Origin of the sequence: Aeromicrobium sp. (assembly GCF_023146395.1) — a bacterium.
Taxonomy (GTDB): domain Bacteria; phylum Actinomycetota; class Actinomycetes; order Propionibacteriales; family Nocardioidaceae; genus Aeromicrobium.
Map to the genome: position 1 here is coordinate 1 of NZ_JAGLCD010000015.1, position 51,593 is coordinate 51,593.

General features: G+C 71.2%; 48 protein-coding genes. 31 read left to right on the forward strand and 17 right to left on the reverse strand.

The genetic code is table 11. The features are described 5' to 3' along the window. Window positions 1–302: 302 nt before the first annotated feature. Window positions 303–1,088 carry a M23 family metallopeptidase gene (locus KAG51_RS11345; protein WP_290583719.1) on the reverse strand — a complete coding sequence of 262 codons (786 nt, stop codon included), beginning with the start codon at window positions 1,086–1,088 and terminating at the stop codon, window positions 303–305. Window positions 1,089–1,249: 161 nt separating this feature from the next. Between KAG51_RS11345 and KAG51_RS11350 the strand changes: the two genes are divergently transcribed. The 3 genes from KAG51_RS11350 to sucD all read left to right on the forward strand — a co-directional run bounded on the left by KAG51_RS11350 (window position 1,250) and on the right by sucD (window position 3,782). Continuing rightward, window positions 1,250–1,579 (forward strand): hypothetical protein, encoded by a 330-nt coding sequence (locus tag KAG51_RS11350; RefSeq protein WP_290583721.1) that lies wholly within the window; start codon window positions 1,250–1,252, stop codon window positions 1,577–1,579. A gap of 125 nt (window positions 1,580–1,704) precedes the next feature. Next, window positions 1,705–2,871, forward strand: coding sequence for an ADP-forming succinate--CoA ligase subunit beta (gene sucC, locus KAG51_RS11355; protein WP_290583723.1), 1,167 nt, complete (start codon window positions 1,705–1,707; stop codon window positions 2,869–2,871). Window positions 2,872–2,885: 14 nt separating this feature from the next. Then, window positions 2,886–3,782, forward strand: coding sequence for a succinate--CoA ligase subunit alpha (sucD, locus tag KAG51_RS11360; protein ID WP_290583725.1), 897 nt, complete (start codon window positions 2,886–2,888; stop codon window positions 3,780–3,782). A 105-nt stretch (window positions 3,783–3,887) separates the two neighbouring features. Here the strand turns inward: sucD and KAG51_RS11365 are convergent, their stop codons facing one another. Next, window positions 3,888–5,765 carry a hypothetical protein gene (locus tag KAG51_RS11365; protein ID WP_290583727.1) on the reverse strand — a complete coding sequence of 626 codons (1,878 nt, stop codon included), beginning with the start codon at window positions 5,763–5,765 and terminating at the stop codon, window positions 3,888–3,890. Window positions 5,766–5,832: 67 nt separating this feature from the next. Here KAG51_RS11365 and KAG51_RS11370 point away from each other — a divergent pair, with 67 nt between their 5' ends. The 3 genes from KAG51_RS11370 to purH are packed head-to-tail and all read left to right on the forward strand — an operon-like array spanning window position 5,833 to window position 9,198. Beyond that, window positions 5,833–6,996 (forward strand): DUF6350 family protein, encoded by a 1,164-nt coding sequence (locus KAG51_RS11370; RefSeq protein ID WP_290583729.1) that lies wholly within the window; start codon window positions 5,833–5,835, stop codon window positions 6,994–6,996. Beyond that, entirely contained in the window at window positions 6,971–7,618 is a 648-nt protein-coding gene (gene purN / locus KAG51_RS11375) for a phosphoribosylglycinamide formyltransferase (protein ID WP_290583731.1), read from the forward strand. Before KAG51_RS11370 ends, purN begins: the two co-directional genes overlap by 26 nt. Further along, window positions 7,618–9,198, forward strand: a complete 1,581-nt coding sequence (purH, locus tag KAG51_RS11380) for a bifunctional phosphoribosylaminoimidazolecarboxamide formyltransferase/IMP cyclohydrolase (protein WP_290583733.1) — start codon at window positions 7,618–7,620, stop codon at window positions 9,196–9,198. The genes purN and purH overlap by 1 nt, the downstream gene beginning before the upstream one ends. Window positions 9,199–9,325: 127 nt before the next feature. Here purH and KAG51_RS11385 read toward each other — a convergent pair whose 3' ends face one another. Both KAG51_RS11385 and KAG51_RS11390 read right to left on the reverse strand, forming a co-directional pair. Then, window positions 9,326–10,336 (reverse strand): DNA topoisomerase IB, encoded by a 1,011-nt coding sequence (locus KAG51_RS11385; protein ID WP_290583735.1) that lies wholly within the window; start codon window positions 10,334–10,336, stop codon window positions 9,326–9,328. A 49-nt stretch (window positions 10,337–10,385) separates the two neighbouring features. Next, entirely contained in the window at window positions 10,386–11,003 is a 618-nt protein-coding gene (locus tag KAG51_RS11390; protein WP_290583737.1) for a TetR family transcriptional regulator, read from the reverse strand. Between the two features lie 136 nt (window positions 11,004–11,139). Between KAG51_RS11390 and KAG51_RS11395 the strand changes: the two genes are divergently transcribed. Then, a complete protein-coding gene (locus tag KAG51_RS11395; protein ID WP_290583739.1) occupies window positions 11,140–12,006 on the forward strand; it encodes a bifunctional methylenetetrahydrofolate dehydrogenase/methenyltetrahydrofolate cyclohydrolase in 867 nt (288 codons plus the stop codon). After that, entirely contained in the window at window positions 12,003–12,287 is a 285-nt protein-coding gene (locus KAG51_RS11400; protein ID WP_290583741.1) for a DUF3017 domain-containing protein, read from the forward strand. The genes KAG51_RS11395 and KAG51_RS11400 overlap by 4 nt, the downstream gene beginning before the upstream one ends. An 18-nt stretch (window positions 12,288–12,305) precedes the next feature. Here KAG51_RS11400 and KAG51_RS11405 read toward each other — a convergent pair whose 3' ends face one another. Continuing rightward, the gene (locus KAG51_RS11405) at window positions 12,306–13,295 is read right to left on the reverse strand and encodes a malate dehydrogenase (protein WP_290583743.1); all 990 of its coding nucleotides are present in this window, start codon (window positions 13,293–13,295) and stop codon (window positions 12,306–12,308) included. Between the two features lie 155 nt (window positions 13,296–13,450). Between KAG51_RS11405 and KAG51_RS11410 the strand changes: the two genes are divergently transcribed. Then, window positions 13,451–14,695 carry an MFS transporter gene (locus KAG51_RS11410; RefSeq protein ID WP_290583745.1) on the forward strand — a complete coding sequence of 415 codons (1,245 nt, stop codon included), beginning with the start codon at window positions 13,451–13,453 and terminating at the stop codon, window positions 14,693–14,695. Between the two features lie 31 nt (window positions 14,696–14,726). Here KAG51_RS11410 and KAG51_RS11415 read toward each other — a convergent pair whose 3' ends face one another. From KAG51_RS11415 to KAG51_RS11435, 5 genes are all read right to left on the reverse strand, one after another. Then, window positions 14,727–15,695, reverse strand: a complete 969-nt coding sequence (locus KAG51_RS11415; RefSeq protein ID WP_290583747.1) for a TOBE-like domain-containing protein — start codon at window positions 15,693–15,695, stop codon at window positions 14,727–14,729. Between the two features lie 28 nt (window positions 15,696–15,723). After that, on the reverse strand, window positions 15,724–16,617 hold the full coding sequence (locus KAG51_RS11420; protein WP_290583749.1) for a sulfate ABC transporter permease subunit: 894 nt from the start codon (window positions 16,615–16,617) through the stop codon (window positions 15,724–15,726). Beyond that, window positions 16,610–17,470 carry a sulfate ABC transporter permease subunit CysT gene (gene cysT / locus KAG51_RS11425; RefSeq protein ID WP_290583751.1) on the reverse strand — a complete coding sequence of 287 codons (861 nt, stop codon included), beginning with the start codon at window positions 17,468–17,470 and terminating at the stop codon, window positions 16,610–16,612. The genes KAG51_RS11420 and cysT overlap by 8 nt, the downstream gene beginning before the upstream one ends. Then, the gene (locus tag KAG51_RS11430) at window positions 17,467–18,498 is read right to left on the reverse strand and encodes an extracellular solute-binding protein (RefSeq protein WP_290583753.1); all 1,032 of its coding nucleotides are present in this window, start codon (window positions 18,496–18,498) and stop codon (window positions 17,467–17,469) included. Before KAG51_RS11430 ends, cysT begins: the two co-directional genes overlap by 4 nt. Window positions 18,499–18,640: 142 nt before the next feature. Beyond that, a complete protein-coding gene (locus KAG51_RS11435; protein WP_290583755.1) occupies window positions 18,641–19,078 on the reverse strand; it encodes a hypothetical protein in 438 nt (145 codons plus the stop codon). Between the two features lie 197 nt (window positions 19,079–19,275). On the opposite strand from KAG51_RS11435, the gene KAG51_RS11440 reads away from it, so the two are divergent. Continuing rightward, the gene (locus tag KAG51_RS11440) at window positions 19,276–20,124 is read left to right on the forward strand and encodes a TIR domain-containing protein (protein ID WP_290583757.1); all 849 of its coding nucleotides are present in this window, start codon (window positions 19,276–19,278) and stop codon (window positions 20,122–20,124) included. 74 nt (window positions 20,125–20,198) lie between these two features. Here the strand turns inward: KAG51_RS11440 and KAG51_RS11445 are convergent, their stop codons facing one another. The 5 genes from KAG51_RS11445 to galK form a co-directional block, all read right to left on the reverse strand. Further along, window positions 20,199–20,849: a DedA family protein gene (locus KAG51_RS11445; RefSeq protein WP_290583759.1), complete on the reverse strand. Its 651-nt coding sequence runs from the start codon at window positions 20,847–20,849 to the stop codon at window positions 20,199–20,201. Between the two features lie 40 nt (window positions 20,850–20,889). Beyond that, entirely contained in the window at window positions 20,890–22,416 is a 1,527-nt protein-coding gene (locus tag KAG51_RS11450) for a DHA2 family efflux MFS transporter permease subunit (protein WP_290583761.1), read from the reverse strand. Between the two features lie 108 nt (window positions 22,417–22,524). After that, window positions 22,525–23,652: a GNAT family N-acetyltransferase gene (locus KAG51_RS11455; protein ID WP_290583764.1), complete on the reverse strand. Its 1,128-nt coding sequence runs from the start codon at window positions 23,650–23,652 to the stop codon at window positions 22,525–22,527. Window positions 23,653–23,668: 16 nt separating this feature from the next. Further along, window positions 23,669–24,526: a prephenate dehydratase gene (locus KAG51_RS11460; protein ID WP_290583766.1), complete on the reverse strand. Its 858-nt coding sequence runs from the start codon at window positions 24,524–24,526 to the stop codon at window positions 23,669–23,671. Beyond that, window positions 24,523–25,611, reverse strand: a complete 1,089-nt coding sequence (galK, locus tag KAG51_RS11465; RefSeq protein WP_290583768.1) for a galactokinase — start codon at window positions 25,609–25,611, stop codon at window positions 24,523–24,525. The genes KAG51_RS11460 and galK overlap by 4 nt, the downstream gene beginning before the upstream one ends. 73 nt (window positions 25,612–25,684) lie before the next feature. On the opposite strand from galK, the gene trpS reads away from it, so the two are divergent. Further along, window positions 25,685–26,737 (forward strand): tryptophan--tRNA ligase, encoded by a 1,053-nt coding sequence (gene trpS / locus KAG51_RS11470; RefSeq protein WP_290583770.1) that lies wholly within the window; start codon window positions 25,685–25,687, stop codon window positions 26,735–26,737. A 7-nt stretch (window positions 26,738–26,744) separates the two neighbouring features. Further along, window positions 26,745–27,275 (forward strand): 2'-5' RNA ligase family protein, encoded by a 531-nt coding sequence (locus KAG51_RS11475; protein WP_290583772.1) that lies wholly within the window; start codon window positions 26,745–26,747, stop codon window positions 27,273–27,275. A gap of 436 nt (window positions 27,276–27,711) precedes the next feature. Here the strand turns inward: KAG51_RS11475 and KAG51_RS11480 are convergent, their stop codons facing one another. Next, a complete protein-coding gene (locus KAG51_RS11480; protein ID WP_290583774.1) occupies window positions 27,712–28,587 on the reverse strand; it encodes a LysR family transcriptional regulator in 876 nt (291 codons plus the stop codon). A gap of 87 nt (window positions 28,588–28,674) precedes the next feature. On the opposite strand from KAG51_RS11480, the gene KAG51_RS11485 reads away from it, so the two are divergent. From KAG51_RS11485 to KAG51_RS11565, 17 genes are all read left to right on the forward strand, one after another. Continuing rightward, the gene (locus KAG51_RS11485; protein ID WP_290583776.1) at window positions 28,675–29,394 is read left to right on the forward strand and encodes a succinate dehydrogenase cytochrome b subunit; all 720 of its coding nucleotides are present in this window, start codon (window positions 28,675–28,677) and stop codon (window positions 29,392–29,394) included. A 5-nt stretch (window positions 29,395–29,399) separates the two neighbouring features. After that, a complete protein-coding gene (locus KAG51_RS11490) occupies window positions 29,400–31,382 on the forward strand; it encodes a fumarate reductase/succinate dehydrogenase flavoprotein subunit (protein WP_290583778.1) in 1,983 nt (660 codons plus the stop codon). Window positions 31,383–31,395: 13 nt separating this feature from the next. Continuing rightward, window positions 31,396–32,148: a succinate dehydrogenase/fumarate reductase iron-sulfur subunit gene (locus KAG51_RS11495; protein WP_290583780.1), complete on the forward strand. Its 753-nt coding sequence runs from the start codon at window positions 31,396–31,398 to the stop codon at window positions 32,146–32,148. 152 nt (window positions 32,149–32,300) lie between these two features. Next, window positions 32,301–32,726, forward strand: coding sequence for an SRPBCC family protein (locus KAG51_RS11500; protein ID WP_290583782.1), 426 nt, complete (start codon window positions 32,301–32,303; stop codon window positions 32,724–32,726). Between the two features lie 68 nt (window positions 32,727–32,794). Further along, window positions 32,795–33,205: a MarR family transcriptional regulator gene (locus tag KAG51_RS11505; protein WP_290583784.1), complete on the forward strand. Its 411-nt coding sequence runs from the start codon at window positions 32,795–32,797 to the stop codon at window positions 33,203–33,205. Further along, window positions 33,202–34,533: an MFS transporter gene (locus tag KAG51_RS11510; RefSeq protein ID WP_290583786.1), complete on the forward strand. Its 1,332-nt coding sequence runs from the start codon at window positions 33,202–33,204 to the stop codon at window positions 34,531–34,533. The genes KAG51_RS11505 and KAG51_RS11510 overlap by 4 nt, the downstream gene beginning before the upstream one ends. Before the next feature lie 62 nt (window positions 34,534–34,595). Continuing rightward, window positions 34,596–35,762 (forward strand): amidohydrolase, encoded by a 1,167-nt coding sequence (locus KAG51_RS11515; protein ID WP_290583788.1) that lies wholly within the window; start codon window positions 34,596–34,598, stop codon window positions 35,760–35,762. A 392-nt stretch (window positions 35,763–36,154) separates the two neighbouring features. After that, window positions 36,155–37,234: a BMP family ABC transporter substrate-binding protein gene (locus tag KAG51_RS11520; RefSeq protein WP_290583790.1), complete on the forward strand. Its 1,080-nt coding sequence runs from the start codon at window positions 36,155–36,157 to the stop codon at window positions 37,232–37,234. Between the two features lie 197 nt (window positions 37,235–37,431). Then, window positions 37,432–38,943 carry an ABC transporter ATP-binding protein gene (locus KAG51_RS11525; RefSeq protein ID WP_290583792.1) on the forward strand — a complete coding sequence of 504 codons (1,512 nt, stop codon included), beginning with the start codon at window positions 37,432–37,434 and terminating at the stop codon, window positions 38,941–38,943. An 82-nt stretch (window positions 38,944–39,025) separates the two neighbouring features. Beyond that, entirely contained in the window at window positions 39,026–40,171 is a 1,146-nt protein-coding gene (locus KAG51_RS11530; RefSeq protein ID WP_290583794.1) for an ABC transporter permease, read from the forward strand. Next, window positions 40,168–41,421, forward strand: coding sequence for an ABC transporter permease (locus KAG51_RS11535; protein ID WP_290583796.1), 1,254 nt, complete (start codon window positions 40,168–40,170; stop codon window positions 41,419–41,421). Before KAG51_RS11530 ends, KAG51_RS11535 begins: the two co-directional genes overlap by 4 nt. A gap of 29 nt (window positions 41,422–41,450) precedes the next feature. Next, a complete protein-coding gene (locus KAG51_RS11540; RefSeq protein ID WP_290583812.1) occupies window positions 41,451–41,903 on the forward strand; it encodes a cytidine deaminase in 453 nt (150 codons plus the stop codon). Then, complete coding sequence (locus KAG51_RS11545; RefSeq protein ID WP_290583798.1) at window positions 41,900–43,099, forward strand: cytochrome P450; 1,200 nt, start codon at window positions 41,900–41,902, stop codon at window positions 43,097–43,099. Before KAG51_RS11540 ends, KAG51_RS11545 begins: the two co-directional genes overlap by 4 nt. 2 nt (window positions 43,100–43,101) lie before the next feature. Beyond that, window positions 43,102–44,163 (forward strand): type II CAAX endopeptidase family protein, encoded by a 1,062-nt coding sequence (locus KAG51_RS11550; protein ID WP_290583800.1) that lies wholly within the window; start codon window positions 43,102–43,104, stop codon window positions 44,161–44,163. Next, window positions 44,156–45,442, forward strand: coding sequence for a thymidine phosphorylase (locus KAG51_RS11555; RefSeq protein WP_290583802.1), 1,287 nt, complete (start codon window positions 44,156–44,158; stop codon window positions 45,440–45,442). The genes KAG51_RS11550 and KAG51_RS11555 overlap by 8 nt, the downstream gene beginning before the upstream one ends. A gap of 94 nt (window positions 45,443–45,536) precedes the next feature. Beyond that, window positions 45,537–46,001 carry a MaoC family dehydratase gene (locus KAG51_RS11560; protein ID WP_290583804.1) on the forward strand — a complete coding sequence of 155 codons (465 nt, stop codon included), beginning with the start codon at window positions 45,537–45,539 and terminating at the stop codon, window positions 45,999–46,001. A 38-nt stretch (window positions 46,002–46,039) separates the two neighbouring features. Next, the gene (locus tag KAG51_RS11565) at window positions 46,040–47,143 is read left to right on the forward strand and encodes an adenosine deaminase (protein WP_290583814.1); all 1,104 of its coding nucleotides are present in this window, start codon (window positions 46,040–46,042) and stop codon (window positions 47,141–47,143) included. A gap of 197 nt (window positions 47,144–47,340) precedes the next feature. On the opposite strand, the gene KAG51_RS11570 is transcribed toward KAG51_RS11565, so the two are convergent. Next, complete coding sequence (locus KAG51_RS11570) at window positions 47,341–47,904, reverse strand: ATP-binding protein (protein WP_290583806.1); 564 nt, start codon at window positions 47,902–47,904, stop codon at window positions 47,341–47,343. A gap of 62 nt (window positions 47,905–47,966) precedes the next feature. Here KAG51_RS11570 and deoC point away from each other — a divergent pair, with 62 nt between their 5' ends. Both deoC and KAG51_RS11580 read left to right on the forward strand, forming a co-directional pair. Further along, window positions 47,967–48,698: a deoxyribose-phosphate aldolase gene (gene deoC / locus KAG51_RS11575; RefSeq protein WP_290583808.1), complete on the forward strand. Its 732-nt coding sequence runs from the start codon at window positions 47,967–47,969 to the stop codon at window positions 48,696–48,698. Between the two features lie 210 nt (window positions 48,699–48,908). Beyond that, on the forward strand, window positions 48,909–51,593 hold a 2,685-nt coding region (locus KAG51_RS11580), incomplete at its 3' end, for an ExeM/NucH family extracellular endonuclease (RefSeq protein WP_290583810.1).

Consider the following 51,593-nt stretch of genomic DNA (forward strand, 5'->3'; position numbering starts at 1 on the left):
ATCGAGACCCGGTGTTCTCGCGAGCCTGCCGTAGCGACCGACATGCCTCATTGCTGGACTCTGACGACAAGACCTGAGGGGTTGAGGGTGTCGGGACACCCTCAACCCCTCAGGTCTGGTCACGGCACAGCCACGAACCCTCAGTCTCGGTCCCGGATCGTGGGGTGAGGTCCCGGCGGATCCAACGGCTCATGGTCGAGGCCGCTTGTCCGTGCCCACTGGTGCCGTCCGGTGCAGGCACTCGACCAGCGCGAAGGCGCAGGCTCCTCGCCCTCAGGGGAGCGGAGTGGGTGTCGGCCGCTTTACGGGTAGACGTTGTGCTCGCGGAAGTACGGCTCCGGGTCGACGGACTTGCCGCCCCCGGGCTTGACCTCGACGTGCAGGTGGGGTCCGGTCGAACGGCCGGTGGAGCCGGTGTAGCCCACGGTCTCGCCCGCGGTGACCCGCTGACCGACCTGGACCGTCTGGCGACTCTGGTGGCAGTACATGATGACGAGGTCGTCCTCGTCGAGCTGGATCTGCGTCATGTTGCCGCAGTTGCCGGAGTACTTGACCGCGATGACCGTGCCGGACGCGATCGCGCTGATCGTCGAGCCGCTCGGGCCGGCGAAGTCGAGGCCGCTGTGGCCCCGGCCCCACAAGGTGTTGGTGACGCCGAAGCGGCCCGTGATGCGGTAGCCGGTGACGGGCAGGACCCACTGGTTGGACTTGAGCTCCTCGGCCTTGGCCTGCGTGGCGGCCGTGAGGTCCTGCTGCGCCTGGAGGAGCTGATCGGCCTGGGCCTGGGTCTGCTCCTCGAGCAGCTCACGATCGAAGTCGCGGCTGACGTCGAAGCCGCCGGCCGAGGTGTCGGCCGAGAGTGCCTGGTAGTCGCCGCCGAGCGAGCCGGAGTCGGCGCGACTGCTGACGACTGCCGAGCCGAGCCCGGCGAGGACCAGCGCCACCGCGCCCACCATGGCCATCGAGGGGCGGAACGAGCGGCGGGCGCGGCGTGGGGCGGCGCGGCGACTGCTCGGGCGAGTCTCCGAGGCACGGACGCTGGACTGATGACGGACGTCGAGCCGGCGCTTGGGCGCGGGAGTACTCACGCACAACCTCCGACCGATGGACGACACAGACCTCGACGACAATAGCCGACAGGATGAGATCGTCACAGCCGATCGGATGATGCCGATCGGTGAACGCCGGGATACAGGCGTGAAAACTGTGGGTCGATGTGCGAGGTCTCACATCGTGGGACCATGGTCGGGTGCCGACCGACCCCGCGCCCACACCGGCCGCCTCGGAGCGACCCCGTCGCGTCGCGGTCGCCGGCGTCGTCCCGCAGGAGGCGGCCGGGCCCGGCGCCGAGGCCGAGGACCTGCTCGTCCGGCGCGCCCGGGTGCTCCGCGACGCGGGCGTGGAGGTCGTGTGGGCCGGATCCGGTCTGCGCGCCGAGCAGGTCGCCGCGATCGCGGTGGCCGAGGACGTCGCGGGAGTGGAGGTCGCGCCGCCGGAGATGACGGGGGACGTCGCCGCTGCCCTGGCCGCCGTGGAGGCCCGTGACATCGAGGTCGTCGCCGTCGATCGGCGCGGGTGACCTGACTCCTGGGTAACCGACCCGGGTTCGCTCTGGAATCCCGGCGCGGTTAGAGTCGCCTCGGCCTTCGGCGGACCTGCCGTCGCGCCCAATTCACTCGTCAACACCACAGGACGGTCATCACCGTGGATCTGATGGAATACCAGGCGAAGGAACTCTTCGCCAAGCATGGCGTCGCCACGACGCTCGGCATCGTCGCCCAGACGGCCGACGAGGCCAAGGCCGCCGCCGAGCAGCTCGGCGGCGTCACGGTCATCAAGGCGCAGGTCAAGGCCGGCGGTCGCGGCAAGGCCGGTGGCGTGAAGATCGCCAAGACCGCCGACGAGGCCTACGAGCACGCGTCGAACATCCTGGGCATGGAGATCAAGGGCCTCACGGTGGGCCGTGTGCTCGTGACCCCGGCGACCCCGCCGGTCGAGGAGTACTACTTCTCCTTCCTGCTGGACCGCTCGAACCGCAGCTACCTGTGCATCGCGAGCGTCGAGGGCGGCGTGGAGATCGAGGAGGTCGCCAAGACCAACCCCGAGGCCGTCCGGCAGATCCCGATCGACGCCGGCACGGGTGTCGACGAGGCCAAGGCCCGCGCGATCGTCGAGGAGGCCAAGTTCCCGGCCGAGCTCACCGAGCAGGCCGTGGCGATGGTCCAGGCGCTGTGGACGACCTTCGTCGAGGAGGACGCCACGCTGGTCGAGGTCAACCCCCTGGCGCGTCTCGAGGGCGACAAGCTCGACGCGATGGACGGCAAGATGTCGCTCGACGACAACGCCTCCGAGGTGCGTCACCCGCACCACGAGGACTTCGTGATCCACGAGGAGGCCGACCCGCTCGAGGCCAAGGCCAAGGCCAAGGGCCTCAACTACGTCAAGCTCGACGGTGAGGTCGGCATCATCGGCAACGGCGCGGGGCTCGTCATGAGCACCCTCGACGTCGTCGCGTACGCCGGCGAGAAGCACGGCAACGTCAAGCCGGCCAACTTCCTCGACATCGGCGGCGGCGCCTCGGCGGAGGTCATGGCCAACGGCCTCGACGTCATCCTGGGCGATCCGCAGGTCAAGAGCGTGTTCGTCAACGTCTTCGGCGGCATCACGTCGTGCGACGCGGTCGCGAACGGCATCAAGGGCGCCCTCGAGCTGCTCGGTGACGACGCCACCAAGCCGCTCGTCGTGCGCCTCGACGGCAACAACGTCGACGAGGGCCGCGCGATCCTGGACGAGCTGAACCACCCGCTCGTGACCCAGGTGGACACGATGGACGGAGCGGCCGACAAGGCCGCCGAGCTGGCGAACGGCTGAAGGGGCCTCTGAACATGTCGATCTTCCTGACCAAGGACTCCAAGGTCATCGTCCAGGGCATCACCGGCGGTGAGGGCTCCAAGCACACGGCCCGCATGCTGGCTGCCGGAACCCAGGTCGTGGGCGGTGTCAACGCGCGCAAGGCGGGCACGACCGTCTCCCACACCGACGCGGGCGGCAACGCCGTCGAGCTGCCGGTCTTCGGCTCGGTCGCCGAGGCCATCGAGAAGACGGGCGCCGACGTCTCGGTCGCCTTCGTCCCGCCGGCGTTCACCAAGGACGCCGTGATCGAGGCCATCGACGCCGAGATCGGTCTGCTCGTCATCATCACCGAGGGCGTGCCGGTGCAGGACTCCGCCGAGTTCTGGGCCTACGCCCAGGGCAAGAAGACCCGCATCATCGGGCCGAACTGCCCCGGCATCATCACCCCGGGCGAGGCGCTCGCGGGCATCACGCCGGCCAACATCGCCGGCAAGGGCCCGATCGGTCTGGTGTCCAAGTCGGGCACCCTGACCTACCAGATGATGTTCGAGCTGCGTGACTTCGGCTTCTCGACGGCCATCGGGATCGGCGGTGACCCGATCATCGGCACGACCCACATCGACGCCCTCGAGGCGTTCGAGGCCGATCCCGAGACGAAGGCCATCGTCATGATCGGCGAGATCGGTGGCGACGCCGAGGAGAAGGCCGCGGCCTACATCCAGGCGAACGTCTCCAAGCCGGTCGTCGGCTACGTGGCCGGGTTCACCGCGCCCGAGGGCAAGACGATGGGCCACGCCGGCGCCATCGTGTCCGACGGTGCCGGTACCGCGCAGGGCAAGAAGGAGGCCCTCGAGGCCGCCGGTGTCAAGGTCGGCAAGACGCCGTCCGAGACCGCCGAGCTCATGCGCGAGATCCTGAAGAGCCTCTGACCCCAGACGCCTCGAACGGGCGGTGACCGGCCTCGGCCGGTCACCGCCCGTTCGGCGTTGCGGGTGGGAGCGTGCGGGGCCGAGGCCCGGTGTCCGCCCGGATCCTCAGCCGGCCGGGACGGCGTACGCGAGGCGCTCGGTGGCGCGCTGGGCGACCGCGGCGAACGTCTCGGCCGGCATGTCGGTGGCGCCGCTGGGGGTGAACAGCACCTGCGCGACGCTGGCGCCGCGCTGCACGATCGCGGAGCGGACCGTGACGGGATCGCCGGACTCGACCTGCAGGGTCAGGGTCCAGGTGGCGCCCCGGAAGTCGCTGACCTCGCCGAACGTCGAGGCCTCCACGACGGAGGCAGCCAGGTTGTTCTGGGGGCAGCTGTTGACCGAGGCCTGCACCTGGTCGACGAACGACGTGGCGGCCTCGGCGGTCTCGAACGTCCCGACGGTCTCGACCAGACCGAACGTCTTGGCCAGGCCCTGGGCCTCCGGCAGCAGGAAGATCCGGGTCGAGGCCGTGCCGCCCGCCGCGCCGAAGTCGGCGAGGTCGCAGGCCGTGGCTGCCGGGTTGGTGGCGGTGTCCTCGGCCTCGGCCCGGCCCCAGACCGAGCTGATGCCGGTGATGGCGGGCAGGTCGATGACGCCCAGGAAGCCGGGGTCCTCTGCGAGGGGAGGGGGATCGGCCGGGGTGACCGTGAGGTCGTCGTCGCACTCCCCGCCGCTGTCGCTGCAGATCTGCTGGAAGGACGCGCTGACCATGGCGGCGAAGTCGTCGATCGTCGGCGGCTCGGCGGCATCGGTCTCGTGGACCACGGTCGACGTGACGGTGCCCGAGGACCCGAGGCCGACCGTCAGCGTGCGGTCGGTCTGCCCGTGCTCGACCAGACGCATCAGCAGCACGTCGCCGAGGGAGCCGGTGGCGCGGTAGGTGCCGGTGAGCTGCAGGCGGGGCACCTCGCACTGCGCGAACCACGCCGTGGCCCGCTGGTAGGCCGCCGCGGCCGCCGCGGGATCACGGGCCACCTCGATCGACTGCGCGACCCGCTCGGTCGTCGCCGGCGCGGCGGGCTGGTCGGCCGGCTGGTCGGTGGGGGTCGCCGACGGCGCGGGCGCGGCGTCGAAGGTGCGGACGAACACCTTGAGCGGGTCCTGCGTCGCGAAGCGTTCCTCGGCGCAGATCGTGAGGGGCTCCGCGGCATCGGCATCCTGGTCGGTCTCGTCGATCGTCCAGGTGGAGGCGTCGCCGGTCAGGTCGGAGACCTGGGCGGTCGTCAGCAGGTTGTCGGTCGACAGGCGCTGGGCATCGAGCACGAGGTCGGGCCGCTCGGCGCCGAGCTGCTGGCGGTACGACTGCGCGGGCAGCGGGGAGAGGGCGTCGCCCTCGGTCAGCACGGCGCCGCCCAGGACGATCGCGAGGATCGAGGCCGCCACGACCGCGATGGTGTTGAACCGGTGCCCCCGGGTCGCACGGTCGCGCAGCTCGGCGGCCTCCGGCATCGGGAGCTGGCTCGTGATCTCGCCAAGGCCTGTCAGGCGTCGCTCGAGCTGGTCGATCGACTGGCCGGTGCTCTGCTCGAGCGCCGTGATGGCGGTCGTGACGAGCTCGATGGCCTCCTCGTCGCCGACGCCGATCTCGCGGGCCGCGGCCTCGAGGTCGGTCGCGCCGATCGTCAGGAGGACCAGCAGGCGGCGGTCGTCCGGCGACAGCTCGGCGAGCGCGTCGAGCAGCTCTGTGTCGGAGTCCTCCTCGTGGCGTCGCCGCAAGGGGTGCGTGCCGCGCGTGACCGCCTGGGCCTTCCAGGCCTCGACCCGGACGTAGCGGTGCGGTTCCTGGTCCCGGATCTTGTCCCAGTCGCGCCAGGCGTGACGGTAGGCGTCGATCGTGGCGTCCCGGGCCACCGCGCGATCGCCCGTGACGGCGTACACGACGCGCAGGACGTTCTCGGACGTGGACGCGTAGAACGCGTCGAACTCCTCGACCCGCGGCATCGAACCCCTCCTCGCGAGTCGGCGTGGCTCCGGAAGACGCCGCAACACTACAGGGGAGGATGGTGCCGTGCCTTCCCCTGCTCGCCTCAGCTCACCCGACGACGTGCGCTCGGCCGTCTGGCCGGGCGCCATGACCGCGGTGTGGACCGCCGTGGCCGGCTGGCTCGTCACGGGGGTCGTCGTCGTGCTCGGTGGGAGCGGGGGCGATCTCGGCCTCGGGACCCTGCGTGGCGCGGCCCGCGTGTGGCTCGTCGCGCAGGGCAGCGGGATCACGGCCGAGGGCATCGACGTCACGCTCGTGCCGTGGGGCGGGGTGCTGCTCGGGGTCGCGCTCGTCGTGCTCGTGGGCCGCCGTCAGGTGCGCGAGCCCGTGGCCGAACCGGCGGCCTACGCCGCCACGGTGGCCGGTGTCTACGCGGTCCTCGCCTCCGTGGTCGCCGCGGTCGCGAACGACACGGCCGTCTCGGTGCCCACGATCCGGGCGGCGCTCGCGACCTTCGTGCTCGCCGGGGCCGGCGCCGCCCTCGCCTACGTCAGCGTGCACGGGGTGCCCGCGGCCTGGTGGCCCGAGAGCCGGCCCGGTGTGCTCGCCGTGCTCCGAGGAGCGGCCACGTCGGTCGCCGTCGTGCTGGTCGTGTCCCTCGTCGTCGTGCTGGTCCTGCTGGCGCGGCACGTTCGACAGGCAGGAAGCCTCTGGGCCCTGCTCGACCCCGGCCTCGGCGGCGGCGTGGCCCTCGCGCTGGTATGTCTGCTGGTCGTGCCGACCCTCGTGCTCTGGGCGGCGTCGGCCCTGATCGGATCGGGCTTCCAGGTCGGCACCGGCACCTCGGTCGACCTCACGAGCTCCCATCTCGGCCAGGTGCCCGGCCTGCCGGTGCTCGCGGCCCTGCCCGGCCCGGGGGAGTTCCCGGTCTGGACCTTCCTCCTGGCGCTCGTGCCCGCGATCGGCGCCGGGTGGGCCGGGTGGCGCCTGGTGCGCCGCGGCCACGTCGACCTGGCCACCGACTTCTGGCGGGGAGTCGGGCTGGCCGCCGGCGCGGGTGCGGTGGGTGCCCTCGCGCTGGCGCTGCTCGCCTGGTCGTCCGGTGGAGCGGTCGGGCCAGGACGCATGAGCGAGGTCGGCCCCGAGTCCCTGCTCGGACTCCTCCGCGCGCTGCCGTTCATGGCCGTGGCCGCTGGATTCGGGGCAGTGGCGGCCCACTATCGTGGGGGCCGTGCCCCCGCTGCCTGACGCGACGCCTGTCGTGGTGCTCGTCTCGGGCAGCGGCACCAATCTCCAGGCCCTGATCGACGCGAGCGACGATCCGGCCTACGGCGTGCGGATCGTGGCCGTCGGCGCCGACCGCGACGGCATCCCGGCACTCGACCGCGCCGAGCGCGCTGGCATCGAGACGTTCGTGCTCCGGGTCGCCGACCATCCGAGCCGGGCCGCGTGGGACGCGGCCCTCGCCGAGCGCGTCGCTGCCGCATCGCCCGAGCTCGTCGTGCTGGCCGGCTTCATGAAGCTCACGGGAGCGGCGTTCCTGGCGCGCTTCGGTGGGCGCACGCTCAACAGCCACCCGGCGCTCTCGCCCTCGTTCCCCGGCATGAACGCCCCGCGCGACGCACTGGCGCACGGGGTCAAGATCACCGGCGCCACGCTGTTCGTGGTCGACGAAGGGGTCGACACCGGCCCCATCGTGGCCCAGGTCGCGGTGCCGGTCCTCGACGACGACACCGTCGACTCCCTCCACGACCGCATCAAGTCCAGCGAGCGCGGCATGCTCGTCGAGTGGGTGGGCCGACTGGCCCGCGACGGCCACTCGATCGACGGCCGACGTGTCGTGACACCGCCCAACCGAAGGAATCTGTGATGACCCAGCGCCCGATCAAGCGCGCCCTCGTCTCCGTGTACGACAAGACCGGTCTGGACGACCTCGCCCGCGCGCTGCACGCCGCGGGCGTCTCCCTGGTCTCGACCGGGTCGACGGCGAAGACGATCGAGGCGGCCGGCGTGCCGGTCACCCCGGTCGAGGAGCTCACGGGCTTCCCGGAGTGCCTCGACGGGCGGGTCAAGACGCTGCACCCGCGCGTGCACGCCGGGATCCTCGCCGACTCGCGGCTGGATTCGCACGTCGCGCAGCTCGCCGAGCTCGGGGTGGAGCCCTTCGACCTCGTGGTCGTCAACCTCTACCCGTTCCGCGAGACCGTGGCCTCGGGCGCCACGCCCGACGAGTGCGTCGAGCAGATCGACATCGGTGGGCCCTCGATGGTGCGCGCCGCGGCCAAGAACCACCCGACCGTCGCGATCGTGACCTCGCCCGACGCCTACGGCGACGTCCGCGATGCGCTGGCCTCCGGCGGCTTCACGTTCGCGCAGCGTCGTCACCTGGCCGCCCAGGCCTTCGCGCACACGGCGGCCTACGACGCCGCCGTGGCGTCGTGGTTCGCCGCGTCGTACGACACGGCCGAGGACGGCTGGCCCGCCTTCGTCGGCGAGGCGTGGGACAAGGCCGCCGTGCTGCGGTACGGCGAGAACCCGCACCAGCGGGCCGCGCTGTACACCGAGCCGGGCGCCGGTGGCCTGGCCGGTGCGTCCCAGCTGCACGGCAAGGAGATGAGCTACAACAACTACGTCGATACCGATGCGGCGATCCGCGCCGCGTTCGACCACGACCGCCCCGCTGTCGCGATCATCAAGCACGCCAACCCCTGCGGCATCGCGGTGGGCGACGACATCGCCCAGGCCCACGCCCGCGCCCACGCCTGCGACCCGGTCTCGGCCTTCGGCGGTGTCATCGCGGCCAACCGCCCGGTGTCGGTCGCGATGGCGCAGCAGGTCGCGGAGGTGTTCACCGAGGTCATCGTCGCGCCCGCGTACGAGGACGGTGCCGTCGAGGTGCTGCAGGGCAAGAAGAACATCCGCATCCTCCAGGCCGATGACCTCGGGCAGGGCCCGGCCACCGAGCTTCGCCAGATCAGCGGCGGGGTCCTGGTGCAGACGCGTGACCGGGTCGACGCGGTCGTCGAGTCCGGCGGCGACGTGACCGGCGGCGACGACCCCAGCACGTGGACCCTCGCGGCCGGCGAACCCGCCGACGCGGCCACGCTGGCCGACCTCGCGTTCGCCTGGACCTCGGTCCGAGCGGTCAAGTCCAATGCGATCCTGCTCGCGAAGGACGGCGCCTCCGTGGGCATCGGCATGGGTCAGGTCAACCGCGTCGACTCCTGCCGCCTGGCGGTCGAGCGCGCAGGTGACGAGCGGGTCCAGGGCGCCGTGGCGGCGTCCGACGCCTTCTTCCCCTTCGCCGACGGCCCCGGCATCCTGATCGACGCCGGCGTGCGAGCCATCGTGCAGCCGGGCGGCTCGGTCCGCGACGACGAGACGATCGAGGCCGCGAAGGCCGCCGGCGTCACGATGTACCTCACCGGGACCCGCCACTTCTTCCACTGACCGTGCGAGACGCCTCACCACCCGCCGCGAGTTACGGAGTGAGCACGGCAGATCGTGACTTCGCACGGGACGTGTGCCGTGGGAAGTCACGAGTTACGGAGTGAACTCCGTAACTCGGCCCGGGCCGTCAGGCCGAGCGGCGGAGCAGGCGGAGCACGGACCGTTCGAGGACCCGGGGCACGGGGGCGCCCGGTGAGATCCGGCGCCGTTTCCCCAGGGCCGTGTCGCCGAGCGTGATGCCCTGCTCGAAGAGGTCCACGACCCGCGGGTCGACGTAGGAGGACCGGGCGACCGCCGGGGTGTTGCCGAGGTGCCCCGCGGTCTCCTTCATCGCCGCGCTGATCGCACGCTTGCGTGCCGTGGCGGTCGAGGCGTCGGCGAGGGCCAGGGAGCGGGCCGCGATGACGGTGCCGCGCCAGGTCCGGAAGTTCTTCGCCGTGAACCCTGGCCCCAGGACATCGGCGACGTAGGCGTTGACCGTGGCCGAGTCGAGATCGTGCCACGCGTCCTCGTCGCGCCAGGCGAAGGCCCGCTCCGAGCCGCCGTCGCGGTCGAGCATCGCGCACACGGCGTCGGCGAGCCGTTCGTCACGCACCGAGCCGTCGACCACCTGGCCGGACTTGCCCGGGTAGTGCAGCGCGATGCGCTGCCCCTGGACCGTCACGTGGTCGCGGTCGAGGGTCGTGAGCCCGTGGCTGCCGTTGGCGGCGCGGTACTGCTCGTTGCCGATGCGGAACAGGCCGAGGTCGAGCAGGCCGAACGCCACGGCACAGGCGCGGGTCAGGTCGGGCTCGTCGCGGCCCAGGTCGTGGCGGGCCACCCGGCGGTTCCGCAGGAGCGAGCGGGCGAAGGACTCCATCGAGGCGAACTTCTCCGCGTCGCGCTGGCGGCGCCACTCCTCGTGATACAGGTACTGGCGGCGTCCCGCGTCATCGGTGCCGACGGCCTGCAGGTGGCCGTGCTCGAACGGGCAGATCCAGACCTCCGTCCAGGCCGGGGGGATCACGAGGCGCTTGCAGCGTTCGACGTCGACCGGGGTCAGGGAGACGCCGTCGACGCCCAGGTATCGAAATCCTCGCCCGTGCCGGACCCGTGACCAGCCTGGTTCGTCGGGGGACACGCGACGCAGCCGGACCATGGCCCGACCCTAGGCTCGCCGCGAGCGCGTCGCTCGTCGACGACCGGGTTCAGGAGAGGGACTCGGTGCCGGTCGCGGAGACGTGGCTCGTGACCAGGTGGCGGATGGCCAGGGTCAGGAGCCGGGCCTCCTCGGCGTCGTCGTACTGCGCGCTCTGGCGACGCAGGGCGCTGCCGGCGATGAGCGCCACGACCTGGGGTGCGAGGTCGTGGGCGCCCGCGATCCCGAGGCGCTCGAGGGTGCGCAGCGCCAGGTCCTCGAGAGCCTGGAGCGCCTCGGCTGCCGTGGCCGTGAGCTCCGGGTCGCGGGCCGCGGCCAGGTAGATCGCCAGCTCGATGCCGGCCTTCTCGGGGCTGCGGGTCGCGAACACGCTCTGGACGAAGTCGCTCGTCGAGGCGAGGTCGATGCTCGGGTCCAGATCGATGTCGGCCAGGGCTTCGAGCACCTCGATCCACCCGGCCAGGTGGGTCGCCAGGGCCTCACGCACGAGCTCGTCGATCGAGGCGAAGTAGTACGTCGTGGTCGCGGGGGGCAGGCCGGCGCGGGCCGCCACCGCGCGGTGGGTGACGGCGCGGGCCCCGCCCTCGGCGAAGAGCTCGATGGCCGCGGCGAGCAGGGCTTCGCGACGTGCACGGCTGCGGACCTGGCTGAGCTGTGCTCGCGACATCTGGACACCTCGATCATGAGTTCGTGCTGTCGTCCCGTTCCATCGACCGGGCCCCGACCGCACGAGTCTAGGGGGCGGGTCGGGCACCGACCCGGGAGTGTGTGCCGTGCCGGGGCCTCGTGGGAGACTCGTGACCGTGACTGCGCAGATCCTCGACGGCAAGGCGGCGGCCGCCGCGATCAAGTCCGAGCTGGCGACACGGGTCGCCGCGCTCGCCGAACGGGGGGTCGTCCCGGGTCTCGGCACGATCCTCGTGGGTGACGACCCCGGGAGCCAGTGGTACGTCGGGGCCAAGCACCGCGACTGTGCCGAGATCGGCATCCGGTCGATCCGCATCGACCTGCCCGCCACCGCGAGCCAGGACGAGGTCGAGGCCGCGGTCGATCAGCTCAACGCCGATCCCGAGTGCACGCTCTACATCGTCCAGCTGCCGTTGCCGCGGGGGCTCGACGAGAATGCCGTGATCGGTCGCATCGACCCGGCCAAGGATGCCGACGGCCTGCATCCGGCCAACCTCGGGTGGCTCGTGCTGGGCAAGTCGGCGCCGCTGCCGTGCACGCCGCGCGGCATCATCGAGCTGCTCCGCCGGCACGAGGTGCCGATCGCGGGTGCCGAGGTCGCCGTCGTCGGCCGTGGCATCACGGTCGGTCGTCCGATGGGACTCATGCTGACGAGGCGCAGCGAGAACGCCACCGTGACGCTGTGCCACACCGGCACCCGCGACCTGGCCGCCCACGTGCGCCAGGCCGACATCGTGATCGCGGCGGCCGGCGTGCCGGGCATCATCACGGCCGACATGGTCAAGCCCGGTGCCGCGCTGCTGGACGTCGGCGTCAGCCGCGACGCCGAGAACCGGATCGTCGGCGACCTGCACCCCGACGTGCACGAGGTCGCGGGCTGGGTCGCGCCGAATCCAGGTGGGGTCGGGCCCATGACCCGCGCCATGCTGCTCGCGAACGTCGTCGACGCGACCGAGAAGGCGCTCGACCAGGACTCCCGGTGAGGTCGCTGGTCCCGCGCTCGCGCGGGACGCAGGCCTACATCGTGCTGCTCCTGCTCGTCCTGGTCGGCCTCGGTCTGGTCGCCCTGGGCTACTGGCGCCGCGGGATCCTGGTGATCGGAGCCACGTTCCTCGCCTCGGCCACGCTGCGCGCGCTCGTGCCCGAGGAGCACAAGGGCCTGCTGGCCGTCCGCGGCCGCGGGTTCGACATCGCCTGGACGACGCTGCTCGGGGCGTCGTTGATGGTGCTCGGCGTCGTGATCGACCCTGGCCCGGAGTCCTGACGGCTGAGGTGCCTGCGGTCAGATCAGCCCGAGCTTGGTGACCGCGTCGCGCTCCTCGACGAGCTCCGCGGCCGTGGCGTCCATCCGCTGGCGACTGAAGTCGTTGATCTCCAGGTCCTGGACGATGCTCCACGAGCCGCCCGAGGTCGTGACGGGGAATGAGTAGATCAGGCCCTCGGGAATGCCGTAGGAGCCGTCCGACGCGACGGCCATGGAGACCCAGTCGTCGGTGTGCGACCCGAGCAGCCAGTCGCGTGCGGCGTCGATCGTGGCCGAGGCGGCCGAAGCCGCCGAGGACGCGCCGCGGGCCTCGATGATCGCGGTGCCGCGCTTGGCGACGGTGGGGATGAAGGTGTCCTCGACCCACGCGAGGTCGTCGATGACCTCGACCGCCGGGCGGCCGTCGATCTCGGCGTGGAAGATGTCGGGGTACTGCGTCGCGGAGTGGTTGCCCCAGATCGTGACCTTGCGGATGTCGGCCACGGGAACGCCCGTGCGGCCGTGCAGCTGGCTGAGGGCGCGGTTGTGGTCGAGCCGCGTGAGGGCGCTGAACCGCTCGCCCGGGATGTCGGGGGCGTTGCTCATCGCGATCAGGGCGTTGGTGTTGGCCGGGTTGCCCGTGACGCCGATGCGGACGTCGTCGGCCGCGACCTCGTTGAGCGCCTTGCCCTGCGCCGTGAAGATCGCGCCGTTGGCCTCGAGCAGGTCGGCACGCTCCATGCCGGCGCTGCGGGGCCGGGCACCGACGAGCAGCGCGAGGTTCACGCCGTCGAAGACCTGGTGCGGGTCCGATCCGATCTGGACCGAGTCCAGCAGCGGGAACGCGCAGTCGTCGAGCTCCATCACGACGCCCTCGAGCGAGGCCAGCGCGGGTTCGATCTCGAGCAGCTGGAGCTGCACGGGGGTGTCGGGACCCAGGAGGTCACCCCCGGCGATGCGGAACAGGAGGCTGTAGCCGATCTGGCCGGCGGCTCCGGTGACGGCGATCTTGACCGGGGTGGGACTCATCGGTGCTCCTTCGAGATGTGACCTGCGCGACATCGCCAACGTAGCGCAGGCGCGCGACCCCGCACACCCGGCTCCTCGGCCCGCCGTGACGACGCCCACGCGGACCAGCCCCTCCGGTGCGGAATGCTGCCGGCCCGGAAGGACTTGGACCAGAGGTGACCACCGACCACGCTCCTGAGCGACCTGCCGACCGTGCCGCGCCCGATCTCGGGACGGCCGCGGTGCGCCCCGCCCATCTGGGCCTGGCGCTGCTGTCGCTCGCGATGGGCGGGTTCGCGATCGGCACGACGGAGTTCATGTCGATGGGCCTGCTGCCGGACATCGCCCGAGGCATCGGGGAGTCGGTGCCCACGACGGGCCACGTCATCACGGCGTACGCCTTCGGTGTCGTCGTGGGTGCGCCGCTGCTGGTCTCGCTCGGGGCGCGCCTGCCGCGTCGTGGCCTCGCCGTGGCCCTGGTGCTCGCCCTCGGCATCGGCAACGCCATGACGGCGGTCGCGTCGACCTACGGGCCCGTCATGCTGGCGCGCTTCGTCGCGGGTCTGCCGCACGGGGCCTACTTCGGCGTGGCGTCCCTGATCGCGGCGTCGATGGTGCCGCCGCAGCACCGCGGCCGGGCGATCAGCTCGGTCATGCTCGGTCTGTCGGTCGCGACCGTCGCCGGAGTCCCGGCGAGCACGTGGTTCGGGCAGAACCTCGGGTGGCGCAGCGCCTACTGGGTCGTCCTGGCGATCGCGGCCCTCGCGGCCCTGATGATCCTCGCCTTCGTCCCCGCCACCCCGGGCAATCCCGAGGCCACGGTGCGTCAGGAACTGTCGGCGCTCCGGCGTCCGCAGGTCGTCGTCGCGCTCCTGGCGGGCATGGTCGGCTTCGGCGGGTTGTTCGCGATGTACACCTACATCGCGAAGCTCGTGACCGACGAGGCGGGGCTGGGGGCTGGCGCCGTCCCGCTGTTCCTGCTCGCCTTCGGCATCGGGTCGGTCGGCGGCACCTGGCTCGCGGGCCGCATGGCCGACTGGGACGTCGCACGCTCGATCGTGCTGGGCTTCGTCGCGACGGCCGTCACGCTGGTGCTCGTGGTGCCGCTCGCCGGCGTACCCGTGGCGCTGGCGGTCCTGTCGTTCGCGATCGGTGGGCTCGGCTCGGTCGTCGCGATCAACCTGCAGGTGCGGCTGATGCACGAGGCGGGCGACGCCGAGATGCTGGGCGCCGCCCTCAACCACTCCGCGCTCAACGTCGGCAACGGCCTCGGCGCGTGGTTCGGGTCGGTCGTGATCGCGGCGGGGTACGGCTACCGTGCGCCGAGCCTGGTCGGGGCCGGGCTGGCCGTCGTGGGCGTCCTGATCTTCGTGGTCGGCGGCCGCGTGGTCCGGGCGAGGCAGGCCGGCGTCACCACCTGACTCAGGGCGGCCGCGCCGGTCGGGGTGCGGGTCAGGTCGTCACGGTCTGCGCGCCGACCGCCGGGCGCAGCCAGACCTGGTCGCCGAGGTGGAGATCGAGTGCGCGGGCCTCGGTCCGGGTCAGCGCGACCTGCACGGGATCGGGGTGCAGCACGTCGTCCGGGGTGATCTCGAGGCGGACCTCGAATCCCACCCGGGTCCACCGGGTGATGGGGCCGGTCGCCGTCGCGGCCTGCTCGTAGCGCGAGATCTCGATGTCGTGCGGTCGGATCAGGTCGCCCCCCAGCCGCGTGACGGGCCCGAGGAAGCCGAGGACGAACTCGCTCGCCGGTCGGTCGTAGAGGTCGTCGGGCGTGCCGACCTGTTCGATCCGGCCCTCGTTGATCACGACGATCTGGTCGGCGACCTCGAGCGCCTCCTCCTGGTCGTGCGTCACGAAGACCGTCGTCACGTGGACCTCGTCGTGCAGGCGGCGCAGCCAGTCGCGCAGCTCCTTGCGGACCTTCGCGTCGAGGGCGCCGAACGGCTCGTCGAGCAGCAGGACCGACGGCTCGATGGCCAGGGCCCGGGCGAGCGCCATGCGCTGGCGCTGGCCGCCGGAGAGCTGGGCCGGCTTGCGTTCGGCCCACGCCGTCAGGTGCACGAGCTCGAGCAGCTCCTCGACCTTGGCGTCGATCTCGGCCCGCGGTCGCTTGCGGATCTCCAGGCCGAAGGCGATGTTGCGGCGCACACTGAGGTGCTTGAACGCCGCGTAGTGCTGGAACACGAAGCCGACGTTGCGCTTCTGCACCGGCAGCGCGGTCGCGTCGGCGCCCTCGATCGTGACGGTGCCGGAGTCGGCCTCCTCGAGGCCCGCGATGACCCGCAGGAGGGTCGACTTGCCGCCGCCGCTCGGCCCGAGCAGCGCCGTGAGCTGGCCGGTCGGGATCGTCAGGTCGATGTCGGTCAGCGCCGCGAAGTCGCCGAAGTACTTGTTGACGTTGCTGATCTCGATGCTCATGACGAGGTGGTCCTCACGAAAGGGGTGCTCATGATCGGTGGCTCTCCTGGGGGCGCAGGACGGTGACGACGACCAGGGCCAGGACGGCCAGGACGACGAGCACGAACGCGGCGGCGTAGGCGGCCGCCTCGTTGAAGGCGCCGTACTCGTTCTGGATCAGCAGCGTCGCGGTCTCGCCGTTGAACTCGGCCCCCCGGCTCACGATGCGCACCGCGCCGTACTCGCCGATCGCGCGGGCCGCGCTCAGCACGACGCCGTAGACGACGGCCCACTTGATCATCGGCAGCGTGATGCGCCAGAACGTCTGCCACCCGTTCGCACCGAGGCTCCTCGCGGCGGTCTCGGCGTCCTCGCCGACCTCCTCCAGGACCGGGATGACCTCACGGATCACGAGCGGCAGACTCACGAACGCAGTGGCCATGATCAGGCCCGGCGTGGAGTTGATGATGCGCAGGCCGGTCGTCTGGAGGACGTCGCCGAAGATGCCGAGGGACGTGCTGTAGGTCAGCACCAGCGCCAGGCCGACCACGACGGGGGAGACGCTCATCGGCAGGTCGATCAGGACCGACAGGACCCGCCGTCCGGGAAACCGGTGGCGCACCAGCAGCAACGAGATGCCGACGCCGAAGATCGTGTTGATGACGACGGCCCAGAACGACACGGTCAACGTCAGGTAGAAGGCGTACACGGCAGCCGGGTCGGTGAGCCGCTCCCAGAGCGGCCCGATGCCGCCGGGCTGCCCGCCGGTGGGGGCGAAGGCCCGCTGCACCACGAGCGACACGGGCCACGCGACCAGGAAGAACAGGTAGAGGACCACGACGGTGCGCAGCACGAGGGCCAGGGGCCCGCGCCGGCTCCGGACGCCGCGCCGGGCCGGAGCGGTGAGCGCCCCGTCGATCGGGCTGGGGATCGTGTCAGCCACGCGCCGCGACCCGTCGGGAGATGAGGTCGAGCGCCACGATGACGAGGACCGCGACGAGCAGCAGCAGCACGGCGACGGACGCGGCGGCGGCCTGCTGGTCGCCCTCGATGTACTTGAGGATCTTGAGCGAGGCGACCTCGGTGTTGCGCGGCTGGTTGCCGGCGATCAGCACCAGCGACCCGAACTCGCTGATCGCGCGGGCGAACGCGAGGGAGGCGCCCGCCGTGATCGCCGGGGCGAGCGCCGGCAGGATGATGCGGCGGAACGTCGTGGCCCGGGACGCGCCGAGCGAGGCGGCCGCCTCCTCCACGTCGGCGTCCAGCTCGAGCAGCACGGGCTGCACGGTGCGCACGACGAACGGCAGTGTCACGAAGAGCAGCGCCAGGAAGATGCCCTGCCGGCTGTTGACGAGGTTGACGCCGACCGGGCTGTCCGGTCCGTAGAGGCTCAGCAGCACGAGGCCGGCCACGATCGTCGGCAGCGCGAACGGCAGGTCGATCACGACCTCCAGGACCCGCTTGCCCGGAAAGGTGTCGCGGACGAGCACCCACGCGATGACGGTGCCCATCACGACGTTGACGACCGTCACGAGTGCGGCCTCGACGACGGTGAGCCGGATCGCGGCCGCGGTGTCGCCGTCGGTGATGGTGCCGACGAACGTGTCCCACCCGCCCTCGGCCGCTGCGATGACGACGGCCGCGAGCGGGATCAGGACCAGCAGGCTGAACCAGACCACGGCGAGTCCGAGACCGACCCCGGACGCCCGCGTCAGCGTCGAGCGCCGGGCCCGGCGCCGAGGACGCGAGGGAGCTGCGGGAGCCGCGTCGGGGCGCGCGGTGGTGATCCCGTTCACCCGGTCGCCGCCTGGGTGCGGAGCCGCGCGATGAGCCCGTCGTCGGTGGCGAAGAACTTCGCGTCCACGGCGTCCCAGCCGCCGAAGTCGTCGGCGATCGTCAGCAGGGTCGTCGGGGTCGGGAAGGGGTCGTCGGGATCGAGGGCGCCCTGGACCACGATCCCGTCGAGGTCGTCGTCGACCGGGCGGAAGCCCTTTCGGACGAGCTCGGTCTGGCCCGCGTCGCTCAGGACGAAGTCGAGCCAGGTCGTGGCCGCGGTGGGGGCGTCGATCAGCACGGTGCCCGGGTTCTCGATCAGCAGGGTGTCGTCGGGGACCACGTAGTCGAAGTCCTTGCCGCTCTGGCGAGCCAGGATCGCCTCGTTCTCGTAGCTGATCAGGACGTCGTACTCGCCGGTGTCGAAGGCCGTCGTGGCCTCGCGTCCGCTGGCGGCCCACTGGTCGACGTTGGCGAAGACGTCGACGAGGAACGCGTCGGCCTCGGCGTCGTTCTTGCCCGTGGCGATCGCGTGGCCGTAGGCGGCGAGGACGTTCCAGCGCGCGGCGCCGGACGAGTCGGGGTCGGGGGTCACGATCGAGATGTCGTCGCGGGTCAGGTCGTCCCAGCCCTGGATGTTCCGAGGATTGCCCGCGGGCACCACGAGGACCACGACCGACCTCGACACGATGCCCGCGTGGTTGTTGTCCTTCCAGTCCTCGTCGACCAGACCGGCGTCGACCAGTCGTTGGACGTCGCCCTCGAGCGAGAAGTGGACGTAGTCGGCGATCTCGGGGTCGGCCTCGACCTTGCGGCTCTGGTCGCCCGAGGGGCCGTACGATCCGCGGACGTCGATGTCCGCGCCCTGCGGCGTCGCGTGGAAGGCGTCCTCGATGGCCTTGTTGGCTGCCTCGGGCACCGCGAAGGCCACCAGGTCGACCACGCGCGCATCGGTGCCGTCGCCGCTCGCGCTCGCGCACGCACCGAGGGTCAGCAGGGCGACGCTGGCCGTCGCCGCGACGGCGCGGCGGTGGCGTCGGTGCAGGCGCATCGTGTGAGGTCCTCCCGTGGTCGGCACCGTCGGATCGGTGCCGGCTCACAGAAACCTAGGGAAGATCGCGAGCGCGATGCGCACATCTCATGATGTGGGACCCGCGAACGCATCGTGAGATCCCGTGTCGAGGCGGCCTCGCTCAGCGAGGCCGCGCCTCGTGGTGCGAACGGCCGTGCGTGCGCCGGTCCTCCTTCATCTCGGCCTCGAAGAGGTGGCGACGCCCCTGCACGAGCTCGTCGCGCGCGGCCTGCTCGAGGCGCCGGAACGTCGCGTAGTAGTCGTCGTCGTACGCCTCCACGACCTGGAACGTCCAGCGGCCCGGCAGCACGTTCCGGCCGACGAGCTCGCGCTCGATCCGGTCGGCGATGGCGGTGTGGCCGGCCTCGCGAAACAGGTCGACCGCCTCCCCGGCAGTCAGGTCGGCGGTGCCGGAGAGGCGATGGAACTGGTACAGCGCGCCGCGGGCGACCTCGACCGCCTCCAGTGCCTCGGAGAGCTTGCCGAGCGCCTGGACCGTCTCGTCGCTGACGCCGTCCGGGCGCTGGTGCTCCGGTGCCGGCTCGTCGCGATCGCTCATGCGTCGATCGTCACACGAGGCCGGCGGCGTCGCACCGCGGTCGTGGCGAGCAGGAGACGGGCATGTGTTCTCCCGCTCGGGTTGAACCTCTACGGGTAGCTGCACCGGCTGCGCGATGAATGGTCGTTCGACCCATTGTTCGCGCGGCACGGTTGCAGACGGTGTCTCCGGGGTGCTTCGTCCATAGGGTCGCGCGCATGAAGGTATTCATCAGCTGGTCCGGCGCTCAAAGTCGATGCGCAGCTCTGGCACTGCGTGATTGGCTCCCGAACGTCATACAAGCCATCGACCCGTACGTGTCGTCCGAGGATATCGACAAGGGAGCGAGGTGGAGTTCAGATATCTCCGGCGAGCTCGAGACGTCGGAGTTCGGGATTCTCTGTGTTACCGCGCAGAACCTGCACGCCCCGTGGGTGAGTTTCGAAGCGGGAGCGCTTTCGAAGTCACTCGAGCAGTCGAGGGTCTCTCCCTTCCTGCTCGGTATCGATCGAACGCAGGTCACCGGGCCTCTGCTGCAGTTTCAATCCACGGTGAATGAGCGCGACGACGTCCACAAACTCGTACGAAGCATAAATAAGAGCGCCGAAGCTCGTGGACTTGACGAGTCGCGACTAGATTCCATCTTCGAGGTTTGGTGGCCCCAGCTTGAAGAAGCGTTAGCCTCCTGCGAGGCCAGCGACGTTCTGCCAGCCGAGAATACGCGGGAGGATGAGGAACTCCTCGCAGAGATCCTCGAACTTGTTCGTGAGCAGCATAGGCTGCTCCGCTCCCCTGAGTCGGTTCTCCCGCCTGACTACGTGAGGTACGTCTTCGACGAGATCGAAGGCCGCGGGGTCCCTTCCGGCCTTATTCGAGACTTGGAGAAGATCGCTCTGTGGATGAACACGGCAATGACGGATGCTGAGGTGTTCGCTGACGAATCGTTTCGCGAGCAGCATGATGCGCGAACCCGAGATCTTGAACACGCTATTGACTTCCTCTCATCTCGGCCGATGAAAAGGCGGGTCGCGCGGAGTCGACGGCTTGGAGACTCTCAGGGGTCCTAGCTAGCGCGCTGCGCTGCAGGCCTGCAGTGGGGGTTTCCTTCGTCCGCATTGCTTCGTGCACGAAGCAATGCTTGTCACGCGGGGCCGCGATCGGTCTCGGACGCCGTGTCCTGGGCCAGGTCGCGCCGACGCTTGCGCTGCAGGAGCTGGTCGATCACGAAGCCGACGCCGGCCGCGAGCACGACCGCGACCGCGGCACCCAGCAGCGGGTGCTCCTTGACCCACGTGCCGGCGACGACGCCGATCAGCACCGAGTACGCCGACCAGGAAGCCGCTCCGAGGATGCAGAGTGGCAGGAAGCGGCGGTAGGGGAAGCCGGTCGCACCTGCCGTCATGTTGACCGCGACCCGGCCGACCGGCACGTACCGCGCCGTGAGGATCAACAGCGCGGCGCGTCGGTCGAGCTCGTACCCGGCTCGGTCGACCGCCCGGCGCAGCCGGGGTCGTCGCTCGGTGTCGAATCGCTCGACCCCGACGACCCGGCCGATCCGGAAGGCGATGTTGTCGCCGACGAACGCCCCGAGCCCGGCCGCCACCGCGAGAAGCACGAGGTTCGGCTCGCCGGTGCTGGCGCCGATCGCCGCCAGGGCCACGACGACCGACTCGCTGGGGATCGGTGGGAAGAACGCGTCGATCGCGGCAAAGGCGAACACGACGACGAACACCCACTCGGACCCGCCGAGGTCGATCGCGAAGTCGTTGATCTGCTCCAGTAGGTCCCCCACGGAGGCAGCCTAGGGGGTCGATACGAACGCGAGCGCTCGCTCAGGCGGCCGATGGGACGACCACCTCGGTGTCCGCGACGGGTTCCCGGTGGTGCTGGGGAGCCCGGAAGAACATCACCACCACGATCCCCACCGCGAAGCACGCGACCGGCAGCCAGTAGGCCTCGGACATCGCCTGCGCGAACGGCGCCTGGATCTGCGGGGGCATCGAGCTGCCCGCGGCCTGGAAGGACTCGGCGCCCCCCTCCAGCCCGCCCGCGGCGAGCCGAGCGCCGATCAGGGATGCGATGGCCGCACTGCCGAGGGCTGCGGCGACCTGGCGCGTCGTGTTGTAGACGCCGGCCCCGGCACCCGCCGCCGACATCGGCAGGTTGCGGGTCGCGGTGGCTCCGTGCGGGGCCCACAGACACGCGTTCGAGACGCCGAAGAGCGCCATGGGGAGCAGCAGCTGCCACGCGGGGGTGTCGACGTCGATCAGCAGGCCGGTCCACGCCATCGCGACGGTGGCGGTGGAGAACCCGACCAGCGTGATGGTGCGGGGGTGGACCGTGTCGACCAGGCGGCCCACGAACGGCGACAAGACCATCAGCACGGCCGCCATCGGCAGCATGAAGAGACCGGCCTGGATCGGGCTCCAGCCCCGCGCGCCCTGGGCGTAGAACATGAAGGGGAGCGCCATCGCGGTGATGGCGGCCGAGACCAGCGCGATGCCGATGTTGGCGACGGCGAAGTTGCGGTCGCGGAACAGGCTCAGTGGCACCAGCGGCTCCGACCCCACCCGGGTCTGCCACCAGAAGAACAGGCCGAGGACCGCGACGCCCGCCGCGATCAGGAGCGGCACGCTGAGGAAGCCGTCGATCTGGCCCCAGTCGTACCGCTCGCCCTCCTGGATGCCGAACACGAGCAGGAACATCCCGGCGGCGCTGAGCGCGACGCCGACGAGATCGAAGCTGTGGGTGTGCGTCGGCAGCGTCGGGACGAGCCGGACGGCCAGGACGAAGCCGATGATCCCGACCGGCACGTTGATGAAGAAGATCCACTCCCAGCCGGCCAGGTCGACCAGGACGCCGCCGAGGATGGGACCGACGAGCGTGGCCACCCCGGCCGTTGCCCCCCACAGCGCCATGGCGCTGCCGCGCTTGGCCGCCGGGAACGTGCGGGTGATGACCGCCATGGTCTGCGGGGTCATGAGCGCTGCGCCGAGGCCCTGCACGACGCGCGCGATGATCAGTCCCTCGATCGAGCCGGTGAGTCCGCACCACAGCGAGGCCAGCGTGAAGATCACGAGCCCCACGAGGTACACGTTCTTGGGCCCGAACCGGTCGCCGAGCCGGCCGGTGATGAGCAGCGGCACGGCGTAGGCGAGCAGATAGGCGCTCGTGACCCAGATGCCGTTGGTGAAGTCGGTGCGCAGCTCGCGGATGATGTCGGGTGTCGCGACCGACACGATCGTGTTGTCGAGCAGGATCATGAAGAAGCCGATGACCATGGCCCAGAGGGCGGGCCAGGGGCGGTAGTCGTCCGGGAGCCCCGAGGTCGACGTTGCTGCGGGAGCGGAGGAGGTCATGCGGTCCAGTCTGCCGCGCCGGACCGACATGATTGCCCCCAGCAACCAGTTTTCCTCGTCACACCCGCCTCCGCGTCCGCGGTGCGGATGAGGCGGACGGCGCGGGTGTCAGCGCAGCAGCTCGAGCTCGAGCAGGTCGGCATACGTGCCGTCGCCCAGCGGCTCGGCGGCCGTCTGGCGTCCCGAGGGCGTGAACCCGGCAGCGCGCAGGGCCGCGAGGCTCGCGTCGTTGCCGACGGCGGCGGCCGCCGTGAGCCGTCGGCGGTCCAGCCCGTCGGGATCGAGCGCGTGCTCGACCACGGCGGTCAAGGCCGCGCTCACCACGCCCTGGCCGCGAGCGTCAGGGTGCACGGCGTAGCCGATCTCGCCGGTCGTGGTGTCGAGGCCCAGCAGGTCCATGACGCAGATCTCGCCGAGCGCGTCGTCCGTCAGGGTGTCGGCCACGACCCAGGTCGCCTGCTGGCCCGTCGCGGCGCGCCACCACCAGCGAGCCACCGTCGTGCGGGTGCCCGGGAGGTCGCGCGGCTGGTCGGCGAGCCAGTGGCGGGTGACGGGGTCGGTGAACGTCTCGTTCAGCCGAGCGACGTCATGGTCCGAGGCGGCGCGCAGGACGAGCTCGCGGCCGGATCGGGTCCGGGTCGTGAGCACCGCATCGCCGCGCCACGGCTGTCGGGGGTAGAGGGCGTCGCCGAACAGCACGACGCCGTGCCACCCGTCGATCAACCGACCGCGCTCGAACAGCAGCCCGGGGACCTCGGCGATGAGCCGGAACCCGCAGGCGTGCGCGACCCGCAACGACGCCAGGTTGCCGACGTGGGCCTGCCAGTGGACGGCCTCGGTGAAGCCGCTCGAGAACGCCTCCATGACCGCGAGTCGCACGGCAGCGGTCATGACGCCGCGGCCGCGCGCTCCCGGGTGCAGCGAGAACCCGATCGTCGACACGCCGCGGCCGCGGATCACGACGTCGCCGGCGAACTGCGGGTGTCCGTCGTCGCCGGTGACCTCGATGGCCCACATCAGGTGGGTGCCGGCGTCCCAGCCGGCCTGGACCACGTCGCCCAGGAAACGGGTCGCCTCGTTCGGACCGTACGGGGACGGCACCGCGGTCCACCGCACCATCTCCGGGTCGGTCGCGGTCTCGAGCATCGCGGACACGTCGGTCGGAGCATGGGCCCGCAGCGTGACGACGCCGTCGGTCAGGACCGGCACGCACAGCGGCCACGTCAGGCCGTCCACGATCGCGCCTCCGCCCTCAGTGACGGGCGCGGTAGGCGTCGGCCGGGTAGACGCCGAGGACCCGGACGTCGGTCGTGAAGAACGAGAGCTCCTCCAGCGCCCGCGCGAGGCCGGGGTCGTCGGGATGACCGTCGACCTCGGCCAGGAACTGGGTCGCGGTGAACTCCCCGCCAACCATGTACGACTCGAGCTTGGTCATGTTGACGCCGTTCGTGGCGAAGCCGCCGAGCGCCTTGTAGAGCGCGGCCGGCAGGTTGCGCACGTGGAACATGAACGTCGTGACGATGGGGCCCGGGCCGGCGGCCGGCCGCACGGGATCGCGCGACAGCACGACGAACCGCGTGGTGTTGTGGTCCTCGTCCTCGACGTCCTCCGCCAGGACCTCGAGCCCGTAGATGTCGGCCGCGAGCGGCGGGGCGATCGCCGCCTGGCTCGGGTCGGCGGCCTCGGCGATCTCGCGGGCCGCGCCGGCGGTGTCGCCGGAGATGACCGTCGTGACGCCCAGGCGGGCGATGATGCGGCGGCACTGGCCGAGCGCGTGCACGTGGCTGTGCACCGTGCGGACCGACTCCAGCGTCGCGCCCGGGACGGCCATGAGGTGGAAGCGGATGCGCAGGAAGTGCTCGGCGACGATGTGCAGCCCCGAGTCGGGCAGGAAGTGGTGGATGTCGGCCACCCGGCCCGCGATCGAGTTGTCGATCGGGATCATCGCCAGGTCGGCGGCCCCGGACCGCACCGCGGCGAACACGTCCTCGAACGACGCACACGCGACGGCCTCGAGCTCGGGGTGGTGCTGCTGACAGACGATGTGCGAGTTGGCGCCCGGCTCGCCCTGGTAGGCGATGCGTCCTGCCGTGCTGCTGGAGGAGGTCACGGGACCAGTCTGGCACCTGCCGACGGACGGACCGGCGCCACGACCGGCTCGGTCCACCGGCGGGCGACGAACGCCTCGGTGACGGCGGCGGCCATCGCGGCGGCCCGGTCGGTGGGCACGAGGGCGATGACGCTGCCGCCGAACCCGCCGCCGGTCAGGCGCGCCCCCAGGGCGCCGTGCTCGATCGCGAGCTCGACGGCGAGGTCGAGCTCGGGGCAGCTGACCTCGAAGTCGTCGCGCAGGGACACGTGCGACGAGGTGAGGATCGTGCCGAGCTGCTCCCAGGCTCCGGTGCGCAGGGCCTGGACGGCGCCCCTGACCCGGGTCGTCTCGGTGATGACGTGACGCGTGCGCCGGACGAGCACGGGGTCGTCGAGCCGGAACACGGCATCGACCGGAGCCGTGCTCAGGTGCTCCAGGCCCAGCTCGGCACACGCGGCGGCGCACTCCTCGCGGCGCGCGGCGTACTCGCCAGCTGCGAGGTCGTGGTGCACCCGGGTGTCGATGACCGCGAGGGCGAGCCCGGCCGCAGCGGGATCCAGCTCGACGTCGCTCGTGGTGGGCGGGTCGGGACGGTGGTCGATCAGCAGGGCGTGGCCGGCCTGGGCGAGCAGCACGGCGAGCTGGTCCATGCGGCCGACCGGCGCGCCGACGAAGTCGGTCTCGGCCCGCTGCGCCACGGCGGCGACCGTGTGCGGGTCGAGCGGATCGCCGGCGGTGTCGGCGAGCGCCAGGGTGACACCGCACGTGAGCGCGGCGGACGAGGCCAGCCCGGCTCCGCGGGGGAGTCGGGACTCCACGACGAGATCGGTGCCGACGACGCGGTGACCGGACTGCTGCAGGGCCCACACGGCCCCCGCGACGTAGGCCGCCCAGCCCTCGACCTCGCCCGGGGCGACCGTCAGGCGCAGGTCGGCCCGCTCGCCACCGCTCCAGACGGCGACCCGGTCGTCGTCACGTCGCCGCGCCTTGACCGTGAGCCCGCGATCGATCGCGAACGGGAGCGTCGGACCACCGTTGTGGTCGAGGTGCTCGCCGATCAGGTTGACGCGTCCGGGCACGTGCCACTGCTTGATCTCGACCACGCACCGAACCCTAGGCGAGCGCGGCGTCCAGGCTGCGGCGGACGTCCACAGGCCGGCTGGCATGATGCTGGCCATGTCCGACGCTTCCCCCCTTCGGTCTGGCTCGCCTCGATCGGACGTCGCACGACGCCCCCGAGCGCTCTCGGGCGCGCAGCCGACCGCCGACTCGTACCACCTGGGCAACTACTTCGGTGCCTTCCAGCAGTGGGTGGCCCTGCAGGAGGAGTTCGAGGCGTTCTACTTCATCCCCGACCTGCACGCGATCACGGTCGACTACGACCCGGCGCTGCTGCGCGAGCGCACCTACGTCGCGGCCGCGCAGATGCTGGCCTCGGGCGTCGACCCGGAGCGCAGCGCCCTGTTCGTGCAGAGCCACGTGCCCGAGCACGCACAGCTGGCGTGGATCCTGAACGGCATCACCGGGTTCGGTGAGGCCGGTCGGATGACCCAGTTCAAGGACAAGTCGTCGCGGACCGGCTCCGACAACGCGAGCGTCGGACTCTTCACCTACCCGATCCTGATGGCGGCCGACATCCTGGTCTACCAGGCCGACAAGGTCCCGGTGGGCGAGGACCAGCGCCAGCACGTCGAGCTCACGCGCAATCTCGCCCAGCGGTTCAACCACCGCTTCGGGGAGACGTTCACGGTGCCCGAGGCGCACATCGTCAAGGCGACGGCGAAGATCTACGACCTCCAGGACCCGACCTCGAAGATGAGCGGGTCGAACGCCTCGCACGCGGGAGTCGTGGACCTGACCGACTCGCCCCGGCAGGTCGCCAAGAAGGTCCGCTCCGCCGTGACCGACTCCGGCTCCGAGATCGTCTACGACCCCGTCGCCAAGCCGGGCGTCTCGAACCTGCTGTCGATCTACTCCGCGCTCACGGGCCGCTCGATCGAGGACGTCGTGGCCGAGTACGAGGGCCAGCAGTACGGGCATCTCAAGGTGGCCCTGGGCGATCTGCTCGCCGAGTTCGTCGGGACGTTCGGCGACCGGACCCGGGAGCTGCTGGGCGACCGGGGCGAGCTCGACCGCGTCCTCGCGGCGGGTGCCGAGCGTGCCCGGGAGGTCGCGGCCCCGACGCTCGAGCTCGTCTACGAGCGCTCCGGCTTCGTTCGCCCGGTCTGAGGCCGCGATGACGACTGGCGAGGCGTGCGACACCGTGACCTACGGGGTCGCGATCGCGGTGCCCGAGCCGCACGCCTCGCACCTGCGGGGCAAGCGCTGCGAGTTCGGTGACCCGGAGGGCGAGATCGTCCCGACCCACGTGACGCTCGTGCCGCCGACCGCGGCGACGGCCGCCCAGCTCGCGACGGTGCGCGCGGCCCTGGCCGCGGTCGGGCCGGGCCACCGGCCGTTCACGATGCGGCTCGACGGCACCGACACGTTCGCTCCGGTGTCACCGGTCGCCTTCGTGGCCGTGGCCGACGGCTCGCACGAGACCGCCCGGCTGGCCGACGACGTGCGGGGTCGTCTGGAGTCCGGGGAGCCCGACTTTCCGTTCCACCCGCACGTCACGGTGGCGCACCACCTCGATCGGCCCTCGCTCGATCACGCCTGTCAGGAGCTCGCCGGGTTCACGGCGGAGTTCCAGGTGCGTGACTTCGTGCTGTTCTGCCACGACGGCGCGGGCTGGCACGTCGACACCCGGTTCCCGCTGGGGTGAGACCCCCACCGGCGAAGTCGTCGAGTGCTGCGCGAGGACCGAGCGGGTGGGTCTCCGTGCCCGGTCGTCGAGTGGCTGCGAGGGACGAGCAGCCGTATCGAGACGGTGCCCGCGTGGCGGTGGGCGGTGGGGTCCGCTGGTGGTGCGGGGTGCCGCCCGGTGTGGGGGTCTCGGTACGCCCGCTCGCAGAGCTCGCGAGGCACTCGACCAGCTGGTGGGTGCCCGCTTCGGGTCGTCGAGTGGCTGCGAGGGACGAGCAGCCGTATCGAGACGGTGCCCGCGTGACGGTGGGCGGTGGGGTCCGCTGGTGGTGCGGGGTGCCGCCCGGTGTGGGGGTCTCGGTACGCCCGCTCGCAGAGCTCGCGTGGCACTCGACCAGCGGGTGGGTGCCCGCGTGGCACTCGACCAGCGGGTGGGTTCCTGCCCGTCGCGCTCGTCAGCCGAGCGCGCGGACGAGCTCGTCGCGGAAGGCGCGGGCTGCGAGCGACATCGCCTGCTCGTCGCGGTGCGAGACGCCGATCGTGCGGGTGAGGGTGGGGGAGACGAGGCGGGCGACGGCGAGCTGGGGGCGGGTCGCGACGACCATCTGCGGCACGATCGCGTGGCCCAGCCCCGCCTCGACAAAGCGCAGCACGGCGCTCATCTCGCCGCCCTCGACCGCGATGACCGGATCGAACCCGGCCTCCCGGCACGCGGCGTTGGTGCGGTCGCGCAGGTCGTAGCCCTCGCGCGCCATGACGAGCGGGACGTCACGGAGGTCGCGCAGCGCGACCTCCGCGGCCAGCTCACTGTGCGGGGGACCCACCAGCACGAGCTGCTCGGTCAGCAGCTCGGTCGTGACGAGGCCGTCGTGCTCGATCGTGGCCGAGACGATGTTGAGCGCGAGGTCGAGGTGTCCGCGCGCGAGCTCCTGCATCAGGAGGCGGGAGCCGGACTCGTGCACCTCCAGGTCGATGCCCGGCCGGCGACGGTGGAACGCCGTGAGCACCTCGGGGAGGAGCCCGTCGCACAGTGACGGCGTGGCGCCGAGTCGCACCCGACCGCGCCGCAGGCCCGCGACCTCCTGGACGGCCTCCTCCGCGACCTCGACGTCGATCAGGATCCGCTCGGCGTGCGGCAGGAGCGCCTCGCCGGCACTGGTCAGGTCGATCGCGCCGCGGTTGCGCACGAACAGCGGCGTTCCGAGGGAGTTCTCGAGGACACGGATCTGCTTGGACATGCTCGGTTGGCTGACGCCGGTCAGCTCGGCGGCGCGGGTGAAGTGGCGGGTCTGGGCGACCGCCACGAAGTACCGGAGCTGCTGGACCTGCATGGCCTCAGTGTGTCATGCCCGTCGTCTATGCAAGGGAGCCTCAGTGGGACTGCGACAGAATCGTCAATCGGACCTACTGTGGCCCTCGTGGTGACTTCCTCGACGATGAAGCGCACGCCCGCGACGCGGTCGACGGTGGCGCTCAAGTACCTGATGGCGGTCTCCGGTCTCATCATGATCGGGTACCTGCTCCTGCACATGTACGGCAACCTCAAGGTCTTCGCGGGCAAGGAGGCGTTCGACGAGTACGCCCACCACCTGCGCACCTTCGGCGAGCCGATGCTGCCCTACGAGGGTCTGCTGTGGATCGTGCGCGTCGTGCTGCTCGCGGCGATCCTCGCGCACATCTACGCGGTCGTGGTGCTGTGGCGGCGCAACCGCGCGGCCGCCGGGGTCGTGGGAGCACGTCGCTACCACTCCTCGAAGAACCGCACCGGCATCCAGCGCAGCTACGCCTCGTTCACGATGCGTTGGGGCGGCATCGTCGTCCTGGCGTTCATCGTCTACCACCTGCTGCACCTGACGGCGAACGTCATCCACCCCGGCGGCGCCTCTGACAGCCCGTACGAGCGGGTCGTCAACGGCTTCGAGATCTGGTGGGTCGTCGCGTCCTACACCGTCGCGATGCTCGCGGTCGGCTTCCACCTGTGGCACGGCATCTGGAGCGCCCTGACCACGCTCGGCGGCAACCGCAGCGCCAATCGCATCGACTCACGCCTCACCGGCATCGCCGTCGTCGTGACCCTCGTCATCGTCCTCGGCTTCCTGCTGCCGCCGTGGGCCATCCTGCTCGGACTGGAGGGCTGAACCCCGTGACCACGACCACCCCCGCACCGGACGCGTTCCACACCCTGGGCGACGACATCCGCGACACCGCGGCCCCCTCGGGCCCGATCGAGCGCCGCTGGGACGACCGCAAGTTCAACGCGAAGCTCGTCAACCCGGCCAACCGTCGCAAGATCAAGGTCATCGTCGTCGGCACCGGTCTGGCCGGCGCCTCGGCCGCGGCCACGCTCGGCGAGGCCGGCTACCAGGTCGTCAGCTTCTGCTACCAGGACAGCCCCCGCCGCGCGCACTCGATCGCGGCCCAGGGCGGCATCAACGCGGCCAAGAACTACCGCAACGACGGCGACAGCATCTACCGCCTGTTCTACGACACCGTGAAGGGCGGCGACTTCCGCTCCCGCGAGTCGAACGTCTACCGCCTGGCGCAGGTCTCGGTGAACATCATCGACCAGTGCGTCGCGCAGGGCGTGCCCTTCGCCCGTGAGTACGGCGGCCTGCTCGACAACCGGTCGTTCGGCGGCGTGCAGGTCTCCCGCACGTTCTACGCCCGCGGCCAGACGGGTCAGCAGCTGCTGATCGGCGCGTACCAGGCGCTCGAGCGCCAGATCGCGGCCGGCACGGTCGAGATGAACACCCGTCACGAGATGCTCGAGGTCATCCTCGTGCCCGACGCCGACGGCACCGAGCGCGCCCGCGGCATCATCGTGCGCGACATGGTCACGGGCGAGATCGAGACCCACACGGCCGACGCCGTGGTGCTCGCGACCGGCGGCTACGGCAACGTGTTCTTCCTGTCGACCAACGCGATGGGCTCCAACACGACCGCGACCTGGCGGGCGCACAAGAAGGGCGCCTACTTCGCGAACCCCTGCTACACGCAGATCCACCCGACCTGCATCCCCGTCTCGGGCGAGTACCAGTCGAAGCTGACCCTGATGTCGGAGTCGCTGCGCAACGACGGTCGCATCTGGGTGCCGAAGAAGGCCGGCGACGAGCGCCCGGCCTCGCAGATCCCCGAGGACGAGCGCGACTACTACCTCGAGCGCATCTACCCCTCGTTCGGCAACCTGGTGCCGCGCGACATCGCCTCGCGCGCCGCCAAGTACCAGTGCGACGACGGCAAGGGCGTGGGCCCCGGCGGCCTGGGCGTCTACCTGGACTTCAAGGACGCGATCGAGCGTCTCGGGCGCCCGGCGGTCGAGGCCAAGTACGGCAACCTCTTCGACATGTACGCCCGGATCACGGGTGAGGACCCGTACTCCGAGCCGATGCGCATCTACCCGGCCGTGCACTACGTCATGGGTGGGCTGTGGGTCGACTACGACCTGCAGACCAACATCACGGGCCTGTTCTGCGCCGGCGAGGCCAACTTCTCCGACCACGGTGCCAACCGGCTCGGCGCCTCGGCGCTGATGCAGGGCCTGGCCGACGGCTACTTCGTGCTGCCCAACACGCTGGCCGACTACCTGGCCGGCAGCCCGTTCGAGAAGGTCGCCGACGACCACCCGCGCGTCGTCGAGGCGCGTCAGCAGGTCGAGGACCGCATCCAGACGCTGCTGACGATCAACGGCTCCCGCACGGTCGACTCCATCCACAAGGAGCTCGGCCACATCATGTGGGAGTACTGCGGCATGGAGCGCACCGCCGAGGGCCTGACCAAGGCGATCGGCCTGATCCGCGAGCTCAAGAACGAGTTCTGGACCAACGTCAAGGTCACGGGCACCAACGAGGAGCTCAATCAGACCCTCGAGCGCGCCGGCCGTGTCGCCGACTTCCTCGAGCTGGGTGAGCTCATGTGCATCGACGCGCTCAACCGCGCCGAGTCCTGTGGCGGCCACTTCCGGGCCGAGAGCCAGACCGAGGACGGCGAGGCCCTGCGCCACGACGACCAGTTCGCGTACGTCTCGGCGTGGGAGTACGACGCCGACGGCGAGGGGCAGACCCCGATCCTGCACAAGGAGCCGCTCGAGTACGAGTACGTCGAGATGAAGGCCCGGTCTTACAAGTGATGGAGAGCTACCAGTGAAGATCACCGTCAACGTCTGGCGCCAGAAGGATGCCGACACCAAGGGCCAGATGGTCACGTACCCGCTCGACGAGGTCGACGAGCACATGTCGTTCCTCGAGATGCTCGACGTGCTCAACGAGAAGCTCACGATCGACGGCGAGGACCCGGTCGCGTTCGACTCGGACTGCCGCGAGGGCATCTGTGGCACGTGCGGTGTCGTGATCAACGGCATCCCGCACGGTCCGGAGGTCACCACGACGTGCCAGCTGCACATGCGCACGTTCTCCGACGGTGACGTCATCGACATCGAGCCGTGGCGGGCCGGCGCGTTCCCGGTCGTCAAGGACCTGGTCGTGGACCGCGGCGCGTTCGACCGCATCATCCAGGCGGGCGGCTACATCAGCGCCCCGACGGGTTCCGCGGTCGAGGCCAACAACATCCCGGTGCCGAAGGCCGACGCCGACCACGCGTTCGAGGCTGCCACGTGCATCGGCTGCGGCGCCTGCGTCGCGGCGTGCCCGAACGGCTCGGCGATGCTGTTCACCGCCTCGAAGATCACCCATCTCGGTCTCCTGCCGCAGGGCCAGCCCGAGCGCGACTCCCGCGTGATCGGCATGATCGAGCAGCACGACGCCGAGGGCTTCGGCGGCTGCACCAACATCGGTGAGTGCACGGCGGCCTGCCCCAAGGGCATCCCGCTCGACGTCATCAGCCGGCTCAACCGCGACCTGCTGGGCGCGCTCGGTCGCCAGTCGATCGGCAGCTGAACCGCGCGCCGGCCGTGCCAGTCACGACCGGCGACCGGGAGAGCCCCGGCCACGGCTTCGCCCTCCCCGGGCGTGGCCGGTGGTCGGGGCTCTTCCGGCTTCAGGTGCCGTGCTGACGGGCCGAGCGCGCGCGGCGGGCCTACCGTGAGTGCATGGACGTCGAGCGCAGCTTCGTGGTGGACCGGCCGGTCGAGGAGGTCTTCGACTTTCTCGCGGACTTCGAGAACACCGAGACGTGGGACCCGGGAACCGTGGAGACCACGCGGATCTCGGGTGACGGCGGGCTGGGAACGCGCTACCGCAACGTCTCCCGGTTCATGGGTCGCACCGTGCAGCTGGAGTACGAGACGATCGCGCACGACCGGCCCACGCACTTCGTGTGCCGCGGCGTGAACGGCGCGACGGTGGCCACCGACCACCTGTCCCTCACGCGCGATGGCGATCGCACGCTCGTGCACTACCGCGCCGTGTTCGACTTCCCGCGCTCGTGGGGCTGGATCGCTGGCCTCGTCCTGCGCCGGCCCGTCGAGAAGCTCGCCGACGAGACGATCGCGCAGATCCAACGCTCCCTGACCTGACCCCTACCCGACCCTGTCGAGGTGGGGGTCGAAGATGTTTCGCTTGGTTAATGAACTAGGCTCATGACATGCCCGCCACTGCTCAGGAGATCGCGATCGCGGTGGCGCGCCTCAACCGCCGGCTGCGCCAGGAACGGCACTCTGAGCTGACGCCGACGCAGCTGTCGGTGCTCGGTGCGATGACCGCAGCAGGCCCCGTGACGCCGGGTGCGCTCGCGGCCCGCGAGAAGGTCAGTCCACCGTCCATCACCCGCACGCTCGGTGCGCTCGTGGAGCTCGGGCTGGTCGACAAGGCGCCCCACCCCGCCGACGGCCGCCAGGTCGTCGTCAGCGTGTCCGAGCATGGCGCGTCGGTGCTGGCCGAGGAGCGACAGCGCCGCGACGCCTGGCTCTACCTGCGTCTGCAGGAGCTGGACGACCACGACCGCGAGGTCCTGACGGAGGCGGCCGAGGTCCTGACTCGCCTGGCCGAGTCGTGAGGCGGTCCCGCGCGTCGTCGCTCGAATCCCGCCCGGGCACCTTCGCCGCGCTGCAGGTCCGCAACTACCGCATCTACGCGAGCGGCGGGCTGCTCTCCAACATCGGCACGTGGTTGCAGAGCACGGCCCAGGCGTGGCTCGTCCTGGAGCTGACCGGGAGCGGCGCCGCCCTGGGGTTCACGATCGCCCTGCAGCTCCTGCCGTCGCTCCTGCTCTCGCCGCTCGCCGGCGTGCTGGCCGACCGGGTGCCGAAGCGCACCCTCCTGCGGTGGCTCCAGCTCGGGATGGCCCTGCCGTCGGCGCTCCTGGGGGTGCTCGCGATCGCCGGGGTCGTGCAGGTCTGGCAGGTGTACGTGCTCACGACGCTGTTCGGTGCGGCCCGCGCGCTCGAGGCGCCGGCGCGCCAGTCGTTCGTCGCCGAGATGGTCGGGCAGCGTCACCTCAGCAACGCCGTGTCCCTCAACTCGGCGTCGTTCAACTCCGGCCGCCTCGTCGGCCCGGCGCTCGCCGGCGTCCTGATCGCGGCGCTCGGATCGGGCGTGTTCGCGACCGGCTGGGTCATCCTGGCGAACGCCCTGAGCTACGGGTTCGTGCTCCTGGCCCTGCAGGTCATGGATCCGTCGGCGCTGCACCCTGCGCCGCTCACGGGAGACCGGCGCGGGGCGGTGCGGGCCGGCGTCCGCTACGTCCGGTCCCGCCCCGATCTCGTGCTGCTGTTCGCCTGCGTCTTCTTCATGGGCTCGTTCGGCATGAACTTCGCCGTGACGACCGCGCTGATGGCGACCGAGGAGTTCGGCAAGGGAGCGGGGGAGTTCGGCCTGCTCGGCTCGATCATGGCCATCGGGTCACTCGCCGGTGCGCTCCTGGCCGCCCGGCGCCAGGCGCCGCGGCTGCGGTTCATCGTCGGGGCGGCGCTCTGCTTCTCCGCCCTGCAGGTCGTGTCGGCGCTGATGCCGACGTACGTCACCTACGCCGCGGTACTGCCGCTCGTGGGGCTGTCGGTGCTGACGGCCGTGACCACGGCGAACGCCCTGATCCAGATGTCGACCGCACCGGCCATGCGGGGGCGCGTCGCCTCCCTCTACCTCATGGTGTTCCTCGGCAGCGTGCCCCTGGGAGCCCCGTTGATCGGGTGGCTGGGGGAGGCCTTCGGGCCGCGCTGGGCCCTGGCCGCGAGCGGCCTCGGCGTCGGGATCGGGGTGACGCTCGCGGCGATCTGGTTCATGCGCCAGGACGCCCCCATTCGCGACGCGCTGTCGCGCCGGCGCCGTGGCCGCCGAGGTCAGCCGCCGGTGCCCGCCCCGCACGAGACGATCGACCTGGCGTGAGCGGCGCCCCGGGCGCTGGTCGACACCCGCGCGGCGCCGGCGACCACGCGTATCCTGAGGCGATGGCCCCACTCGACGTCGTGACCCGCGTGGTCGACGAGATCACCCCCGATCTCATCGACCTGCGCCGCGACGTCCACGCCCACCCGGAGCTGTCGTGGCAGGAGGAGCGCACGACCGACCTCGTCGCGCGCTGGATGGACAAGCACGGCATCTCCTACGACCTGCTGCCCGGCACCGGACTCGTCGCGGAGGTCGGCCGCGAGGAGGGCCCGATCGTGGCCCTGCGCGGCGACCTCGACGCGCTGCCCGTGCCCGACACGACCCAGGACACCTGGCGTTCGCTGGTGCCCAACGTGGCGCACGCGTGCGGCCACGACGTGCACGTCGCGGCCCTCGTGGGCGCAGCGATCTCGCTGGCCGAGGCCCACCGCGTCGCACCGCTGCCGGTCCGCGTGCGGCTGATCTTCCAGCCGGCCGAGGAGGTCATGCCCGGGGGCGCCCTGCGGCTGCTGTCGCTGGGCGTGCTCAAGGGCGTCTCGCGCATCTTCGCGCTGCACTGCGATCCGTCTCTCGACGTCGGGCAGATCGGGCTGCGCGAGGGTCCCATCACGGGTGCGTCGGACCGCATCCAGGTGACGCTCAACGGCCGTGGTGGCCACACGTCTCGCCCTCACCTGACCGAGGACCTCACCTACGCCCTCGGCAGTCTCGTGACGCAGCTGCCCGCAGTGCTGTCGCGACGCTTCGACCCCCGCGCCGGTGTCTCGATGGTGTGGGGACAGATCTCGGCGGGCCAGGCGGTCAACGTCATCCCGGCCACGGGTGAGCTCGCCGGCACCCTGCGGATGCTCGACGCCAACGCCTGGCACCAGGCCGAGCACCTGGTCCGCGGACTGATCGCCGACATCATCGCGCCGTTCGGGGTCAGCGCGGAGGTGCTCTACGTGCGCGGCGTCCCGCCCGTCGTCAACGACTTCGCGGCGACGCAGGCGATGCGGCAGGGCGTGACCGCCGCCATCGGTCCGAGCGGCGTCGCCACGACGTCGCAGAGCCTCGGCGGCGAGGACTTCGCGTGGTACGTGGAGGCCGTGCCCGGCGCGATGGGCCGCCTCGGCACCCGCACCCCCGACGGGCCGACGTACGACCTGCACCAGGGCAACCTGCGGGTCGACGAGCGGGCCATCGCGATCGGTGCGCGGGTCCTGGCAGCCTCAGCACTGTCCTAGCACCGGTGGTGCCGGCTCAGCAGACCGCGGGGGACAAGCGGCCACGGACGAGCAGCGCGGTGGCCGCCTCGGCGCACCTGCCGACCCAGCGTTGCGAGTTACGGAGTGAACACGGCAGCCGGTGACTTCACACGGCACAGGTGCCTGGGGAAGTCACCGGCTGCCGTGCCAAGTGCCCGTCGGAGGTCGGTTGCCGAGCACGGTGCCCCCGCGTCCTCTGGTCCATGCCGCTTGTCGATCAGCACGGGTGCCCGCACCCGATGACGGCGTGGTTGCTGCGCCCCGGTGACAAAACGGTTACGGCTTCCGGCAAAGGTTCCGGGTGCGCCCCCGCCCACCTAGAGTCTGGCGCAGGCCGACAGAAGGTCGAGCCGAACATCTGAGGAGGAACAGTGCGCCGACTCTCGACGTACGGCGTCGCCCTGGCGACGTGCGGTCTCATCCTGACCGCGTGCGGCACCGCAGCCGACGACAACGACAGCGACAACGACGCCGCGGCGGCGGAGTGCGAGACCGTCCAGCTCGAGGGCGATCCCCAGGTCGGTCTGGCCTACGACGTCGGCGGACGCGGCGACCAGTCCTTCAACGACTCGGCCTACGCCGGTCTGACCCAGGCCGTCAGCGAGTTCGGCATCGCCGAGGTCACCGAGGGCGAGGCCGGGCAGGACGAGTCCGAGGACATCCGCGAGGAGCGTCTGCGCACCTTCGCCGACAGCGGTCACAACGTCATCGTGGGAGTCGGCTTCGCCTACAGCGAGGCCGTCGACACGGTCGCGCCCGACTACCCGAACGTCGCCTTCGCCGTCATCGATGGCTTCGACCCGACCGAGGACGACGTCAACTGCAACGTCGCCTACCTGGGCTTCGCCGAGAACGAGGGATCCTTCCTGGTCGGCGCCGCGGCTGCCCTGCAGTCGCAGACCGGCACGATCGGCTTCGTCGGCGGTGTCAACAACACCCTGATCCAGAAGTTCGAGGCGGGCTACGCCGCGGGCGCCGAGGCGGTCAACCCCGACATCAACATCCTCACGACCTACATCGAGGAGTCCGATCCCGCGGGCTTCGGTGACCCGGCCGGTGGCCAGGCCGCTGCCGAGGGCCAGTACGCCGACGGCGCCGACATCGTGTTCCACGCCGCCGGCTTCTCGGGCACGGGCGTGTTCGACGCGGCCGTCGCCGCCGACAAGCTCGCGATCGGTGTCGACTCCGACCAGTTCCTGACCGCCGGTCCGGAGCAGGCGCAGCACATCATCACCTCGATGCTCAAGCGGGTCGACACGGCCACGTACGAGTTCATCGCGTCGGCCGTCAACGGCGAGCCGGACCAGGGCTTCACGACCTTCACCCTGGCCGACGACGGCGTCGGCTACTCGACCTCGGGCAACTTCCTGACCCCCGAGACGATCGCGGCCCTCGAGGACTACAAGGCGCAGATCATCGCCGGTGACATCGAGGTCCCGACCCAGCCGTAGCGCCGGGTCACCGACCGATCACGAGCGGGCCCGGGAGCCACCTCCCGGGCCCGCTCGTGCTGTGCTCGATCTTGCCGCCCACGGCGCTGTGCCCGATCTTGCCGCCCACGGCCCGGCACCCCCGCCGACCCCGCCCAGCCCCGCCAATCCACCGGGACACCCTGGCGGCCTTCACGACCCTGCGAGAGGATGACCGCGTGACGACCATCGACGTCGAGGCCCGCGGGATCGGCAAACGATTCCCGGGCGTCGTGGCCAACCACGACGTCTCCCTGCACATCCGACCCGAACGCGTGCACGCCCTGATCGGCGAGAACGGTGCGGGCAAGTCCACGCTCATGAAGATCCTGTACGGCGTGCAGGGCGCCGACGACGGCGAGATCGTCGTCGACGGCCGACCCGTCACGTTCTCCTCGCCGACCGACGCGATCGCCGCCGGCATCGGCATGGTCTTCCAGCACTTCATGTTGGCCGACAACCTCACGATCGCCGAGAACATCGTCCTCGGCGCCGAGAAGCGCCACGGCATCGGCGAGGCCGCCAAGCGCGAGATCCGGACGATCTCCGAGCGATTCGGCTTCGGCCTCGATCCCGACGCGCTCGTCGAGAAGCTCGGCGTCGCCGACCGCCAGCGCGTCGAGATCCTCAAGGTCCTCTACCGCGGCGCCCGGCTGATCATCCTCGACGAGCCCACGGCCGTGCTGGTGCCGCAGGAGGTCGACGCGCTGTTCGCGAATCTGCGCGAGCTCGTCGGCCAGGGCTGCTCGGTCCTGTTCATCTCGCACAAGCTCGACGAGGTGCTGAGCATCGCCGACGACATCACCGTGATGCGCCGCGGCACCACGGTCGGCACGGCCGACCCGGCCCGCGCCACCAAGGCCGAGCTCGCCGAGCTCATGGTCGGCTCCGAGCTGCCGTCGCCCGCGACCGCGGAGTCCACCGTGACCGAGCGTCCTGTGCTCCGCCTCGAGACCGTCACGGTGGCCGACGAGACCGGCCGGGAGGTGCTGCACGACATCTCGCTCACGGTGCACGCCGGCGAGGTCGTCGGCATCGCCGGGGTCGAGGGCAACGGCCAGTCCGAGCTGGTCGAGGTCGTGATGGGCATGATGCGGGCCCGCTCCGGGTCGATCCACCTCGGCGACGACGACATCACGCGGCTCAACACGCGGGCCGTGCGCGATCTCGGCGTCGGTTTCGTGCCGGAGGACCGTCACCGCCACGGCCTGGTGCTCGACTACCCGCTCTGGGAGAACCGCGTCCTGGGGCACCAGACGTCCGCCCCTGCGGTCCGGCGCGGGCTCGTGAGCCGCAAGGGTGCGCGGGCCGACGCCCAGCGCATCATCGAGCAGTTCGACGTCCGCACCCCGGGGGTCGACACGTCCGCCCGGGCGCTGTCCGGCGGCAACCAGCAGAAGTTCATCGTGGGCCGCGAGATGAGTGGGGAGCCGCGACTGCTGGTCGCCTCGCACCCCACCCGCGGTGTCGACGTCGGCGCCCAGGCCGCGATCTGGGACCACATCCGTGAGGCACGACGAGAGGGGCTCGGCGTGCTGCTGGTCTCGGCCGACCTGGACGAGCTGATCGGCCTGTCCGACCGGCTCGAGGTCATCCTGAGGGGTCGCCTGACGGCCCGCTTCGACCCCTCCACAGTCACCGCGAGCGATCTCGGTGAAGCCATGACGGGCGGCGGGGTGGTGGCGTCATGAGCGAGCGTGAGCGAGCGAATCATGGGGATCGAGTCATGACGCCAGCGCCTATCGTGGCGTTCTTCTGCGAGGTGGTGGCGTCATGAGCGAGCGCGAGAAGGCGCCCGCCGGAGGGTCGGCGACGCCTGCGGCACGGCGGATCGCCGGCTCGGTCGTCAGCGGCCTGCTGCCGCCCCTCGTGGCGGTGGTCGCCGCGATGCTCGCCACGAGCGTCCTGATCGCCGCCTTCGGCGGCTCGCCGGGCGACTTCCTGCAGGTCATCTTCTCGGTGCCGAACGATCGCGTCCTGCTCACGATCATCAACCAGTCGGCGATGCTCTCGATCTCCGGCATCGCGGCGGCGATCGGGTTCCGGATGGGCCTGTTCAACATCGGCGTCGAGGGCCAGTACATCGTGGGCTCCTGCGCGGGGGCGTTCTTCGCCGGCAGCGGTCTGGTCGCCGGCCCGCTCAACATCCTGGCGACCCTCGTGGTCGCGGCGCTCGCCGGTGCCGCCTACGCCTCGATCGCGGGTCTGCTCAAGGTGTTCCGCGGCGTCAGCGAGGTCATCAGCGCGATCATGCTCAACTACATCGCGCTGACGATGGCGGGCTACCTCGTCACGAAGTACGGCCAGGCCAGTGGCTACACCTTCACGACCGAGCGGCTTCCCCTCGACGCGCAGCCGCTCGGCTTCAAGATCTTCGCCGACGCCCCGGGTGACGTGTGGGCGCTGTCGAGCCTCGCCCTGATCCTGGGCATCGGGTACTGGTTCCTCATCGCGCGCACCCGGTTCGGCTTCGAGCTGCGCGTCACGGGTGCCTCGTCCACCGCGGCCCTCGCGAGCGGGGTCAACGTCAAGCGGATGACGCTCATCACCATGGCGCTGTCGGGGGCCGTCGCGGGCCTGGTGTGGATGCCGGCCTACTTCGGCTCGGTCCACACCTTCGGCGTGCCGGAGAACTTCCAGGCCGGCCTCGGCTTCCTCGGCCTCGCGGTCGCGCTGCTGGGTCGCAACCGGACCCTCGGCATCTTCTTCGCCGCCGCCCTGTTCGCCTTCCTGTCCGGGCAGTCGAACAACCTGCAGTCGGCGGGCATCGCGAAGGACGTCATCGACATCACCCAGGGCACCACGGTGCTCGCGGTCGTCGTGGCGTACGAGGTCGTCGGCCGCCGCCGGGCCAGGAGCGAGGCCGAGCGGGTCTCCCGACAGCTCGAGGCCGAGCGGGCGGAGGTGGTGGCGTCATGACGACGCAGCACCAGGGCTTCAGCGCCGAGGTCGCCCGCGCCCGCACCATCCGCTACACGTGGTGGCTCGCCGCCCTCGCGGTCATCGTCGTGATCTCGACGGTCCGGCTCTACACCGGGGCCGACCGGATCACGGCTCCCGGCACGCTTCGCGCGGCGATCATCGGCGCGTGCCCCATCCTGCTCGCGGGCCTCGGCGGCCTGTGGGCCGAACGGGCCGGCATCGTCAACATCGGACTCGAGGGTCAGATGCTGCTCGGCACCTGGGGCGCCGCGTTCTTCGCGTACCACTACGGCCCGCTCGCGGGCGTGCTGGGCGCGGCGCTCATGGGCCTGCTCGGTGGCCTGCTGCACGCGATCGCCACCGTCTCGTTCGGCGTCGACCACATCATCTCGGGCGTCGCGATCAACATCGTGGGCCTCGGCGCGATCGGCTTCCTTGCGAAGACGACGTTCGACGACCTCGAGGGTGGCGGGCCGCGCAACCTCTCGGGCTACTCGACGCCCCCGGAGTTCACGGTGCCGCTCGTCGCCGACGGCGCGCGATCCCTGGCCGACCGGAACTGGTTCATCATCTCCGACGTCGCCGGCGCCATCGCGGGCGTCACGACCCGGCTCTCGCTGCTCACCGTGTTGACGTTCGTGCTCGTGGGGGTGACCGCGTGGGTGCTGTGGCGCACCTCGTTCGGTCTGCGCCTGCGATCGTGCGGCGAGAACCCCCAGGCGGCCGAGACCCTCGGCATCGACGTGTACCGCTACAAGTACGTGGCCGTCCTCATCTCGGGTGCCTTCGCGGGTCTCGGCGGTGCCTACCTGGCGATGGTCGCCTCGTCGTCGTTCACGGTCGGCCAGACCGGTGGCCGCGGCTACATCGGCCTGGCCGCCATGATCTTCGGCAACTGGCGTCCGAGTGGCGTGCTGACCGGGTCGCTGATGTTCGGCTACACCGACGGCATCTCGCTGCTCTCCAACAGTGGTGTGCTCGTGCACGCGCTGTTGCTGCTCGTGGCGATCGGGCTGGCCGTCTTCGCGGTGCTCAAGCTGCGGGCCGCCGAGAAGATCACGGCGGCGGTCATGGCGGGGCTCTCGATCGGCGCGTTCGTCTGGTACTTCAGCTCCGACTCGGTCAACACGTCCTTCACGGGCATGACGCCGTACGTCGTGACGCTGTTCGTGCTCGCGGTGTTCTCGCAACGGCTCCGCATGCCCGCGGCCGACGGTCAGCAGTACCGACGAGGCGGGGCGGGCTGATGGCCGGGAGCCCGGGCCAGGGGGCCGCGATGTCGCTGGGCATCAAGGGGGCCGACGACCCGATCGACTGGGCGTCCTTGACCCGCTACGCGACCGAGGTCATGGGCCGTGCCTACGCGCCGTACTCGCACTACAAGGTCGGGGTCGCCGGGCTCGTCGACGACGGGCGGGTCGTGCTCGGCTGCAACGTCGAGAACGCGGCGTACGGCGTCGCGCTGTGCGCCGAGTGCGGCATGGTCTCGGCGCTGCACGCGACGGGCGGCGGCCGGCTGATCGCGGTCGCCTGCGTCGACTCCGAGGGCCGTCCGCTCATGCCGTGCGGGCGGTGCCGTCAGCTCCTGTGGGAGAACGGCGGACCGACGATGCAGCTGCAGACCCCGTCGGGCATCAGGACGATGGACCAGGTCCTCCCGGACGCCTTCGACGCCGGCGACCTCGCGACCGCGGACCACCCCGCCCACGGCGAAGACGGTCCGGCGTGACCGCGAGCCAGCTCGACCTGGCCGATCCTGCGTTCGTCGCCGATCCGTACCCGGCACTTGCCGAGCTGAGGGCTGCGGGCGACCTGCTGTGGCACGAGCCCTCGGGGCGGTGGCTCGCCACGACCCACGCCGCCGTGACCCAGGTGCTGCGGGACCGGTCCTTCGGTCGGCTGTGGACCGATCACGAGCCGGCCGACGTCATGGAGCCTTTCAACACGCTGCACCGCAACCAGCTCATGGAGAACGAGCCCCCCGAGCACACCCGCATGCGCCGGTTGCTGGCCGGTGCGTTCGGCCGCGGCCACGTCGAGCGGCTGCGTCCGGGCATCGAGTCGCTTGCGGCCGAGATGGTCGCGAGGCTCGTGCCGGGCAGCGACCTGCTGGCCGACTTCGCCGAACCGTTCCCCGTCTTCGTGATCGCCGACCTGCTGGGCTTTCCCCGCGCCGACCACGCGCTGCTGCGCGACTGGTCGCAGGCGATCGTGCACATGTACGAGTCGGACGTCGACGAGCCGACTCGAGCGGCGGCCGTTCGGGCCAGCACCGACTTCGCGGCGTACGTCCGCGAGATCGTCGAGCACCGCCGCACCAGCCCCGGCGACGACCTCGTGACCGATCTCATCGCCGCCCGTGACGGTGCCGGCCCGGACGGGGGGCAGAAGCTCTCCGACGACGAGCTCGTCGCGACCGTCGTGCTGCTGCTCAACGCCGGGCACGAGGCGTCGGTCAACACCTTCGGCAACGGGCTGGTCGCGCTCCTGGCACACCCCGAGCAGGAGGCCCGCGTGCGCTCGGGCGAGGTCGACGTGGCGACGGCGCTGGAGGAGCTCATCCGCTTCGACGCCCCGCTGCAGCTGTTCGAGCGCACCGCCACGGCCGACGCCGTGGTCGACGGGCAGGTCGTGCGAACGGGGGAGGTCGTGGCGTGCCTGATGGGCTCGGCCAACCGCGACCCGGTCGCGTTCGAGGACGCCGATGCCTTCGTCGTCTCGCGCGATCCGAACCCGCACGTCGGCTTCGGCATGGGGCTGCACTTCTGTCTCGGTGCGCCGCTCGCGCGCCTCGAGCTGCAGATCAGCCTGCGGACCCTGCTGGCGCGCTTCGGCACGATCGAGCTGCGCGAGTCGCCGCGGCGGCCCACCTGGGTCCTGCGCGGCTACGAGAGCCTGGTGTGCGAGCTGAGCGAAGCGCCCTGAACGTGGCCACCCCGTACCACCGGCTCGCGCGTGAGCACCCCGATCACGCGTGGTGGAAGCTGCCCGTCGCCGGTCTGATCGGGACGCTGGGCTACCTGACCGTCGCGGCGGCGCTCGGTGCGCTGCTCGTGGTCGTGGTGCTCGTCCTGAGGCCCACGGATCCGGAGGCGTTCGACCGCTGGGTCGACGACCTCGTCGCGGGTCAGATCGACTCCCCGTGGGTGCTGGCGGTGCTGCTGGCCTCGATCGCGCTGATGCTGCCGGCGGTGCTGCTGAGCGTGCTGGCGACCGGGCCCCGCCCCGTGGGCTACCTGTCGTCGGTGGAGGGCCGGGTGCGCTGGGGCTGGCTCCTGCGGGTCACGGCCGTGGCCTTCGCGCTCTACGGAGTGGTCATCGTCGGCGGACTGGCCCTGGGGCTCGGCGGGGACGTGGCGGCTCCGAGCCTCGCGGACGACGCGGTGCTCTACGGCGTCATCGCGCTCGCGCTGGTGCCGGTGCAGGCCACCGCCGAGGAGTACGTCTTCCGCGGCTACCTGTTCCAGCTCGTCGGCTCGTGGACCCGGTTCGCGATCGTGCCGGTCCTGGTGAGCACCCCCCTCTTCGTGGCCGGTCACGGCTACGACCTGTGGGGTCTGGTCGACGTCACGATCTTCGCGCTCATGGCGTCCTGGCTCGTGATCCGCACCGGTGGCCTGGAAGCGGCTATCGCCGCCCACGTCGCCAACAACCTCGTGCTGTTCCTGCTGGAGGGCTTCCACGTCGTCCAGGTCACGAGCCAGGAGTACGGGCCGCTCGACGTCCTGCCGACCCTCGGGACGTCGGTCGTGTTCGTCTTGATCGTCGAGCGCCTGGCACGGTCGCAAGACCTGCAGCGCACCCGGCCGCCCCTGCCGCCCAAGCCGCCACCGCGGCCGATGTGGGTCCCGCATCCGTACCCGTACCCGTACGGCTACCCGACCCATCCGGCCTACCCGTACCCGCCACAGCCACCACGGCCACCGGTCGGCCCGGTTCCGCCGCCCCCACCACCACCCCCTGCTCAGCAAGGAGTCCCCCATGACTGAACCCTTCGACGCCGTCGACGTCATCGCGGCCAAGCGCGATCGCCAGCGGCTCGGCGACGAGCAGATCGACTGGGTCGTCGACGCCTTCACCCGCGGTGTCGTGGCCCCTGAGCAGATGTCGGCCCTCGCGATGGCGATCCTGCTGAACGGCATGGACCGCGACGAGATCAGCCGCTGGACCGCGGCCATGATCGCCTCGGGGGAGCGCATGGACTTCTCCGCGCTCAGCCGGCCCACGTCCGACAAGCACTCCACGGGCGGGGTCGGCGACAAGATCACGCTGCCCCTGGCGCCCCTCGTCGCCGCGTGCGGGGTGGCGGTGCCGCAGCTCTCGGGCCGCGGGCTCGGCCACACCGGCGGCACGCTCGACAAGCTCGAGGCGATCCCGGGGTGGCGCGCCGACCTCTCGAACGCCGAGATCCTGGCCCAGCTCGAGGACGTCGGTGCCGTGATCTGCGCCGCCGGAGCGGGCCTGGCTCCGGCCGACAAGAAGCTCTACGCACTGCGCGACGTGACGGGCACGGTCGAGGCCATCCCGCTCATCGCGAGCTCGATCATGAGCAAGAAGATCGCCGAGGGCACGGGCTCGCTCGTGCTGGACGTGAAGGCGGGATCGGGTGCCTTCATGAAGGAGCTGTCCCACGCCACCGAGCTCGCCGAGACGATGGTCGCGCTCGGCACGGACGCGGGTGTCCGCACGGTCGCGCTGCTGACCGACATGTCGACGCCGCTGGGCCTGACGGCCGGCAACGCGGTCGAGGTCGCCGAGTCGGTCGAGGTGCTCGCTGGCGGCGGACCGCAGGACGTCGTCGACCTGACCGTCGCGCTGGCCCGTGAGATGGTCGCCGCGGCTGGTCGCTCCGACGTCGACCCGGCAGAGGCGCTGGCCGACGGTCGGGCGATGGACGTCTGGCGCCGGATGATCGCGGCCCAGGGGGGCGACCCGGACGCGACGCTGCCCACGCCGAAGGAGACGCACGTGATCACGGCGCCGGCGGGCGGCGTCCTCGGCCGACTGGACGCGCTGGCCGTTGGCGTCGCGGCCTGGCGCCTGGGGGCCGGCCGTTCGCGCCCGGGGGAGCAGGTGCAGGCCGCCGCCGGCGTCGTGCTGCACGCCAAACCGGGCGACACGGTCCGTGCGGGTCAGCCGCTGATCGAGCTCCACACCGACACGCCCGAGCGCTTCGCCCGGGCGGCGGCCGCGCTGGAGGACGCGTTCGCGATCGGCTCGGACGCTCCCGAGCTGCCGGCCTCGGTCGTGCTCGGCCGGGTCGACTGAGATCGGGACCGACCAATGTCGCGGGTGTGACCTGCGTCGCAGTTCCCCTCCGTTAGGGTCGAGGGGCCATGCAGCACCACCCGGGAAGTGACGGATGAAGGTCTTCAACGACGCGGCCGAGATCGCCGCGGCGGCAGGAACGACGCTGGGCTCCAGCGAGTGGCTCACGATCACGCAGGACCGGATCGACCTGTTCGCCGACGCCACGGGCGACCGCCAGTGGATCCACGTCGACGCCGAGCGCGCCGAGGACGGACCCTTCGGCACCACGATCGCGCACGGCTACCTCACGTTGTCGCTGCTGCCGTTCCTGGGCGCCCAGGTCTTCGCGTTCGCCGGCAATCTCGCCCGGGTCAACTACGGGCTGAACAAGGTGAGGTTCGTGACCCCGGTCCGGGTCGGCTCCAAGGTGCGCAACACGGTCGAGCTGGTCTCGGTCGAGGACGTCGAGAAGGGCCAGCGCGCGACGCTGCGCCACACGGTCGAGATCCGCGGCGAGGAGCGTCCGGCGTGCGTCGCCGAGACCGTCTCGCTCTTCATGGAAGGTGGGACACCGTGACCACAGGCCACGAGGCACGCACGCGTGCCGAGCTGGGCGTGACACGTCGAGGCGGGGGCGTCCCGGCCACGCCGGAGCAGATCGCCGCAGCGCCCAAGGTGGCGCTGCACGAGCACCTCGACGGCGGGGTCCGGCCCGCCACGGTGGCCGCGATCGCCGAGGAGATCGGGCACGCGCTGCCGGCCGACACGGTCGACGGCCTCGCCACCTGGTTCGCGGAGGCGTCCTCGTCGGGCTCGCTGCCGCGGTATCTCGAGACGTTCGCGCACACCGTTGCGGTCATGCAGCGGCCGCAGGACCTGGCGCGGGTGGCCCACGAGTCGGTGCTCGACCTCGCGCGCGACGGCGTGGTGTACGCCGAGCTGCGCTGGGCTCCCGAGCAGCACCTCGAGCAGGGTCTCGACCTGGCCGGTGCGGTCGAGGCCGTGCAGGCCGGGATCGAGTCGGGGCGGGCCGAGGCCTCGGACGAGGGCCGCGAGATCGTCGTCGGCCAGCTGCTGACCGCGATGCGCCACGCCGATCGCGGCCTGGAGATCGCCGAGCTCGCGGTCGAGTACCGCGACCGGGGCGTCGCCGGCTTCGACATCGCCGGGGCCGAGGACGGCTTCCCGCCGATCCTGCACCTCGAGGCGTTCGAGTACCTGCGCCGCGAGAACGCGCACTTCACGATCCACGCGGGCGAGGCGTTCGGGCTACCGTCGATCTGGCAGGCCGTGCAGCGCTGCGGCGCCGATCGGCTGGGTCACGGCGTGCGCATCGTCGACGACATCGACTTCGACGCCCCCGGTGGGCCGCGGCTCGGTCCGCTCGCCGCCTACGTGCGCGATCGCCGGATCCCGCTCGAGATGTGCCCCTCGTCGAACCTGCAGACCGCCGCAGTCCCGGGGATGTCGTCGATCGCCGACCATCCGATCGGACCGCTCGCCGACCTCGGGTTCCGTGTCACGATCAACTGCGACAACCGGCTCATGAGCGGCACGTCGATGAGTCGGGAGTTCCAGCTCCTCGCGGATGCCTTCGGGTACGGTCCCGACGACCTGCGCTGGTTCACGATCAACGCCATGAAGAGCGCGTTCCTGCCGTTCGACCAGCGACTCGCCCTGATCGACGACGTCATCAAGCCGGGGTACGCCGCGCTCTGAGGGATCGGGCGGGATCGCGGAGGCTGAGGGGTTGAGGGTGTCTTGGCACCCTCAACCCCTCAGACTTTCTGCCCCAGCAGCCGCGATCCCTCGGACTCGGTCCGACCGCGGGATCTGGGCAGCCGTGCCCACCGCTGTCGGTTCGTGACGCTCTTGCCTGTCCTCAGCCCCGCGGAACCGTCGGTCAGGCGTCACTTTCAGCCCGACAGCCTGGCGAAGGCGCGACGGGGGCTGACCGGGCGGCACCCGGCTTCGACGGCGTGCGTGATGACGGCAGGGTCGTCGCGGAGCAGGCGCCAGCCCCGGCGCACGAGCACGAGCGGAGGCTTGCGCCCCTCGCGCAGGTCGCGACGCAGCCGCAGCACGAACGTCAGGAGTCGCGGGCGGGCCAGGCAGAGGGCGTCGTCGAGCACCCCGGCCGCGCGGCACGCCGCCACGACGTCCGGGGCGAACAGGCCCTCGGCGATGAACCGCTCGCCGCACGTGACGGTGTGGGTGCCCGTGCGCCGGCTCGTCGCGATGTCGTACACGGGCACCTCGGTCGTGCCGTGCTCGGCGAGCTCGCGAATGGCCGTGACGGCGGCGTCGGCGTCCCAGGAGCCGGGGTGGTCCCAGTCGGCGATGCCGAGGTCCGAGCGGGGAAGGTCGGGATCGTCGCCGTCGCGGTAGAAGTCGTCCAGGCGCAGCACGGTCCACCCGAGTCGCTGACCCAGGTGCGACTTGCCAGAGCCTGACGGTCCAGCCACGATCACGACGCCCACGACGGACCAGCCTAGTCGTGCGGACCGGCGGCGGATCAGGCGAGCGTCGTAGGCTGGGCGGCATGTCCGAGTCCGTCACGCCCGCCGTCCGCGCCGCCGAGATCGCGGCGCTCATCGACCATGCGATCCTCAAGCCCGAGCTGACCCGCGCCGAGGTCGACGCTGACCTCGACCTGGCGGCGAAGTACGGGATCTTCAGCGTCTGCGTTCGCCCCAGCGACGTTTCTCACGCCGTGCAGCGACTGGCCGGCTCGGGCGTCGCGGTCGGCACCGTGATCGGGTTCCCGCACGGCACGACGTCCACCTCGACCAAGGTCGCCGAGGCCCGCCAGGCCCTCGCCGACGGCGCCGTCGAGCTCGACATGGTCCTCAACATCGGCCGGCTCAGGTCCGAGCTGCTCGACGACGTCGAGGCCGACATCGCCGCGGTGGTCGAGGCGGCAGGCGACCACGTCGTCAAGGTCATCCTGGAGACGGCCTACCTCGACGACGACCAGATCGTGGCGGCGTCCGCGGCCGCCGAGCGCGCGGGCGCGGCGTTCGTCAAGACGTCCACCGGTTTCGCCGGAGGCGGAGCCACCGTTCCGCACGTCACCCTCATGCGGGCCAGCGTCGGCCCCGCGGTCCAGGTCAAGGCCTCCGGCGGCGTCCGTGACCTCGACACCCTGCTCGCGATGCGCGCCCTCGGCGTCACGCGGTTCGGCACCAGCGCGACCGCCACGATCCTCGACGACGCGGCCGCGCGGGAGGCCGGGGGCGCCGGCACGGGCGCGAGCGACGACTCCTCGTACTGATCGACGCGGCACGGCGGACCACCTGGCGGACCGACTGACAGACCGGCGAACCAGGTCGACACCGAATCGTCACCGGGGGTTCGTCCTGAGGTATTGATCCGGGTCGGCTGCCGCGATGGGGTGGGTGAGCACGGTTTCGGGGGAAACACGAAGGTCGACGACCCTCGGAGTCGGTGCGCCATGTCCCGACTCGTCAGAAGGTCGTCCTCCATGCCCCGATCTCCCGGCCGCGCCTCGCGCCGCCTGGTCCCTGCCCTCGCCACCGTCGCCGCGACGCTGACGGCCGGCCTGCTGGCGGCCGTGCCCGCGCAGGCCGCGCCGGACGGCTCCGGTCCGGTCATCGCCGAGCTGTACCTCAGCGGTGGCAGTGCGAACGCTCCCTACACGCACAAGTTCGTCGAGCTGCACAATCCCACCGACGAGCCCGTCGACCTGACGGGCTGGTCGCTGCAGTACCGGCCCGCGACGGGCGGCTCCACCGGAACCTTCTCCGTGACGCCGCTCAGCGGCTCGATCCCGGCCGGTGGCGACTTCCTGGTGCGGGGCAACAGCAATGGCAGCTCCGGTGTGCCGCTGACCGTGGCCGACCTGGAGACCTCGTTCACCCCGAGCGGCACGGCCGGGGTCGTCGCCCTGGTCGACGGCACGACCGCGCTGACGAGCACCGTCAGCGGTGACGTCACGGTCGACCCCGACTGGACCGCTGGTGGCGGCGTCGACCTCGTCGGCTACGGCACCGCCACGACGTTCGAGACGGCGGTCGCCCCGGCGCCGACGAGCAACAGCGTGCCGCGCTCGATCGTTCGCGAGGGCGCCACGGACACCGACGTCAACGGCGCCGACCTCACGGTCTCGGAGACCATCACGCCCTGCGGGACCGCAGGATGTCAGGTCGACGAGCCGGAGCCGCCCCTCGATCCGACGGCCGCGACGATCGCCGAGATCCAGGGCACCACCGACGTCAGCCCGCTCGTCGGGCAGGCCGTCACGACCCAGGGCGTCGTGACGGCGGCCTTCCCCACGGGCGGCCTTGACGGCATCTACCTGCAGACCGCCGGCACCGGGGGTCCGCGCAACCCGGGGGCCGCCGCTTCCGACGGCATCTTCGTGTACTCCCAGACGCTCGCCGCCGACGTGGCCGTGGGCGACACGATCGAGGTCACCGGCACCGTCAGCGAGTACTTCGGCCTGACCCAGATCACGGCCTCGCCCGGCTCGTGGACCGAGCTGGCCGCAGCAGAGCCGGTGCTGCCGACCGTGCTCGACTTCCCGCTGCCCGCCTCGGACCGCGAGGCCCTCGAAGGCATGCTCGTCGAGCTCGACGGCGACTTCACCGTGACGAACAACTACGAGACCCACACGTTCGGGGAGATCGGCCTGGCGGCCGGCACGGAGCCGCTCAACCAGCCCACCGACGTCGTGGCCCCAGGGACCCCCGAGTACACCCAGATGGTCGAGGAGAACGCGGCCCTGGCCGTCACGCTCGACGACGGCTCCTCGGCGAACTTCGCCGGGGGCGCGAAGGACGTCGCCCAGACCTGGTTGACGGCCGACACCGAGATCCGGGTCGGCGCCGCCGTGACGCTCACCGACCCGCTCGTGCTCGACTACCGCTTCGACACCTGGCGCGTCCAGCCCACCTCGGCGCTCACCGCCGACGGCCCCAAGCCGGCCGTGATCGAGGACGGGCTCCGCACCGCCGAGTCGAAGCCCGAGGACGTGGGCGGAGAGGTGCAGCTCGCGAGCTTCAACGTGCTCAACTACTTCTCGACCACGGGTGAGGAGTTCGTGGCCAGCGGTCTCGGCTCGTGCACGTACTACCGCGACCGCACCGGCGCGCCGGTCAACGCCAACCGCTGTGCGCCGAACGGTCCGCGCGGTGCGGCGAACGACGAGAACCTGGAGCGTCAGCAGGTCAAGATCGTCACGGCGATCAACACGTTGGGCGCCGATGTCGTCGGTCTCGCCGAGATCGAGAACTCGGCGGCCTTCGGCCAGGATCGCGACGAGGCACTGGACACCCTGGTGGCCGCGCTCAACGACGCGACCGGTGAGCAGACGTGGGCGGCCGTAGCGAGCCCGGCGGTCGTGCCGACGAACGGGGGCACGGACGTCATCCGGTCGGCATTCATCTACCGCGTCGACGCGGTCGAGGCGGTCGGCGAGTCCACGATCCTCGACGACCCGGCGTTCGTGAACGCCCGTGCCCCGTTGGCCCAGGCGTTCCGGCCGAAGGGCGGCGGAGACGAGAGCACCTTCGTGGTCGTGGCCAACCACTTCAAGTCGAAGGGCTCCGGCTCGGGCGAGGACGCCGACCAGGGCGACGGCCAGGGTGCGTCGAACGCGTCGCGCGTCCGTCAGGCCACGGCGCTCGTGGGCTTCACCGAGAGCCTGGAGGCCTCGACCGGGACCGACCAGATCTTCCTGGTCGGTGACTTCAACTCCTACGTGATGGAGGACCCGCTCCAGGTGCTCGAGGCGGCGGGATTCGTCAACGTCGGTGCCGAGCTCGACGCAGGGGCGACGTACCTGTTCCAGGGCCGGGTCGGCTCGCTCGACCACGTCTTCGCCTCGGCAGCGGCCTTCGACCGGGTCACGGGTGCCGACACGTGGGACATCAACGCCGACGAGCCCGTCGGGCGTGAGTACAGCCGCTACAACAACAACGCGACGCTGCTGTACGACGAGTCGGTGTTCCGCTCGAGCGACCACGACCCGACCCTCGTCGGCTACGACCCCCTCGAGGGTGAGTCCCCGGTCGACCCGGTCGAGTTCACCGACGTCGCGGGCAACACCTTCGCCGAGGACATCGCCTGGTTGGCCGGCGCCGGCATCACGACCGGCTACGCCAACGGCGACGGGACGTTCTCCTTCCGGCCGTCGGCGCCGGTGCTG

Excerpts from the sequence above, each read along its gene's own strand:
- KAG51_RS11385 (WP_290583735.1), bottom strand. The coding sequence starts at position 10,336 with ATGGTCCGGCTGCGTCGCGTGTCCCCCGACGAACCAGGCTGGTCACGG.
- KAG51_RS11555 (WP_290583802.1), top strand. The coding sequence starts at position 44,156 with ATGACTGAACCCTTCGACGCCGTCGACGTCATCGCGGCCAAGCGCGAT.
- KAG51_RS11390 (WP_290583737.1), bottom strand. The coding sequence starts at position 11,003 with ATGTCGCGAGCACAGCTCAGCCAGGTCCGCAGCCGTGCACGTCGCGAA.
- trpS (WP_290583770.1), top strand. The coding sequence starts at position 25,685 with ATGTCCGACGCTTCCCCCCTTCGGTCTGGCTCGCCTCGATCGGACGTC.
- KAG51_RS11535 (WP_290583796.1), top strand. The coding sequence starts at position 40,168 with ATGACGACGCAGCACCAGGGCTTCAGCGCCGAGGTCGCCCGCGCCCGC.
- KAG51_RS11475 (WP_290583772.1), top strand. The coding sequence starts at position 26,745 with ATGACGACTGGCGAGGCGTGCGACACCGTGACCTACGGGGTCGCGATC.
- KAG51_RS11530 (WP_290583794.1), top strand. The coding sequence starts at position 39,026 with ATGAGCGAGCGCGAGAAGGCGCCCGCCGGAGGGTCGGCGACGCCTGCG.
- KAG51_RS11440 (WP_290583757.1), top strand. The coding sequence starts at position 19,276 with ATGAAGGTATTCATCAGCTGGTCCGGCGCTCAAAGTCGATGCGCAGCT.
- sucD (WP_290583725.1), top strand. The coding sequence starts at position 2,886 with ATGTCGATCTTCCTGACCAAGGACTCCAAGGTCATCGTCCAGGGCATC.
- KAG51_RS11430 (WP_290583753.1), bottom strand. The coding sequence starts at position 18,498 with ATGCGCCTGCACCGACGCCACCGCCGCGCCGTCGCGGCGACGGCCAGC.
- KAG51_RS11435 (WP_290583755.1), bottom strand. The coding sequence starts at position 19,078 with ATGAGCGATCGCGACGAGCCGGCACCGGAGCACCAGCGCCCGGACGGC.
- KAG51_RS11540 (WP_290583812.1), top strand. The coding sequence starts at position 41,451 with ATGTCGCTGGGCATCAAGGGGGCCGACGACCCGATCGACTGGGCGTCC.
- KAG51_RS11560 (WP_290583804.1), top strand. The coding sequence starts at position 45,537 with ATGAAGGTCTTCAACGACGCGGCCGAGATCGCCGCGGCGGCAGGAACG.
- KAG51_RS11515 (WP_290583788.1), top strand. The coding sequence starts at position 34,596 with ATGGCCCCACTCGACGTCGTGACCCGCGTGGTCGACGAGATCACCCCC.
- KAG51_RS11505 (WP_290583784.1), top strand. The coding sequence starts at position 32,795 with ATGCCCGCCACTGCTCAGGAGATCGCGATCGCGGTGGCGCGCCTCAAC.
- KAG51_RS11480 (WP_290583774.1), bottom strand. The coding sequence starts at position 28,587 with ATGCAGGTCCAGCAGCTCCGGTACTTCGTGGCGGTCGCCCAGACCCGC.
- KAG51_RS11500 (WP_290583782.1), top strand. The coding sequence starts at position 32,301 with ATGGACGTCGAGCGCAGCTTCGTGGTGGACCGGCCGGTCGAGGAGGTC.
- KAG51_RS11365 (WP_290583727.1), bottom strand. The coding sequence starts at position 5,765 with ATGCCGCGGGTCGAGGAGTTCGACGCGTTCTACGCGTCCACGTCCGAG.
- KAG51_RS11405 (WP_290583743.1), bottom strand. The coding sequence starts at position 13,295 with ATGAGTCCCACCCCGGTCAAGATCGCCGTCACCGGAGCCGCCGGCCAG.
- KAG51_RS11415 (WP_290583747.1), bottom strand. The coding sequence starts at position 15,695 with ATGAGCATCGAGATCAGCAACGTCAACAAGTACTTCGGCGACTTCGCG.
- KAG51_RS11450 (WP_290583761.1), bottom strand. The coding sequence starts at position 22,416 with ATGACCTCCTCCGCTCCCGCAGCAACGTCGACCTCGGGGCTCCCGGAC.
- deoC (WP_290583808.1), top strand. The coding sequence starts at position 47,967 with ATGTCCGAGTCCGTCACGCCCGCCGTCCGCGCCGCCGAGATCGCGGCG.
- purH (WP_290583733.1), top strand. The coding sequence starts at position 7,618 with ATGACCCAGCGCCCGATCAAGCGCGCCCTCGTCTCCGTGTACGACAAG.